The sequence below is a fragment of the Gordonia sp. (in: high G+C Gram-positive bacteria) genome (assembly GCF_052106715.1).
Lineage (GTDB): Bacteria > Actinomycetota > Actinomycetes > Mycobacteriales > Mycobacteriaceae > Gordonia.
In genome coordinates this window covers 1-52,910 of sequence record NZ_JBQEDL010000029.1, presented here as the reverse complement: position 1 = coordinate 52,910, position 52,910 = coordinate 1, and the positions used below count along the sequence as shown (strand labels likewise).

Sequence of the window (52,910 nt, the reverse complement as noted above, 5' to 3'; positions counted from 1 at the left end):
ATCAGCGGGTTCGGGGTTCAAGTCCCTGATGGCGCACAGCACATCCCTTCACCAGCGGAGACGTCGGTGAGGGGATTTTTCATTCCGAAGTCTTCGTTACGGCCGGACCTCGGGGGCCTCACTTCACGTTGTTGGCCGCCGTCGACAGCTTCGGAACGATACGGTCGAGCAACCACGGCAGGTTTACGACGTTCGGCGAACTCGCGGCGAAGACGAGGTCGGGATCGGTCATAGCCACGTTCGACTTCTGACGCACCGCGCGGAGCGTGGTGTACGCCGGGTTCGACTCGGCGTCCGCCTTGGTCGACTCGTCCAGGAACCAGGTGGTGAGAACGTCGGGGGAGTATCGGCCGACGCTCTCCCAACCGACCTGTGCGGCGAACTTCCCGTCCGGCGCGGACTCCCGAAGCGAGGCGAGCGACTCGAGCGGAGTGAACCCCATGGCGGCCAGCATCTCGACGCGCGGGTCGGTGTCGAAGTAGTAGCCGAGGCCCGCTGGATCGGTGACGCTGGTGGCCGCGACCGTCTTGCCGGAGAACTCCGGATGGGAGCGTTTGACCTCGGCGAGCCGTTCGTCTGCGTCCGCGACGAGTTGCTTGGCCTCGTCGGGCTTGCCGAGCACCGCGCCGACGGTTGTGGCCTGGTCTCGCCAGCTGGTCTGCCACGGTGCGCCGGGATAGGCGACCGTCGGGGCGATGTTGCTGAGCAGTGCATACTGGTCCGCAGTGAGGCCGGACTGGACGGCGAGGATCACATCGGGGTCGAGGGCGGCGATCTTCTCGTACGGCACCGACTTGCTGGTCTCGTCGAGCAGTTCGGGCTTCGCGTCACCGAGGCGGTCTGCGACCCACGGCTGAATACCGCTGCCGTCGGAGGTATCCGACGTCATATCGCGCATCCCGACCGGCGTGACTCCGAGTGCGAGGGCCGTTTCGGTACTGCCCCAGCCGAGAGTGACGACACGTTCGGGGCGAGTCGGGACAGTGACGTCTCCGAGTGCCGATGCGACCGTCACCGGATACCCGGCGGCGACGTCTGCCTGGGTGTCGTCGTCGGACGGTGAGCACGCGGTCATACAAGCGGCGGTCGTAGCGACGGTGGCCAGAACCACGAGTCCTCGTCGAATCATCGTTCTCCTCTGTCCTGAGAAGAGCCACCCGGCCCTTCAGTATGCCTAGCCTAACCATCACCTATGGTGGTCCTGGTAGTTGGCTGTGACGACTGATCCGATGCGCGGCACCGTCAACCTCTAGTCGATGTCGTGACCCATTCGGTCGAATGAGTCACACCGGTGTGACCCCGGCGTCGATGCAGTGGTCGTTGTCGGAGGTATTGGGTATTGTCGACAGCGATTCATCGAGGTAGTGGAGCTTTCGTCCGTCGGTAACATCCCTGCGTGCAGTGACGACAAAAAGGACGACGCTGCACCTGCGTGTGGCGAATCGGTCCAGCTGTCCTCGGCGACGAGGAATACGGTCGACGTCTCGTACAATCGACGAGAATCGGAACACGGTCCGCTTTCGGATTCCCATGACCATGAGTCGGGAACGGTTTAGAAGAGGTTTGGTAGCAAGATGGGCATCACTCGGAGTGGCCGACGCAGACCAAAGGTCACGGCGTCGGTGGTTGCGCTGTTGGTCGGGACGATGGCATTCCTATCGGCCTGCGGTGGAAACTACGGCAGCGAAGTCCAGGCGGATGGCGAGTTCGCCGACATGATCAAGCCCGCGATCTCCGTCACGGACACCGGCGGCGAGGCGCTCGGTAAGAACGAGGTCGACGTCCAGCCCGGGCAGCCCATCGTCGTGAACGCGACCGAGGGCGCCATCACCGACGTGAAGATCAAGAAGGCCAGCGGTGGATTTATCGCTGGTGACGTCAGCGACGACGGTGCGAAGTGGACGAGCACCGAGCCGTTCGGCTACGGCCGTAGCTACACCGTCAACGCGACCGCGTCCGGCGTCGGCGGCAGTACCACGAGCACGACCAAGTTCACGACGCGTTCTCCGCAGAACCAGACCGCTGCCTACATCACTCCGCCGAACGGTGAGACCGTGGGCGTGGCGCAGCCCGTCGGTGTCCGCTTCGACGAGGCGATCGCCGATCGGAAGGCCGCTGAGAAGGCCATCACGATCACGACGAACCCGAAGACCGAAGGTGCGTTCTACTGGATCAGCGACCAGGAAGTGCGCTGGCGTCCCAAGGAGTACTGGAAGCCCGGTACCAAGGTCGACGTGAAGGCCAACATCTTCGGCATCGATCTCGGCGACGGCACGTTCGGTCAGGACAATGCGTCGTCCAGCTTCAAGGTCGGTCGCGATCTCGAGCTCTCGGTCGACGACAGCGACAAGATCGTTGTGGTCAAGCGCGACGGCAAGGTGATTCGTCGGATGCCGACGTCGATGGGCAAGGCTGACGCGCCGACCAACAACGGCGTCCACACGATCGGCGACCGCGTCGACAGCATCATCATGGACTCCGCGACCTACGGTGTCCCGAACACCTCGGCCGACGGATACCGCACGCCGGTCGACTACGCGACCCAGATGTCCTACAGCGGCATTTACCTGCACGCGGCTCCCTGGTCGGTGTGGGCGCAGGGCAACACCAACACGTCTCACGGCTGCCTCAACCTGAGTCCCGAGGACGCGCTGTGGGTCGTGCGGAACACGCTGCGAGGAGACCCGGTGACCGTCACCGGTACCGTCGGCGAGCAACTGCCGGGGACCGACGGTCTCGGTGACTGGAACATCCCGTGGTCGACCTGGTCGAAGGGCAACGCGTAACCGCCGCGGCCTTTGCCCCCCATAAGTGAACATATGAAAAGAGTCCGGCTGAGGGATCCTCGGCCGGACTCTGCCATTGTGCGGTGTTAGTATCGCGGACGGTAGAAAAAATCACTGACGATTGGTATGGACACCATGGCTCGTCCCTCGTGGGAAACTGAGGACCTGACCGCACTGCGTGAGATGGCGCGCGGCTTCTGTGAGAAGGAGATCGCTCCCAACACTGAGCGGTACATCGAACAACACCACGTCGATCGCGACCTGTGGCGTAAGGCAGGCGAAGTCGGACTCCTCTGCATGTCGATTCCGGAAGAGTACGGCGGCGGTGGCGGAACGTTCGCTCACGAAGCAGTTCTGATCGAGGAGCAGGCCCGCCTCGTCGACTCGTCGTGGGGGCAGAGCCTGCACAACGGCATCATCGCCCACTACATTCTGGCGTACGGCTCGGAAGAGCTGAAGAACAAGTGGCTGCCGAAGATGGCCTCCGGCGAGGTCGTCGGCGCGATCGCCATGACCGAGCCGGGCACGGGATCGGATCTGCAGAACGTCAAGACCAAGGCGGTCAAGGACGGCGACGACTACGTCATCGACGGTTCCAAGACCTTCATCACCAACGGTGGTCAGGCCGACATCGTGATCGTCGTCGCCAAGACCGATCCCGCAGCGGGCGCCAAGGGCATCTCGTTGATCCTGGTGGAGACCGACCGTGAGGGCTTCAGCCGCGGCCGGATCCTCGACAAGGTCGGCATGCGTGGTCAGGACACCGCGGAACTCAACTTCTCAGGTGTGCGCGTCCCGCAGTCGAACCTCCTCGGCGACCAAGAGGGCCTCGGCTTCATCCAGCTGATGACCCAACTGCCGCAGGAGCGATTGATCATCGCCGTCGCGTCCGTCGCCGGTATGGAGGTGGCGCTGGAGAAGACACTCGAATACACCAAGGAGCGCACCGCGTTCGGCAAGCCGGTGTTCGGGTTCCAGAACACCAAGTTCAAGCTCGCGGAAGTGGCGACCGAGGCGCATATCGCCCGAGTGTTCGTCGACGACTGCATCGAGAAGCACCTGCGTGGGGAACTCGACATTCCGACAGTGGCGATGGCCAAGTGGTGGACCACCGAGCGCGCCATGCAGGTCGCTGACACCTGTCTGCAGCTGTTCGGCGGATACGGCTACATGAACGAGTACCCGATCGCACGCATGTGGGCCGACAACCGCGTCCAGATGATTTACGGCGGCACCAACGAGATCATGAAGGAAGTCATCTCGCGTTCGCTGTGACGCGTTAGTGCGTCGGGTTGGTGTAAGCGGCAAGGAACTCGGTGAGCATCTTCGCGGTGACCGGTCTCGGCAATGACTCAATCGCGGAAATCACCGCGCTCATATCGAGAGCATCCGACGTGTCCGCCGGATCGGTGTGCGGGTCGATTCCCGCACCTGTCAGGACGGCTTCGGTGGATACCGAATCGAGCGAGAGTGCGTCGTCGACGGTGATCGCACCGGCGTCGAACGCGTCGGCCAACTCCTGAAGTGGCCCCGGTGCGGGGGAGCGGTCAGTCCCTCGAGCGGCGTCGGCTCCTTCGCGCAGTGCCGCCGACAGTTCTTCGATGACCGCCGACGTGGCCGGAGTGATCGTCAAATGGGTACTCGCAGGCAGCACCGAGCCGTCCTTCTGGACGTACTCGGGCTGTGCCTGCAGTGTGAAGCCTCGTGCGGCGACCTCGTCGGCCCATCGGTGGGGGTGGATGGGGGTCGTCGCACCCTGGTCGGCGGTGACGGCGAATACGGGACCAGTCGGCTCGCCGACAACCCGTAGCCCGTCGAGGCCCTCGACGGCGGCCACGAGTGTGCGTACCGAGGTTGCGATGTCCGCGACGAGTCGGGCGAAACCGTCGTCGCCGAGGTGCCTCGCTATGGCCCATGCGGTGGCCGGGCCTGCTGCCGATTTGGAACCGAGAAGTGTCGGGTTCACGATCGGGTAGCCGGGCCAGTCCGTGGTCGAGAAGTAGGCGGCGCGGTGCCGGTCCCGCTCGGCGTACAACAGCACCGAGGCGCCCTTGGGCGCGTATCCATACTTGTGGAAGTCGGCAGACAGGCTGGTGACGCCGGGCACGGTCAGATTCCACGCTGGTAGCGGCTGCGGCCACCAGGCGAGCGCGAAACCGCCGAGGCACGCGTCCACGTGTAGGCCGACACCGCGTCGCAACGCCAGGGCTCCGAGGTCGGCGATCGGGTCGAGGGCTCCGGTCGGGTAGTTGGGCGCCGAGCCCACGAGCAGGATCGTGTCGTCATCGACGGCCCGCGCCATCGCGTCGATGTCGGCACGTGTGGTGATGGGATCGACTGGGACTCGATGCACTGTGACGCCGAGTAGCTTTGCGGCTTTGTCGAATGCCGCGTGCGCCGTCGACGGGACGACGATGTTGCCCGATCCGGCAGGCGTCCGCGTGTGTTCACGTGCCGAGAGGACCGCGAGCACGCAGCTCTCCGTGCCGCCGGAGGTCACCGAGCCCACCGCATCAGCTGATCCGAATGCTTTGCGCGCGAAGGAGATCAAGTCTCGCTCAAGGACCGCGACTGATCCGAAGACGGTCGGGTCGAGGCCGTTGACCGGCTGCACGAGTGCCGCAGCGTCGGCGGCGAGACGGTCGAGATCCGCCAGACCGGAATCGTAGACGTACGACAGGATCCGGCCGCCGTGGGTCGGCGCGTCGGTGCTTCGGAGTCGTCGGAGTTCAGTGAGGACGTCGTTGGGGGAGTTCACCGGTTTGGTGCCCTTTCATAGCGGAGGAATACGACGATGCTGACAGCGACCAGCAGAGCAGGCAGGAGAGAGAAGCCGCCGGCGATTCCTGCGATGGCGACGTCGCTCTGCGCACGGTCCTCGTCGTTCGTCGATGAGACGAAACCGGTCGCTGCGAGGACGAGGAGGTACGCGCCGGGGCCGAGAGCGAGCCCCAGCGTCTCGCCCGCGGTCCAGAGGCCCGACAACGAGCCGCCCTGGTCGCGTCCTCGGGCCGCCGACACCTCGTCGATGACGTCGGGAAGCATCGCAAGCGGAAATGTCTGCATCCCCGCGTACCCGACGCCCGCGAGCGCGACCAGCGCGAAGATCCACGGCCCCGAACCGAACATGGCACCCGCCAACCCGAGCGCGGCGACCCCGAATAGGACGGAAGCGGCGATCAGCGCGGCCGGCTTGCCGTACCGGACGCCGACCCTGACCCAGACGGGCATCACGAGCAGTGCCGGGCCGACGAGCGCGACGAAGAGAAGCGTCAACGCACCGGAGTCGTCCAGGACGTATGTCGCGAGATACTGCGCGCCCGCGAGCATCACGGCACTGGCCAACGCCTGAAGGACGAAGACCGTCACCAGGATCCGATAGCGGGCGTTGTCACGGAACGCGGTGAACGCGTCGCGCTGGCGGGTGGGCGTGGCGTTGACCGCCACTCGCGCCCGACCATGCGTGCCCGCGAATGCGGTCGCCGCGGCCATACCCGCAGCGATGAGGGCGGCAGCAGCGATCGCCATCACCAGGTAACCTCCCGGGCCGCCGCCGAAGACGTCCCGGATCGCGGGCGCGCCAGCTCCGACGACGAGGATGGTCAACGCGAGGATCGCGATGCGCACAGAGACCAGTCGGGTCCTTGCGTTGTAGCCGTCGGTGAGCTCGGCAGGCAACGCGATATACGGGACTTGGAAGCAGGCGTAGGCCAGGGCGCCCGCGGTGAAGAAGAACAGGACCCACACTGCAGCTGCAGCTGGGCCGAGTCCGGTCGGCGTCGCGAACGTGAGGATGAACGTCGGCACCAGTGCCCCCGTGCCGATCCACATCAGTCGCGTCCTCGATCGGGTCGCCGCCGCGTGCCGATCGCTGATCGCACCGATCAACGGGTTGACGACGACGTCGACGGCCTTGGGGATCACGACGACGATCGACGCGAGGATTGCCGCGACGCCGAGGGTGTCGGTGAGGTAGTAGGCGAGGACGAGTCCGGGGAGGACGCCGAAGCCTCCGGTCCCGACACTGCCTGCGGCATAGCCGGCTACCACGCGACGCGTCACCATTTCGTGAACCTATCCGACCCGACCGGAATTGTCGGGAGTTCAGGGGAGTGCCGTCGACATCCACCGAATCGGCGACGTGTAGAACAGGATGCATGCTGACCAACGACGACCGGATCGCAGCACTGGAGGCGATCGAATCGATTAAGAGCCTCAAACACGGGTACTGGAGAGCCTGTGACGCGAAGGACCCCGAGGGGTTCGAGGACTCCTTCATCTCCGAGGGCGCGGTGATCGATTACGGTCCACTCGGCAGCTTCGACGACGTGAAGCCGGTGGTCGAGGTCTTCCGCAACGTCGCCTGTGCGAAGGTGGACGGTCGCTACACGGTCCTGGACATGCATCATGGCTCGCACCCGGAGATCGAACTGACGGCGCACGACACGGCAGTCGGTCGATGGTCGCTGCGGTTCCGTCAGGTGAACACCGTTGAGCGGACCGAGACCGTGACGATCGGCGAGTACGACGATGAGTACAGGTTCACCGACGGAGCATGGCGAATCTCGGTGAGTCGTTTCACGCCGCGGTGGTCCATCACGAGGCCGCTAGGTGACGGCGCTCGGATCGAAGAGGGTACTTTCGGTAGTCGTGGTTGACTTCGCATATGTGATCGCCGGGTCGGAGGCGACCGGCGGCGCCGGTATCCAGACAGATCTCAAGACGTTTCAGGCGTCCGGAGTATTCGGCCTCGGCGCTATCACCTGCATCGTGTCGTTCGATCCAGCGAACGACTGGCGACATCGGTTCGTGCCGATAGAGCCGGGCGTCATCGCCGACCAGATCGAAGCCGCGACGAGCGCATACGACCTCGACGTCGTCAAGATCGGAATGCTCGGCACGCCTGCGACGATCGACGTCGTCGCGGACGCGTTGGGCCGACAGTCGTGGCGTCACGTCGTCCTCGACCCGGTTCTGATCTGCAAGGGCCAGGAGCCCGGAGCTGCGCTCGACACCGACCAGGCGTTGCGTGCCAAGGTCCTGCCGCAGGCCACCGTCGTGACCCCGAATCTGTTCGAGTCGCAGATCCTGTCCGGAATGAACTCGATCACCACCGTCGACGAGCTCGCGGAGGCCGCTCGCCGTATCGGTGCGCAGGGCCCGCAGTACGTGTTGGCCAAGGGCGGCGTCGAACTGCCCGGAGACGATGCGGTCGACCTCCTGTTCGACGGGCAGGATGTGACGGTACTGCGTGCACCGAAGATCGGCGGCAAGCGGGTCTCCGGCGCCGGCTGCACTTTGGCTGCGGCGTTGACGGCCGAGCTCGCGAAGGGTGCGTCGGTCATCGACGCGGCGCGTAGCGCAAAGGACTTCACCGGTGCGGCGATTGCGGCGCGCGTGAGTGGACACCTCCCGTTCGACGCTGTCCGTCAAGGCGTCGAGGGCTGAGTCAGTCGCCCAACTGCCCGGACAGTCGGTCTCGCCGCTGAGTGGACTCCTCGTTCAGGCCGACGATGTCGACGGTCTTGTCCTTGGCTCGGTACTTGGTCTCGATGGCGTCGAGCGCGGCGACGGTCGAGGCGTCCCAGACATGGGTGTCCGAGAGATCGATGACGACGTGGTCGGGGTCGTCGACGTAGTCGAACTGATACACGAGGTCGTTGCTGGACGCGAAGAACAGTTCGCCGCGCACGTGGTAGACGCGGGTGATCTGGTCGCCGTCGACAAGGTCGGTGCGTGTCACCTTTGTGAAATGGGCGACACGCCGGACGAACAGCAGGGTCGCGACGATGACGCCCGCGACGACGCCGATCGCCAGGTTGCTGGTCGCGACCGTCGCGACGACGGCGATCACCATGACAGCCGTCTCGCTCCTCGGCATCCGGCGCAGGGTGGACGGGCGAATGCTGTGCCAGTCGAAGGTGGTGGCGGAGACCATGATCATCACTGCGACGAGCGCGGCCATCGGAATCTGTCCGACGATGTCGCCGAGACCGACGACGAGAACGATGAGGGCCACACCGGTCAGGAACGTCGAGATGCGGGTCCGGGCCCCGGCGGTCTTCACGTTGACCATCGTCTGGCCGATCATGGCGCAGCCGCCGATACCGCCGAAGATGCCAGTCACCACGTTCGCGACGCCCTGACCCCAGCCCTCACGAGTCTTGTTCGAATGAGTGTCGGTGATGTCGTCGACGAGTTTCGCAGTCATCAGCGACTCGAGCAGGCCTACGAGCGCCATGCCTGCGGCGTACGGCGCGATGATCCGCAGCGTCTCGAGGTCGAAGGGGACGTCGGGGATGAGCCAGTGGGGCAGGGAACTGGGGAGTTCGCCCTCGTCGCCGACGGTGGGGACTCCTACTCCGAACGCCATCGCCACAGCGGTCAGGACGATGATCGCGATGAGCGGCGACGGCACCACGGTGGTCAGCCTGGGCAGTCCGACGATGATGGCCAGTCCGACAGCGATCATCGGATACACCATCCAAGGCACGTCGACCATGTGTTGTATCTGCGCCGAGAAGATCAGGATCGCGAGCGCGTTCACGAATCCGACCATCACGCTGCGCGGGATGAATCGCATGAGCCGCGCGACACCGCACACGCTGAACACGATCTGCAGCACGCCGGCGAGGAGGACGGTCGCGATGAGGTAGTCGATGCCGTGTTCACGGACGACGGGTGCGATCACGAGTGCGGTCGATCCGGCGGCGCCGGAGATCATCGCGGGACGCCCGCCGACGATCGAGATCGTCACCGCCATCGTGAACGACGCGAACAGTCCCATACGCGGATCGACGCCAGCCGCGATCGAGAACGAGATCGCTTCGGGGATCAAGGCAAGGGCCGTGACAACGCCTGCCAGGGCCTCTTTCGTCAAGAGGCGAGGGCTGCGCAATGCGGTTATGACCGGTCCGTCGAGGAGACGGGACGCCGTTGCGTGCACCGCGGCTTCTCCTGTCGGTCGAGTGTTGCCTAGAACCGAGGAAACACTACTCGCCTTTAGCCCAGGAGATCGGCGAGGATCGCCAGGCCGTGATCGGCGTCATCGGCACGTGCGTGGCTGAAGTTCAGTCGCATCGTTCCGAGGTCGGGCAGATCGGGTGAGAACTCCTCCCCGGGCATGAACGCGACGCCGCGCTCGATCGCTGCTGCGAGAAGCGGTCGAGTGTCGAGGCGCTGCGTGAGCCGGAGCCAGAAGAACAGTCCGCCCTTCGGCCTCTCCCAGGTCGCGAGGTTCTGGAAGTGCCGGGTCAGTGCGGCGTCGAAGGTGTCGCGTCGTTCCCGGTAGAAGTCGGCGAGACGATCGATCCGAGCCGTCCAGCCGGGGGCGGTGAGGGCGTCGAGAACGATGTGCTGCGACAGCCGCGAGGTATGGAGGTCGGTGGCCTGTTTGATCATGACGAGTTTGTCGAACAGATCCGCAGACGCGGCGATGAAGCCCAGCCGCAGACCCGGTGCGAACGTCTTGGAGAACGATCCCTGATAGATCCACTGTCCGCCGGCCATCCGTGCGGCGACCGGCGTGCGGTCGCACGGATCGTAGACGAGATCGCGGTATGGGTCGTCTTCGAAAAGCACGGTGTCCTCGCGTAGGCAGCGTTCGGCGAGGCGGTCGCGGTCGACAGCGGACATGCACGCTCCGGTGGGGTTGCCGAAGGTGGGGACGACGTACGCCAGACGCGCATCCTCGTTCGACGACGCCGCGAGGTCGACGAACCGTGCGCCGTAGAAGCGGAACACCTGAAGCGCCGCGAGGTAGGTCGGGTCGTCGACCGCTGTCGGCGTCCCCGGGTCGACGAGGAGTTTCGCAACGAGGTCGATGCCCTGCTGGCTGCCGCTGAGGATCATCACGCGATGCGGTGGCGCGTCGACACCGAGATCCATCAGACGTCGAGACACCTCGGCCCGCAGCGCGGGCTCGCCTTCGGACGGGCCGTACTGCAGGACCGACGGAGGAACGCTGCCCGACCACTCCGGGAGCATGTCGGTGGCAGGCAGGCCGCCCGCGAATGAGACCATCCCGGGTCGGTCGATCACTTCGAGGATCGACCGAATAGGAGATGGGCGAAGCCCTTCGATACGCTGCGAGAACATGCGGAACTCCAGACTTGGGTCAACATTGTTGACCCAATTGTGCGGGCTGAGACAAGATAGGTCAATATGGTTGACTCGAATCGCGAAGCGGAGCTCCGCGACGCCGTTGAGGCGCTCTATTTCGGGTATCGCGCATTCACTGCGTTGCCCGACCAGATCTTGACCGAATACGGTCTCGGGCGCGCTCACCACCGCATCCTCTACTTCGTCCAGCGTGAACCCGGGATCTCCGTCGGCGATCTGTGTGTGGTGCTCGACGTCTCGAAGCAGGCGATCAATCGGCCGATCAGAGATCTGGAGTCCATCGACCTGCTGACCGTCGATGCGGACGTTCGGGACCGGCGCGTGCGCCGACTGACGACGTCGGCGGCGGGCGCCGAACTCGAAGCCCGACTCACTGGCTCTCAACTGTCGCTCCTGGCGTCCGTGTTCGCTGGAGTCGATGCCCGCGCCGAAGCCCAGTGGACAGACGTGATGACGCGTCTCGCCGGAGCCGACAGCGAGTGACCGGCCCACAGCGCCCGTCGACGGTGAACTGGACCGAGAACGATTGCCTGCACTCGGTTCGCTGGCACTCGGAGTCCGGTGCCGACGCGCCGTCACGTGTCGTCGTGATCGGTGACGAAACCACCGCGAATCACGCATACCGGCTCGCGCGCTCGGGTACCGGGCTGTTGTGGCGCGGCGACTACCACAACGCACGCCAGCTGCTGACGGCGATCGGGCGGCGGATCGACCGCATTGCCACTCGACGCGGAGACGGCTCGTCGAGCTTCGCCGCGCACCGCGCGCAGCGGGCCGAACGCGCCCGAATCCTGGGCGCGCTGATCGTGCAGCTCGACGACGACTACAGACTGGGGCTGCGTCGTGCGCCGGAGGTTAGACAGGCGTGCGTCGAGGCCCATGGTGAGCCGCACGAGGCGATGTGTATCGCGCTGACCGAACTGCTCGGCGTGATCAGCGCGCGACAGTGGCATGAGAAGGGGGTACCGATCCCGACGCTCGACGCCCGAATCCACCCCTGCTACGGAGTGTTCTCCCCGATCAGGGGCGAGTACATCGACCTCGTAGCTCGTGCCCCGTTGCACGTGGGGGCAAGAGTGGCGTTCGATCTAGGCACCGGCACGGGGGTGCTCGCTGCGCTCCTGGCCCGCCGTGGAATCGGCCAGGTGACCGCGACCGACATCAATCCCCGCGCGGTGGCGTGCAGTCGCGACAACATCGCGCGCCTCGGCTACCGAGAACAGGTCGACGTGCTCGAAGCGGATCTGTATCCCTCGGGTCGAGCCGACCTGATCGTGTGTAACCCTCCGTGGCTGCCGGGCCGCCCCTCGTCGGCTCTGGAACAGGGCGTCTACGACGAGGACTCGCAGATGCTCCACGGATTCCTCGACGGTCTGTCGGCGCACCTCTCCGAGGGAGGGGAGGGCTGGCTGATCCTCTCCGACCTCGCCGAGCATCTCGGCGAACGGGCAACCGACCACCTCGCGCAACGCTTCGCCGCCGCGGGACTGCGCGTCGTCGACCGGCTCGACACGACGCCGACTCATCGTCGATCGAAGGACTCGTCAGACCGGTTTCATGCCGCACGCAGCCGCGAGAGGACGTCGCTGTGGCGTCTGACGCCCGACGATCTCGGTATGGTGAACCCATGACGGTCGCCCTCCGTGCGCAGGAAGCGTCGGACACCGAGCTCCTGCACGCGCTCTTCAGTGACGCCGCCACGACTCGGTACTGGTTCGTCGAGCCGTATCTGACGCGCGCCGACGTGCAGGCGCAGTTCGAGCGTCGTCGCGGTGACGGCTCCGCTCGACGGTTCGTCATCAGCGACGAAGGCGCAGACGTCGGCATCGTCGAACTCGTCGACATCTCGCCGCTGCACCGGACATGCGAGTTCCAGATCATCGTCGCGCCGGGGAATCAGGGGCGCGGGTACGCGCACACGGCGACGAAATTGGTTCTGGACTACGCGTTCGGAACGTTGAACCTGCACAAGGTGTACCTGCTGGTCGACGTCGACAACGCCGGAGCGATCCATGTCTACACCAAGGCCGGGTTCGAGGCCGAGGCGACGCTGCGCGAGGAGTTCTACGCCGAAGGCGCCTACCGAGACGTGGTGCGGATGGCAGTGTTCGCGCGCGACTGGGGCATCACGGGCTCGCGATGATCTGTTGCTCGCCGTCGTGGACGACCAGCGCTTGATCGTCGTCGAGTGCGAGCAACGGGAAACGGTCGCCGAACGTCGTGAACGTCCGGTCGATCAACGCGGACGGGTACGCCGGAAGCATTCCGCCCGCGTGGGGGATCGGCACGTCCGAGATCCACCCGAAGCCCGTGGTGTTCTCGAGTCCCGGCGCCTGCGCCGGATCGTCGAGCAGGCCGGAGGGTTCGATGTCGGGGCCGGCGATCACCGATCCGGCGCTCAGTCCGATATACGGGAGACCGTCACGGATCCGCTTGTCGAGCACCAGGTCCATGCCGGACGCTCGCAGTTCGTGCCAGATGATGAAGGTGTTGCCGCCGCCGACAAAGACTGCATCGACCGACTCCGGAGCGGCCGCGAAGTCGACCACTCGGAAGCCTCTGTCTGCGAACAATTCTCGGCCCGCACCCCAGATGTGACCGATCGTGGTCTCGCGAGGCGGCTTTCCGACGGTGTCGGCGACGAAACGCTCTACGGCCCCGTCACCGAGGGAGAGTAGAAGCAGGTGCACGAGACTCGACGCTACCGGCTACTCCGCGTCAGACGTCTCCGCGTCGCAGCATCCGGCCGTGCGCGGTCTGGAAGTCGACCCTCTCGCCCCGCAGCCACGTGCTCGTCACGACGCCTGCGAGCGCTCGACCGTCGTACGGTGTGATCGGATTCTTGTGGTGGAGCTTGTGCACGTCGACGACCTGGGCGGACTCCGGTTCGAAGATCGCGAAGTCGGCGTCGTAGCCGAGCGCGATCTTGCCTTTTCGGTTCAGCCCGGCGAGAGCGGCGGGGTTCGCGGCCATCCACTCCATCACCTGGGGCAACTCGATACCGCGCCGCTTGGCCTCGGTCCAGATCAGCGACAAGCCCAGTTGGAGGGATGCGACGCCGCCCCATGCGACGCCGAAGTCGCCGTTCTCGATGTCCTTGAGGTCGACGGTCGACGGTGAGTGGTCCGAGACGATGCAGTCGATCGTGCCGTCGAGCAAGCCCTGCCACAGCAGTTCCCGGTTCGACGCCTCACGGATCGGCGGGCAGCACTTGTATGCGGTTGCGCCGTTCGGGATCTCCTCGGCGAGGAGCGTCAGGTAGTGCGGGCACGTCTCGACGGTGATCTTGACGCCGTCGCGGCGAGCCGTCGCGACCATCGGGAGGGCGTCCGACGACGACAGGTGCAGGACGTGGGCGCGCGCCCCGGTCCACCGTGCGCGTTCGATGACCTCGGCGATGGCGACGTTCTCCGCGCCGCGCGGTCGGGACGCGAGGAACTGCGAGTACTGGTTGCCCTCCGCGGTCGGAGCGTGGTCGATGGCGCGCGAGTCCTCGGCGTGCACGATCATCAGCGAGTCGAACCCGGCCAGCACGGCCATGTCCTTCTCCATCTCGTCGGCTTCGAGGTGGGGGAACTCGTCGACGCCGGAGTGCAGAAGGAAGCATTTGAAGCCGAACACGCCCTCGTCGTGAAGGCCCCGCAGGTCGTCAGTGTTTCCCGGGACCGCTCCGCCCCAGAAGCCGACGTCGATGTGGGTTTTGCCCGATGCCGCTGCGCGTTTGGCGTTGAGTGCCTCGACGTTCACCGTCGGCGGGATCGAGTTGAGCGGCATGTCGATGAGGGTGGTGACGCCGCCTGCTGCCGCAGCTCGGGTCGCTGAGTCGAAGCCCTCCCATTCGGTGCGGCCCGGCTCGTTCACGTGGACGTGCGTGTCGACCAGTCCGGGAATCATCACCTGCTCGTCGGTGAGTTCCACGACCTGCTCGCCGGTCAATCCGCTGCCCAGCGGTTCGATCGCGACGACGCGACCGTCGCGGATTCCGATCTCACGGGGGACGATGCCAGCAGTAGTGAGCGTGTGCTCACCGCGGACGACCAGGTCGAAGGTCGGCTGACTCGCCTGCTCGGTAGCGGCAGTGCTCATCTACGTGCTCCTTAACGCCGACGTAACTCGGCGGCAACGCAATTTCTCATCGTGGAATAGAAACTCTACTCATTGGAAGATTCTAGATGTGAGCATTGACACCGTCAATCGGCGGTAAGGCTTGACAGAAGGCGTCTATATGCGCGTTACTTATCGAACTTGTGGAGTATTACTTCCGCAAGGTGGAATCTCAGTGGCACCAGTGTTGCCGCTCCGACCGTGACAGGCGAATCCATGAGCACAGAGTCCACCGGGCTGATCGACGATCCCAGTCGTGACGATGCCATCCCGTCGTCGGACGTGAGTCCGTCGCTGTACAACAGTGATCTAGCGCCGACCAAGCGCAAGGGTCGACGGTGGGGTGGGTACAACATCTTCACACTGTGGGCGAACGACGTCCACAGCCTCGGCAACTACTCATTCGCGATCGGGCTGTTCGCCCTCGGGCTCGGCGGCTGGCAGATCCTGTTGGCACTCGGGCTGGGCGGTGTCTTCCTGTTCCTGCTCCTGAATCTGTCCGGGTTCATGGGGGAGAAGACGGGTGTCCCGTTCCCGGTGATGAGTCGCATCTCGTTCGGTATCCGCGGAGCCCAGGTGCCCGCGTTGATCCGTGGCGCGGTCGCCATCGCCTGGTTCGGCATCCAGACGTACCTCGCTTCGGTGGTCCTGCGCATCATGATCGTCGCCCTAGTTCCGTCGGCGAACACGTTGGACGCCAACGAGTTCCTCGGGCTGTCGACGCTGGGATGGATCTCGTTCGTGGCGTTGTGGATCGTGCAGGTGATCATCGTCAGCTACGGAATGGAGATGATCCGCAAGTATGAGGCGTTCGCCGGGCCCGTCATTCTCATCACGATGATCGCGCTCGCGGTCTGGATGCTCGGCAACGGCGATTGGGCCATCGCCTGGTCGACGCCCGACTCGCTGACCGGCGGTGACATGTGGTTGAAGATCGTCGGCGGTGCGAGCCTCTGGGTCGCGATCTACGGCACGTTCGTCCTGAACTTCTGTGACTTCACCAGGAATGCGACGTCCAAGCGGTCCATCGTGCGCGGCAACTTCTGGGGTATCCCGCTCAACATGCTCGTGTTCGGCGGCATCGTCATCACACTCGCCGGTGCGCAGTTCCGTATCGACGGCCGGGTCATCGAGTCGCCTGCCGACATCGTCAAGGAGGTCCCCAACACGCTCCTGCTGGTCCTGGCTTGCTTGGCGCTGCTGATCCTGACGGTGGCCGTCAACATGATGGCGAACTTCGTCGCCCCGATCTACGCGCTCAACAACCTGTTCCCAAGGCACCTGAACTTCCGTCGTGCCGCGCTGGTCTCTGCAGTGATCGGCCTGGTGATCCTGCCGTGGAACCTGTACAACTCGCCTGCGGTCATCGAGTACTTCCTCGGCGGTCTCGGCGCCGTCCTCGGGCCGTTGTTCGGCATCGTGATGGCCGACTACTGGCTGGTGCGTCGCGCAAAGATCAACGTTCCGGCGCTGTTCACTTCGCATCCCGACGGTGAGTACGCGTATGTGAAGGGCGTCAACCCGCGCGCCATCGTCGCGCTCGTCATCACCTCGGTGATCGCACTCCTTGTGGCGTTCCTGCCCGCCTTCGACTCCGTCGCCGACTTCTCCTGGTTCATCGGAGCGGGTGTGGGTGCGATCGTGTACCTCGCGGTCGCCGACCGCCGCGGGCCGTTCGCCGATGTCTCAGGTGAGCCCATCGCGGTGGCGAGCACTCACTGACCCTCCCCGAGAGAAGGAAGCTTTCATGCGAATTCTTGTCGCCAATGTGAACACGACCGCGTCGATGACCGAGGCGATCGCCGAGTCGGCGCGCGGCGTCGCTTCGCCCGGGACCGAGATCGTCGGCATCACGCCACGATTCGGCGCCGACTCGTGCGAGGGCAACTTCGAGAGCTACCTCGCGGCGATCGCGGTGATGGACGCTGTGACGTCGTACCCCGAGCCGTTCGACGCCGTCATCCAGGCCGGGTACGGCGAGCATGGGCGCGAGGGGCTGCAAGAACTCCTTGACGTTCCCGTCGTCGACATCACCGAGGCCGCGGCATCGACCGCGATGTACCTCGGCCACAAGTACTCGGTGGTCACGACGCTCGATCGCACGGTTCCGCTCATCGAGGACCGACTCAAGCTCGCAGGCCTGGACGCTCGGTGCGCGTCCGTGCGTGCGTCAGGCCTCGGCGTGCTCGAACTGGAGTCCGATCCCGAGCGTGCCGTCGAGGCGATCGTCGCGCAGTCGCGCGAAGCGGTCGAGATCGACCACGCTGAGGTGATCTGTCTTGGCTGCGGCGGAATGGCCGAACTCGAAGCGAAGGTCACGGAGGCGACGGGAGTCCCGATCGTCGACGGTGTCCGTTCGGCGGTGACGATCGCGGAAGGTCTGGTTCGGATGGGGTTGTCGACGTCCAAGGTGCGAACCTATGCGACTCCGCGTAAGAAGCAGGTGACCGGCTGGCCGTTCCAGCTGTAAGCGCGCGCAAACGGAAGGAAAACCGGGCGTCGCCTCCCAGGCGCCCGGTTTCCTTCGTCTCGCGGGGGGTTTACTGCGAGATCAGAGCATGATCTGGCGGTTGACGTCCTTGTACAGCAGGTAACGGAAGTTCGACGGACCGCCTGCGTAGCAGGCCTGCGGGCAGAACGCGCGCAGCGATAGAAAGTCGCCTTCCTGGACTTCGACCCAGTCGCCGTTGAGGTGGTAGACCGCCTTACCTTCGAGCATGAGCAGTCCGTGTTCCATCACGTGTGTCTCGGCGAAGGGGATCGTCGCACCGGGTTCGAACGTGACGACGTTGACGTGCATGTCGTACGCCAGATCCTGCGGGTCGAGCATGCGGGTGGTGCGCCACTTGCCGTCGGTGCCTGGCATCGCCGACGGTTCGATGTCCTGCTCGTTGCCGAACTTGACCGACGGGGTGTGGCCGTCGATCGCCTCGTAGCGCTTGCGGATCCATACGAACGTCGCATCGGCGTCGCCGTCGTTGCGGGCCGACCAGTCGGTGCCCGCGGGGAGGTAGGCGAAGCCGCCTTCGGCCAACGTCTGCGACTGTCCTGACGCGTTGACGATGAGGGCTCCGGATGTGACGAACAGGAACCCCTCGACCTCGGGCTGGGGCTCGGGCCGCTGCGCGCCGCCACCCGGCTTCACCTCGACGATCGCCTGGAAATACGTTGTCGCCCCGCCCGCGACGGGACGGTTGATGATCCACGACCGCGTGTCGGTCCACTCGGGGAGGACGGACGTGACGATGTCGGAGAGAACACCGCGCGGGATCACCGTGTAGGCCTCGGTGACGATGGCGCGGTCGGTCAGCAGGTCGGTCTGCGGCGGCAGGCCGCCGCGGGGCGTGTAGTACGACGCTGTGGTCACTGGTCACTCCTGGTAGGGCGGCCGAGCGCGATGCCGCGCACGGTTGTCATGGGGAGGTCGACGGTCGCCTCGATCTCGTCGACGGTGAGGGCTCCACACACGAAGCCGCGGTGGATCACATTGGCGAGCGCGCGGGCGGTCGCGGGCTCGTCCATCACGGTGGAGTCGAGTCGGTGGACGTAGTTGCGCAAGCGCGCGGCGGCGGGGCCGAACGCGCCTCGGTAGAACGCGTAGGTCGCGAGATAGCGAGTCACGAGTTGAGCGGGATGCATGTCCCAGCCCTGGTAGATCCCGCGTTCCAGGTGTCGTCGGACGAGGCGGGCGTGCAGCCGCCACGCTCTGGCGACGTTGTCGGCGTCCCCCACCGGGAGGATGTTCGTAGACCCGTCCGACATGTGGACGCCGGTCCCGGCCACTGCGAGCTGCATGACGTTCTTGGCGTGGTCGGCGACCGGATGCTCCATCGACTGGTAGGCCGCGGCGATGCCGAGCGATGCCGAGTAGTCGTAGGTGCCGTAGTGCAGCGAGCTGACCCGTCCGGCACCTGCGTGGACGAATTGAGCGACGGGTGCGCGTCCGTCGGAGCCGAGAATCGCCTGCGGAGTCTCGACCTGCACCTCGAAACGGATCCGGTTGTCGGGCAGGCCATTCGCGGCTTCGAGGGCATCGGCGACGGCGACCATCGCCTTCACCTGGTCGACCGACGTCACCTTGGGGAGAGTGAGGGTCAGGCCGTCGGGCAGCCCGCCCGACTCGACGAGACCGCTGACGAACATGTCGAGCGTGCGGATTCCGCGGGCGCGCGTGTTCGCCTCGAAGCATTTGAACCGGGTACCGACGAACGGTGTGGACGTGCCCGCGCCGATTGCGACGCGCAGTGCGGCGATCGCCTGCTCGACGTGGCCGTCCTCAGTCGCGTCATCGAACGTGCCGTAGCCGTCCTCGAAGTCGATGCGGAGGTCCTCGATCGGCTCGGCGGTCAGCTTGTGCTGCACCAGCGTTGCGAGAGTGTCGGGCTCGCAGTCGGTGTCGTTGGTGACACCGACCATTGATGCGACGGCGTCGAGCCCGCCTGCGGTGCGAGCGGCCTCGAGCGCGGTGGAGCCCCAGTCGGCGGGTGTCGTCGCCGTGTAGCGGTCACCCGGGACGTAGACGGTGTGGATCGGCTGCCGTCGTCCGTCGTCGCCGGGGTACTGCATCGCGAGCGCGGCGTCGGCGTCGCGCAGGCGGCGGTCGACGTCGGTGAGCACGGCGTCGTCGAGGTGTCGTGTCACAGGTGGCTCTCCTCACCGTTGGGAAGGCAATGCGGAGGATTAATTCCGCATCGTGGAGTTTAGTATGCGGAGGCGCGAAAGTACAGGACAGCGCTCTGATGGCAGACTCTGCCGATTCCGTATTGCGGAAGTTGTTGCGGGGCTGTTGAATGGAATCATTATCGTCGGCTGAGAGTGGATCGTATGGCGGAGAAGGCCTCGGGTGTGCAGTCGGTGGAGCGTGCCTTCGAGTTGATGGAGCTCATAGGCCGAGCGGGTGGTGAGTGCTCGCTCACCGAGTTGTCGGCGGAGTCGCCGCTGCCGCCGCCGACCATCCACCGACTCCTGCGGACCCTGGTCGGGATCGGTTATGTCCGACAACTGCCGAACCGGCGATATGCGTTGGGGCCGAGACTGATTCGCCTTGGTGAGGTCGCTAACCGGCAACTCGGAGCGGTCGCAGGTCCGGTGCTGCAGTCGTTGGTCGACGAGCTGTCGGAGACGGCGAGCCTCGCGGTGCTCGACGGCGACATGGTGATCTACACCGGTCAGGTCCCGTCGTTGCACACGATGCGCACGAACAACGAGATCGGTAAGCGAGTCGGTCTGCACACCTCCGGGGTGGGTAAGGCCGTACTCGCCGAGTTGGACGATGCGCGGATTCTCAAACTCGTCACTCAGTCAGGTCTTCCGGCGCCGACACGGCACAGCGCGTCGACACTGTCGACGGTCTTCGCGAACGTCGAACGGGTCCGTGCCGACGGGTATGCGATCGACGACCAGGAGTTGGAGGTCGGCGTGCGGTGCGTGGCCATGGCGGTGCCCGGCGCCCCGACTCCGATGGCGATCGGCATCTCCGGCCCGTCGGCGCGCGTGAACAAGGATTTGATCTCCAAGGCGGTGCCCGCGCTGAAGAAGGCCACGGGCATCATCTCCGAGGCGCTGATCGGAGCGATGGAGGAGTAGCGGCCGGAGGGGTCCTCACCCATTCAGTTCGCGCGCCGCTCCGAATCGCCATACGTACGTGTCGGTCCGTCGCGTGTGTTTGGAGATTCTCATGTTCCGTCGTCTCATCGTGGGTCTGGTCGGTGCAGCGTCGGTTGCCGTCGTCGTACCCATGGCCGCCCCCGCTGATGCAGCGCTGCTGCGGCCGGTGCCGCGCGTCGATCTCGAGCGCTATCTGGGGGGGGTGTGGCATCAGCTGGCCGCGAACCCGGCGCCCTACAACGTCGACTGCGTCCGGGACACCACCGCGAAGTACTCACTCATCGACCGACGCACCGTGGGCCGAGTAATTACCTCGTCGCGTATATCGCCGACGACTATTCGTGGGCGCTGGTCGGTGACCCGGGCCGGGTATCGTGCCTCATGCTGACCTCTCCGGTCACCGGCAGCTTCGGTGACATCCGCCCACTGTGCAGAGTGTGACGGTGCGGGCATCGATGTCTGTCACCTCTTGATCTCGGCCCAGCGGTCGAGCGCGTCGAGGCGCGCCACCGCGTGGTCGACGATCGGCGCCGGATAATCGGTCGGGCGTCCGTTCTTGAGTCGATGTACCCCGCGGCCGGGGATAGACCGAAGTTCGGGTACCCACCGGCGGACGTAGTCGCCGTCCGGGTCGAATTTCTCGCCTTGCAGCGTCGGATTGAACACCCGGAAATACGGTGCGGCGTCTGTTCCGGAACCGGCGACCCATTGCCATCCATGTTGATTGGACGCGAGGTCGCCGTCGATGAGGAGATCCATGAAATGCCGTGCGCCCCGTTTCCACGGAAGGTGGAGGTCCTTGGTGAGGAACGAGGCGACGATCATGCGCATCCGGTTGTGCATCCAGCCCTCGGTTGCGAGTTGGCGCATACCGGCGTCGATGATCGGGTATCCCGTGAGGCCGTCGCACCATGCGCGGAACGCGATGTCCGCGTCGGGGCCCGCGTCGTATTCGAGCCGGTTGAAGCGCTCGTCGAACTCCCGGTAGGCGCTGTCGGGCCGGTGGTGGAGGACATCAGCGTAGAACTCCCGCCAGCACAGTTCGCTGCGGAACTTCGATGCGCCCGGGTCTGACCGGTCGCGTAGATCGTGCAGGAGCGTCCTCGGATGCAGACATCCGACCTTGAGGTAGGCGGATAGTCTGCTGGTCCGATCCAGGTCCGGCCGGTCTCGATCGGTGGCGTAGTGCTCGAGCGACTCGTCGAGGAACTGTGCCCATCGTGCGTTGGCGGCGTCCTCGCCTGGCTTCACCGGAGGCTCCGCGCTCAGTGCGGGAAGTGGCGTCCTGTCGACGACGTCGGATGGGTCGAGCCAGCGCACCGTGGAAGCACCGGTTGACGCGGGGGAGCGCCAACCATGTTCGTGCCAGGCTCGCTGATACGGCCCGAACACTCGGTACTCGCTGCCGTCCGCCTTGCGCACGCGGCCGGGAGCCACAGCGTACGGCGAACCCGTGCGGACCAGCGGCACGGCCCGGAGGGCGGTCTCGACCGTTGCGTCTCGGCGGGCGCCGTACGGCGAGTAGTCGGCAGAGACGTGTACCGCGGCGGCCCCGATGCGGTCTGCGAGTGACGGCACGACGACGACCGGGTCGCCGCGTAGGACGATCAGGCGACCGCCGAGTCGTTCGTCGAGGTCACGAAGGCAGGAGAGGAAGAAATCGGTGCGTGGTCCAGGTCGGGCCACGTGCTCGTCGAGTACGAAGAGCGCGGCCGCAGAGTCTCCCTCGGTCGCTGCAGCAGACAGGGTCGGAAGATCGCGGAGCCGGAGGTCACGACGGAACCACACGATGGACGGACTCTGCAGCGAATCGATGGGGATACTCCCTGTCGGTCGGTGGGTGAACGTCCACTGACGTTCGACCAGAATTGTCGCACCCGGCGGATACTCTTAAACACATCGAACAGTTGTTCTATTTGAGGGGGCGTTATGACAGTATCAATCTTCCGTCCGGCCGACCCGGCGAGGCTCTCGCGGGAGGAGCTCGTCGACCGGATCGTGGGCTATGCCTCGCAGATGACCGCACTCAAGGCCGTCGCTCTCGATTACGTCCGTGAGTTCGACGCCAAGGAGTACTGGATGGTCGACGGTATCCGGTCGTGTGCGCATTGGCTGTCGTGGCAGACCGGCGTCGGTCTGCGTGCCGCGCAAGACCAGGTGCGCGTCGCGCGGGCCTTGTCCGACCTTCCATTGCTCGACGCCGAGTTCCACGCCGGTCAGCTCTCGTACTCCAAAGTCCGGGCGATCACCCGGATCGCAGACCCGCTGCGGGATGCGGAACTCACCGAGTTCGCACTCTCAGCGACCGCGAGCCAGGTCGAGCGGCTCGTCGCCGCGATCCGCAAGCAGGACGGACTCGACGAAGACGGGACGTACCCCGAACCGGTCGTCGCCGAGTCGGTCGCGCACTGGATGTGGGAGCTCGACGGCACGCTCACGGTGACCGCCCATCTCACCGCTGTCGACGGCGCCCACTTCCTTGCCGGAATCGTGCACGCCGAGTACTGGCGCACCCGCACGGCCGACGATCCGCTCGCCGACGCCGCAGCGATCGCTGCAACCCGCGACTCCGCCGAGTTGGGCGATGCAGACATCACGCCGCGCCTGCGTCGCGACCTCTGGCAGAACGTGCCCTATAACGTCGCTCCCGCTCTACTGGCTCAAGCCGACGCCGTCATCGAGGGCGTCGGTCTGCCCGAGGTCGCCGTGGGCGGGGAAGTGCTCATCCATGAGGTGGACGGTGTGGCAACGATCGACGGCGGACCTGAACTGCGTTCCGCGGAACGCGAAGAAGTCGAATGCGACGCCTCGTACCGCACTGTCGAACACGGTGTCGGGGATGTCGTGACCGTCGGTGGACGCCGAATGGGTCCCGTTCTGGCCTGGGGCCGCAAGCGGCGCGCCCCGAACGCGGCGCTCGTGCGCATCGTGTCGATGCGCGACCGCGGATGCCGCGCTCCCAGCTGTGGGCGGACTCGCCACCTGCACATTCACCACGTGCGTCCGTGGTCGAACGGCGGGACCACCGACCCGGACAACCTGATTCTCCTGTGCAGCCAGCACCACCGCGCCCTGCATAACGGCCTGTTCTCGATCGATGCTCTCGGCGGACAACAATTCGCGTTCCGCGGAACGCACGGCGACCTTCTCGAGGAGGCTCCGTTGCACTCCACTCCTCTGGGGTGGGAAGACAATCCGCATGTCGATCCGCACGCCGTCGCCCCTACCAACGGCGGGCGACTGGACCTCGGCTATGCCACCGAAGTCCTATACGCGGCGTGGGCATGGAAGGCTGCGAGCGCGGATGAGGCTTCAATCAGTCTCGCGTGCCGCGAACCCGCGGCATAGCGATTCCACTCCGACGTCGAGCCGCTCCTTCAGCCCGTCGGGGACCGAAGCCTCCCGCGGGCCTGTGTGCAGGATTCGGTCAGTCGCGAGCATCAGGGCGACGCCGTTGGTGAGGTCCCAGACCGACAACGCCATCGACGTCGCCTCCTCGTCGTCGACGCCGAGATCGGTCAGCCCATCGGCGAGCCACCGTAGGCATGCCAGAGACGACTCGGACAACGTGTAGCGAGGTGCGGCGTAGGCGAGGACCATCCAGGGGTGTCGCTCGAACAGCGCCCAGTCCAGATCGACCGCGATAGTGACCCGTTCGCGCCAGGTCCACGAACCGTCCTGGTCGTACGGGTATGCGAACGCGGCGCCTGCCACTTCGGCCATTGCGCCGATGAGCTGGTCCTTATCCGAGATGTGCCGGTACAACGACATCGTGCCCGCGTCCAGCGTGGTCGCGAGCTTGCGCATCGATAGCGCGCCGAGGCCCTCGGTGTCCGCGAGTTCGATGGCTGTCTCGACGATGGCGGGCATCGTCAGCTTCGACTGACGTGACGGTGGCATCGGTCTCCTTTGCTCGGCTGCGCGAAGATTTCGCTTGCGTACACCGTACCCATCGGTTAGTTTCGAGTCGCACATCCCGGTGCGTACCGTGTACGCACCGCTTCGCTCTTCGGGAGGTTATCAATGGTCACCGGCGCGTCGACAGCCACATTTGCGCCGACGCCGCGGCGCACGTGGTTCGGGTTGGCGGTTCTCATCCTGCCGGTTCTGCTGGTGTCCATGGACGTGTCGGTGCTGTACCTGGCGATGCCGCGGCTCACTCACGACATCCACCCGAGTGGCACGGAGTCGCTGTGGATCCTCGACATCTACGGCTTCCTGCTCGCGGGTCTGCTCATCACGATGGGCAACCTTGGCGATCGAATCGGACGGCGCCTACTCTTGCTCGGCGGTGCGGCTACCTTCGGTGCCGGATCGGTGATGGCCGCGTTCTCCGTCGACCCGACGATGCTCATAGCCGCGCGGGCACTCATGGGTGTCGGTGGTGCGACGCTCTTGCCGTCGAGTCTGTCGCTCATCTCGACCATGTTTCCGAACCCGGCGGCGCGGGCCCGCGCCATCGGTGCGTGGACGGCGGCGTTCGCGGGCGGCGCCGCTATTGGTCCCGTCGTCGGAGGTGTTCTGCTGCAACACTTCTGGTGGGGATCGGTGTTCCTGGTGAACTTCCCAGTGCTCGTCGTTCTACTAATCGCGGGACCGTTCCTACTGCCAGAGCATCGCGTCAAGACGGATGCGCCGTTCGACGTGGTCGGCGTCGTCCTGTCGATGGCGGGCATCCTCCCGACCGTGTACGCGATCAAGCATGCCGCCGTCGACGGGCTAGATCTCACTGCGCTGATCGCTGCGGTAGTCGGCGTCGCCTTTCTGGTGGCTTTTGTGCGGCACGAGAAGCGAACCGCTCACCCGCTGCTCGACCTGGACCTGCTGCGCAACAAGGGCTTCGCGGTCGCGATCGGATCGAGCCTCGTCGGCATGATGTCGCTGGCCGCACTGAGCTACCTGTCGAGCATCTACCTGCAATCGGTCACCGGCCGCGATCCGCTCGACGCCGCGATCCTCGGGATTCCGATGGCCGTCACCGTATTCGTGTTCTCGCTATCGGCGGCTCGGATCACCGAGAGTATCGGCCCGCGCACGGGATTCATCACCTCTCTCGGTGCGGCCGCAATCGGAAACTTCCTCCTGCTCGGGATCGCTGTCGACGGCGGTGTCTGGGCGTACGTGCTCGGTTCGGCGATCGCCGGTATCGGCTACGGCATAGCGTTCAGTCTCGTGTCCGACGTGGCGGTCTCCTCGGTGGCACAGGAGCGCGCCGGAGCAGCGACCGGTATCTCGGAGACGAGCTTCGAACTCGGGAACGCACTCGGACTCGCTCTACTCGGCTCGCTCGCCTCTTTGGTGTTCCAGCGCGGAACCGGTCCGTCTGGCACACGCTTCGAAGGGACGCTCGACGACGTCGTCACCGCGTTCGGCGACGATGCGACCATGGTCCACGCGGCACGGGAATCGTTTGTCGGCGGAGTGCACACTGCCGTCGGCGTCGGCGGCGCACTGTTGGTCGCGATGGCTGTCGTCGTAGCAGTAGTCCTTCCGAGTCGGACAGGGAGTGCGACGAAAGACTGAATTGTCGGAGGTGCGCGCTAGCTTGCAGATCACCCGATATCCGTCGGGTATCTGGTTGCTAACGAAAGACACGACATGACCTATCCCGACCCCGCACAGTCCCAGCCGCAGTACCAGGCTCAGTTCCCGCCGCAGGGGTACATGCCGCCGACGCCGCCAACCGACAAGCGCCGCAACACCGTCGGCCTCGTGGCATTGGTGATGGCGATCGTCGGTTTCATCTTCGGATGCATTCCCGGTGCTCTCATCGTCGGTTGGGTGCTTCTGCCCGTCGCCTTCATCCTCGGCCTCGTCGGACTCTTCCAGGCAGGGCGAGGCAAGGGCACGTCCATCTCTGCCATCATCGTCTCCGTCATCGGGACTATCGTCGCGGCGGTAGTGTTCCTGACCGTCGTCAGCGACGCCCTCGATGACGCGTTCACTCCTGACACTGCGACGGTCGTCGATAAGGGTGCAAGGGTTGGTGATGGCGGAACCGAGGACACCGCGAACGCGGTTGGGTCGCGCGAGAACCCAGCGAAGATCGGTTCCACGCTGTCTTCTGACGAGTGGAAGGTCGTGGTCAACAGCTTTATCGCCGACGCGACCGATGATGTCCTCGAGGCCAATTCGTTCAACGAGGAGCCTGCGTCGGGCAACGTGTACTCCCTGGTTAATTTGACGGTTATGTACACCGGTGACGACTCAAGCTATGCGGACTTTGTTTCCGTGGCATTCGTGTCAGACGACGGTAAAACGTACAAGCCGTATGAATCTTCGGCAGTGACTCCCGACCCGGTGCTCGAAGGCGAGCTTTACAAGGGCGGCGAGGCGACCGGCAATGTCGACATCGAGACCCCAAAGAACGCGTCCGGGGTGCTTCGTATAGAACTCGGGCCGCTAGGCGACGAGGCCTTCGTCTCGGTCGAATAGCGTCGAGCTGTTGACAGCGGTGGCATGGTCGAGTCATGGACTCACAGGACACGACCGCCCCACGTTGGACAGAGACCGCGGATGGTCTCGTCGCCACCTTCCAGACGGGATCGATGGTTCGCGGCCTCGACTTCGTGACACGAGTCGTCGACGCTGCCGAAGCCGCGAATCATCATCCCGACATCGACTTCCGCTACCCGAAGGTCACGCTGACCCTCATCTCGCATGACGCGGGTGACACCGTGACCGAGAAGGACCACAACGCGGCACGCGAGATCTCGGCTATCGCCGATGGCATGGAGATCAGCTGACGCTCACCGAGCACGAGCTCAGCCGATGAATGTGGCGATGTCGCTCGTCAGGTCGAGGAGCCACTGCGGGAAGATTCCCAGCAGCAGGGTCAGGCCGACGCTCACCGCGATCGGCACCGTGGTCAGCGGACTCGGTGTCAGGACCGTCGGACCATCAGCGGGCGGGTCGGCGAAGAACATCGCTACGATCACGCGGACGTAGAAGTATGCGGCGATCGCACTGCAGAGGACGCCGACGATCACCAGCGGCCACGACCCGGCCTCGCCTGCAGCTGAGAACACTGCGAATTTCGCGATGAAGCCGCCCGTCAACGGGATCCCGGCGAAGGAGAGCAGCATCAGCGACATCATCGCGCCGACCAAGGGATGCCGCCTGCCGAGACCCGCCCAGGCCGAAAGGTCCGCCTCCTCGCGCCCCGCGGCGTCGCGCACCACTGAGAGCAGCGCGAACGCGCCGAACGCAGATATCGCGTAGACGGCGACATAGAACAGCGTCGCGCCCAGCGCGTCCGCGGTGATGGTGATGGCTCCGACCAGCGCGAATCCGACGTGACTCACCGACGAGTACGCGAGCATCCGCTTCACGTCGCTCTGGGCCACTGCCATGATCGTCGCGATCACCATCGTCGCGATCGTCACCGTCCACAACGCCGGACGCGCGACATCCGCGAGTTCCGGGAACGCGACGTGCAACACGCGTAGGAGCGCACCGAACGCGGCGGCCTTTGTCGCCGACGCCATCAACGACGTCACCGGCGTAGGCGCGCCCTGGTAGACGTCGGGCACCCACGATCCGAACGGGACGGCACCGACCTTGAACAACAGTCCGACAGCGATCAGACATAACGCGATGATCCCGAACGTCCGCTCGTCGCCGGTCAGCAGCGTGGCGCCGACGTCACGCAACGACAGTGATCCGCTCGCGCCGTACGCGAAGGCGGTGCCGAACAAGAAGATCGCGGACGAGAACGCGCCCAGTAGGAAGTACTTGAGCGACGCCTCCTGCGAGAGCAGTCGACGACGCCGCGCCAACCCGCACAGCACGTACAACGGCAGCGACAGCACTTCGAGAGCGATGAACATCGTCAACAGGTCGCCGCACGATCCGAACAGCATCATCCCGCCGACCGCGATCAACGTCAGCGGGTACACCTCAGTTGTCAGGAAACCCGCGCGGCCTGCGGCGAGTTCGTCACCCGAGCCCGGCACCGTCGCGCCCGACGGAGTGAACGCGTCGGCAGGCAGATCGGCGTCGTACCCGGCGGTGACCTCGTCTGCACCTCCGCCGACAGCGATCCGTTCACCGGCCGTAGTGCGGACCTCTACGGACGCCCACACACGATCGAGACGTCGCTCGCCCATGAAAGCGACCGCGCCAAGAGCGACGAGCAGCACGACGCCCTGCACGAACAGACCCGGGCCGTCGACCAGTACGGCTCCGCTCACCAACGTGCGCGTCGAGGGGGAGTCGTCGGTGGCCGACGTCGCGACGAAGCCGAGTGCGATCATCGCCGCGACGAGTCCCGCGCACGACAGCCCCAGTTGCACGCGGTAGCGGGCCGACGACGAGACGAACGCCTCAACCAGGACGCTCACCACGGCGACGCCAAACACGATGAGCATCGGCGAGAGTCGGTAATAGTCGATGCTCGGCGCATCGAGAGCGACGGTCATCGCTCACCTCCATGGACGGACGAGATGCTCGCGTCGACAGTCGGATTCACGAAGTCGAGGATCAGTCGCGGATAGAAGCCGAGAACGAGCAACGCAGCGATCAACGGCACGACCACGACCTTCTCCCGGACACCGAGATCGGTGATCGTCGAACTCGTTTCGCGCACCGGACCGCCCATCATGCGTTGATACGTCCACAGGATGTACACCGCCGATAGCACGAGTGCGATGGCTGCGATGATCCCGGCGACGGGGTAGCGGACGAACGTGCCGATCAACACGAGGAACTCGCTGATGAACGGGCCGAGTCCGGGGAGCGACAACGTGGCGAGGCCGGCGACCAGGAACGTTCCGGCCAAGACCGGCGCGATCTTCTGGACGCCGCCGTAATCGGCGATCAGTGAGCTCCCGCGCCTGCTGACCAGGAAGCCGGCGATCAAGAACAGCGCGGCCGTCGAGACACCGTGGTTGACCATGTAGAGCGCCGACCCGCTCTGTCCTTGTGCGGTCAACGCGAAGACACCGAGCACGATGAAACCGAAATGCGAGATCGACGTGTACGCGATCAGGCGCATCACGTCGCGCTGACCGATCGCCATCACCGCGCCGTACACGATGCTGATCACCGCCAGTGTGCACAGCAGTGGCGCGAAGGTGGCCGACGCGTCGGGGAACAGGCCGACACAGAATCGCAGCATCGCGAACGTGCCGACCTTGTCCATCACCGCCATCATCATCACGGCCGCCGCGGGAGTCGTGGAGACTGCGGCGTTCGGTAGCCACGTGTGCAACGGCCACAGCGGGGCTTTTACCGCGAATGCGAACACGAATCCTGCGAACAGCAGATTCTGCGTCGTCGACGACATGTCCAGCGAACCGTCGCGCACGCCCTGCGAGATCGCGACGAAGTCGAATCCACCTGCGACGACGAACAAGCCGATGACTGCGGCGAGCATCACGAGGCCGCCGAGCAGGTTGTAGAGCAGGAACGTGACGGCCGCGCGCGAGCGTTCGGGGCGCACGCCTGGACCACCCGGCCCGAAGCCGCCGATCAGGAAGTACATCGGGACGAGCATCGCCTCGAAGAAGATGTAAAAGAGCAGGACGTCGGTGGCGACGAAACTCATCAACACCATCGCCTCGACGGCGAGGAGCAGCGCGATGTAGATGTGGACGGATTTCGCTCGACGTCCGCCGTCGGATGGGTCGGCGTCCCGCCATCCTGCAAGCAACAGCAGGGGAGTCAGCACCGCGGTCAGGAGGATCAACGCGAGACCCAGACCGTCGAGTCCGAGCGAGTAGCGCGCCCCGAACTCGGGAATCCAACTCAGGTCCTCGGTCAGCTGGAAGCGTCCACCGCCGGAGTCGAACCGGAACGCCAGGATCACCGCCCAGACGAGCACGATCAACGATGCTCCGACTCCGGTTGTCTTCGCCCGCGCCGCACGGTCGGCAGGCAGCAGCATCACGATCACGGACGCCACGGCGGGTAGCAGCCACAACACGGTGAGCCAGGGCATCGTCACAATACGTTCACCACCAACGTCAGTGCGGCGATCACGACGGTGCCTGCCAGTATCGACAACGCGTACGACCGCACGAATCCGTTCTGGGCGCGCCGCGTTACCTCCGATGCTCCGGTCACCGCGGAACCGACGCCGGACGGGACCGCGCCGAGACCACGGTCTTCGACGGCGACGAGGGCTCCGGTCGCGGCAGCGCCCGGACCGGCGAACACTCTCTCGTTGAACGCGTCGCCGTAGAGGTCGGCGCGCGCGGCGAGTGTCAGCGCCGAGACGTCGTCCGGCGCGGTCTCCGGGATCGGCGCGCGACCGTACTGGAACCAGGCGACGGCCGCGCCCGCGACGACGCAGATCAGCACGATCGCTGTGATGACCCACACCGGGATCCCGCCGTGGTGCTCGGGCGCCTCACCGACGACCGGCGCAAGCCAGTCCTGCAACGTGCTGCCGATCGCGAGGAGTCCGCCGGCGCCGACCGACCCGACCGCCAGTGCGATCATCGGAGCTGTCATCGATGCGCCTGACTCGTGCGGGTGGGCGTGCGATCGCCACCGGCGCGGCCCGAAGAACGTCATGACCATCACGCGCGTCATGTAGAAGGCCGTGATCGCCGCACCGATGATCGTCGCGGCACCGAGTATGACGCCACGCGTGCCGCCGGCGGCGAGTGCGGCCTCGATGATTCCGTCCTTGGAGAAGAATCCCGAGAACGGCGGGATCCCGATGATCGCCAGGTAGCCGAGGCCGAACGTTGCGAACGTGATCGGCATGACCCGCCACAGGCCGCCGTACCGGCGCATATCGGTCTCGTCGTCCATCGAGTGCATGATCGAGCCCGCGCCCAAGAACAGTCCTGCCTTGAAGAAGCCGTGCGTCAACAGATGCATGATCGCGAAGGCGTAGCCGGCCGGACCGAGTCCGGCAGCCAGCACCATGTACCCGATCTGGCTCATCGTCGACGCAGCGAGGGCCTTTTTGATGTCGTCCTTCGCGCAGCCGACGATCGCGCCGAACACCAACGTCACCGCACCGACGACCACCACACCGGTCTGTGCGTTCGGTGCGAGATCGAAGATCGGGCCCGATCGCGTGATCAGGTAGACGCCTGCGGTGACCATCGTCGCTGCATGGATCAGCGCCGACACCGGCGTCGGCCCCTCCATCGCGTCGCCGAGCCACGCCTGCAACGGCACCTGCGCCGACTTGCCGCACGCCGCCAACAACAACATGAACCCGATCCCGGTGAGCGTCGCCTCGCTCGCCGACGACGCCTGCGCGAACACGTCGTCGAAGTTCACCGAACCGAACGTCGAGAACATCAGCATCATCGCTATGGCCAGACCCATGTCGCCGACGCGGTTCATCACGAAGGCCTTCTTGGCTGCCGTGGCGGCGGCTGGCTTGTGCTGCCAGAAACCGATCAACAGGTACGACGCGACGCCGACGCCCTCCCAGCCCAGATACAGCCCGAGATAGTTGTTCGACAAGACCAGGATCAGCATTGCCGCGACGAACAGATTCAGATAGGCGAAGAAGCGATAGCGGTCCGGATCATCCCGCATATAACCGATCGAATACACGTGGATGAGTGATCCGACGACCGTGATCAGCAAGACGAAGCACATCGACAGCTGGTCCAGGCGCATCCCGAAGTCGACCTGAAGATCGCCGACCGGGACCCACGAGTACAGGTTGCTCGACGCAGCCTTGGCGCCGCTGTCACGACCGGTCATCGCGATCCACATCGCGATCGCGAGGACCGCAGACGTCGAGGACAGCGCAGTGGTCGCCATGTGCGCCCACGCTTGAGTTCGCCGACCGACGATCAGCACCAGCGCCGCGCCGAACGCGGGCAGCGCGGGGATCACCCAGAGCAGATGCCCGGTCAGTGCTTGATCCATGCCGTCACCGCCTCAACAGGTCGGCGTCGTCCACCGAAGCGGACCGACGAGTGCGGAAGATGGTCATGATGATCGCCAGACCGATCACCACTTCGGCTGCGGCCACCACCATCGTGAAGAAGGCGATGACCTGACCGTCGAAGCTGCCGTGCATGCGCGCGAACGTCACGAACGCCAGATTGGCCGCGTTCAACATGAGCTCCACGCACATGAAGACGACGATCGCGTTGCGGCGCAACAAGACCCCCGCTGCGCCAATCGCGAAGACGATGGCCGCGAGGTACAGGTAGGCCGCGGGGCTCATCGGGGAGGCTCCTGGGGTCTCGACTTCGCTCGACCAGCGGTGGTGGGGGCAGCGGTGATGGCATTGCCCGAGGGGCCGACGACGCGAGGAGTGAGACGCTGGTTGACCGATAGACGCGAAGGGCTGCCGTCGGGGAGACGACCGGGGATGTCGACGGCGTTGTGGCGGGCGTACACGCCGGGCGCGGGGAGCGGCGTCACCTGCCCGCCTCGTTTGAACCGCTCGATGGACAGTTCGCGCTGGCCGTGCACCGGCCCCGTCCGCTGGCGGTGGGCGAGCACCATCGCGCCGAGCGTCGCCGTGATCAAAAGCGCACCGGTCAACTCGAACGCCCATAGATAGCGGACGAAAATGATCTCGGCGAGCGCTCGGACGTTCTCATTGCCGCCACCCGGCGCCGTGCCGTGACTCAAGTCGGGGGCCCCGACGAACGGCGCCATACTCGCCGATCCGATAGCCGCCACCAGTAGGACGCCGAACCCGAGCGACAGTCCGATCGCGACGATGCGTTGCCCGCGAACGGCTTCGACGAGCGAATCGGAGGAGTCGACGCCGATCAACATCAAGACGAACAGGAACAGCATCATCACCGCGCCCGTGTACACGACCACCTGGACCACGCCAAGGAACAATGCTCCCTGCATCACGTAGAAGACGGCGAAGATGATCATCGTCATCGCCAAGAACACCGCCGAGTACACAGCTTTCGGGCTCAGGACGACGCCGAGCGCACCGATCACCACGATGACGCCCAGAATCCAGAAAGTGGCAGCCTCGGTGCCCGAGGTCGACGCGAGTCCCGCGGCGAGGGTCGTCGTCATATCTCACCGCGGTAGTAGTTCTCGGGACGCGACCCCTCGGCCATCGGATGCGGCGGCTCAGTCATCGACTCGGTGAGCGGAGCGAGCAGGCGATCCTTCTCGTAGATCATGTCGTCGCGGTCGGTGCCGACCATCTCGTAGTCGCCGGTCATCGTGAGGGCCCGCGTCGGGCACGCCTCGATGCACAGACCACAGCCGATGCAGCGCAGGTAGTTGATCTGGTACACCCGCCCGTACCGTTCGCCCGGCGAATACCGCTCCTCCTCGGTGTTGTCCGCGCCTTCGACGAAGATCGCATCGGCCGGGCAGGCCCATGCGCACAGTTCGCAGCCTATGCACTTCTCCAACCCGTCGTCGTACCGGTTGAGTTGGTGTCGTCCGTGGTAGCGGGGCGGTGCAGGCTTGCGTTCCTCCGGATACTGCTCGGTGATCGGCTTACGGAACATCGACGCGAACGTCGTGCCGAATCCAGCTACTGGTTTCAGGTTGTCCGGGATCTCGGGCATCACGGGGCTCCCTTCTGATCGACGGCGATCTTCTTGTCTAGAGCACCCTCCGGCAGCGTCTGGCCGGGTAGGGGTGGAACGGGGAAGCCGCCTGCCATCGGGTCGAAGGTCTCGACTTCGCTCGACCAGCGGGAGGGGTCGCTCGACCGGCGGGAGGGGTCGCTCGACCGGCGGGAGGGGTCGCTCGACCGGCGGGAGGGGTGGCTCGACCGGAGGGAGGGGTCGCTCGACCGGCTGATGGAGGCGATCGCGTAGATCAGCAAAGCGGTGGTACAGATCCCGGCGGCGGCGAGGATCAGCGACGTCACGAGCTCGGACTGGCCACGCGTGGCCTGGTCGATGACGCCGACCACGAGGACCCAGCCGAGGGCGACCGGGATCAGCACCTTCCACCCGAGGTTCATGAACTGGTCGTAGCGCAGACGCGGCAGGGCGGTCCGCAGCCAGAAGAACATGAACAGGAAGCACCACATCTTCGCGGTGAACCACAGCAGGGGCCACCAACCGGAGCTTGCGCCGTCCCACACGCTGATCGGCCACGGCGCCTGCCACCCGCCCAGGAACAGGGTGGTGGCCAGCGCGGACACCGTCGCCATGTTGACGTATTCGGCGAGCATGAACATCGCGAACTTGAGTGACGAGTACTCGGTGTGGAAGCCGCCGACGAGTTCGCCTTCGGCCTCGGGAAGGTCGAACGGCGCGCGGTTGGTCTCGCCGACCATCGAGATCAGGTAGATCACGAACGCCGGGAGCACGAGAAGGATGTACCAGTGGTGCTGTTGCCCGCCGACGATCTCCGACGTCGACATGGTCGCCGAGATCAGGAACACCGAGGCGAACGAGAGTCCCATCGCGATCTCGTACGAGATCACCTGGGCCGTCGAGCGCAGACCGCCGAGCAGCGGATACGTCGAGCTGGACGCCCAGCCGGCGAGGATGATCCCGTAGACGCCGATCGACGTGATCGCCAGGACGTAGAGCACGCCGACGGGAAGATCGGTCAGCTGCAACGGGGTGCGGTGCCCGAACACCGACACCTCCGGTCCCATCGGGATGACGGCGAACGCGGTGAACGCGGGAATCACGGCGATGACGGGGGCCAGAAGGTAGATCACCGTGTCCACGCCTGCCGGTGTGATGCCCTCCTTCAACGCGAGCTTCACACCGTCGGCCAACGACTGCAGGAGACCGCCCGGACCCACTCGGTTCGGTCCGAGACGCCGCTGCATTCGCGCCATGATCTTGCGCTCGATCAGGATCCCGGCGAGGACGGTGACGACGAGAAAGGCGAAGACGCCGATCGCCTTCGCGAGCATCAGCCACCACGGGTCGTAACCGAAGTCGGCGAGCGTCGGGTAGTCGGTGGCCGCGATCATGAAGCGCCTTCGACGTCGACGGCATCACCCGGGCAGACGCGCAGAGTCGAATACACGCGGGATCCGGGCGAATTCATCGGCAGCCACACGACTCCGTCGGTCATATCGGTGACCGAGAGCCGTAGCGTGACGGACCCGTGCTGGGTCGAGACGGTCAGCGGCTGCCCGTCGGCTACGCCGAACCGGTCGGCCGTGACCTGCGCAAGTCGCGCAACGGGTTCCCGTGCGGTGCCGGCCAGATGTTGCTCGCCGTCCTGCATCCGTCCGAGGTCGAGAAGCATCCGCCACGAGGCGAGGACCACTCGCTGCGGGTCGGTTTCCCTCGCGACCGCGGTGATCGGCTCGGCGGTATGGCGTGGACCGGACCAGGCCCCGATCCGGGCGAACTCGTCGTGGATCGCCGCTACGTCATGACAGTTCAGGTCCACCCCCATCTCGGCCGAGAGTGCGTGCAGCACGCGGTGGTCCGACAATGGAACACTTCCGGATTCGGCGGGCACCGCAGCGGCGAACGGTCGCGGGCGGCCCTCCCAGTCGACGAATGTCCCTGCCTTCTCCGGGGCTGCGGCGACCGGCAGAACGACGTCGGCGAGCGCGGTCGCCGACGACTCCCGTTGCTCGAGGCTCACCACGAACGACGCCGCGCGGATCGCGTCGGCGGCAGCGACCGGGTCGGGCAGGTCGTCGATTTCTACGCCGCCGACGACCACAGTGTCGAGCTCACCCACGGTGAGCGCCTCCAGGATCTGCGACGTGGACCGCCCGGGACCCGCGGGGATCTCGGCGCCCCAGGTCTCGCCGATCTCGGCGCGGGCCCGGGCAGACGACACCGGACGTCCGGCAGGGAGCAGGTTCGGCGCTGCGCCGACGTCGAGTGCTCCTCGCTCGCCTGCGCGGCGAGGAATCCAGGCCAGGCGCGCACCCGATTCGGCGGCAGCGGTCAGCGCGCCCGGACTGCCTGCGAGACGTTCCCCGACGATCAGGATCGCGCCCGGCTCGGCGAGAGCATCGGCGACGGCGTTCTCGCGCAGCACGCGGGCCTCGTCGCCGGGCGCACAGTCGATCAACGTCGCAGACAGCTTCTGCGCACCCGCGCTCAGCCACGGTGCGATCGTGTGGATCCGCTGGCCGCGCGTCCGCACAGCCTTGCGTAGCCGCAGGAAGACGATCGGCGACTCCTCTTCAGGCTCGAACCCGACGAGTACAACGGTCGAGGCGGCTTCGAGGTCGGCGTAGGTGACGCCGACACCGGTGCCTGCCACATACGCCGCCAAGAAGTCGATTTCCTCGTCGGACTGCAGGCGGGCGCGGAAGTCGATGTCCGAGGTGGAGAGGGCCGCGCGCGCGAACTTGCCGTAGGCATATGCGTCCTCGACCGTGGCGCGTCCACCGACGAGGACGCCTGCGCGAGTGCCGGCGAGACGTCGTGCGGCGAGGGTCAGCGCGTGCGGCCACGATGTCGGAGCGAGAACACCGTCGTCGCCGCGCACCATCGGGGTCGAGATCCGGTCGGGAGCGTCGACGTACGCGTGCGCCCATCGACCCTTGTCGCAGTTCCACTCCGCGTTCACTTCAGGATCGTCGCCTGCCAGGCGACGCAACACCTTTCCGCGCCGGTGATCGGTGCGCTGTGCGCACCCGGACGCACAGTGCTCACACATACTCGGCGACGACGTCAGGTCGAACGGACGGGACCGGAAGCGATAGGCGGCACCGGTCAGCGCGCCGACCGGGCAGATCTGCACCGTGTTCCCGGAGAAGTACGACATGAACGGGTCGTCGGCGTACGCGGAGACCTGTTGCAGCGCACCGCGATCGGCGAGTTCGATCAGCGGGTCTCCCGCCACCTGCTCGGAGAATCGGGTGCAGCGTGCGCACAGGACGCACCGCTCGCGGTCCAGGAGTACTTCGGAGGAGAGCGCGACCGGTTTCGTGTAGGTCCGTTTGGTTCCGCCGAACCGCGACACCGGGCGACCGGCCGACACCGCCTGGTTCTGCAGCGGGCACTCGCCGCCCTTGTCGCAGGTCGGACAGTCCAGCGGGTGGTTGATGAGCAGCAGTTCCATCACGCCGCGTTGCGCCGACGCAGCCGCCAGCGACGAATGTTGGGTGCGGACCACCATGTCGGGACTGACCACCGTGGTGCACGACGCCATCGGTTTGCGCATGCCCTCGATCTCGACGAGGCACTGGCGACAGGCGCCGACGGGATCCAGGAGCGGGTGGTCGCAGAACCTTGGAATGTCGACACCGATCATCTCGGCGGCGCGGATCACCAATGTGCCCTTGGGGACTGAGACCTCGATGTCATCGATCACGACGGTCACCAGATCGTTGTCGCGAACAGTGTCGGTCATGCCGGGCCTCCCTTCGCGAACACCGTCGACGCAGCGGGGTCGAACGGACAGCCACCGGGGCCGTGCTCACCGGTCAGGTGCGCGTCGTACTCGTCGCGGAAGTACTGCAGAGAGGATGTGATGGGACTGCCCGCGCCGTCGCCGAGCGCGCAGAAACTCTTTCCGACGACGTTGCCGGTGGTCTCGGCGAGGAGATCGATGTCGGCTTGGGTCCCCGTCCCGTCCTCGATGCGTTGCAAGATCTGCACGAGCCAGTACGTGCCCTCACGGCACGGCGTGCACTTACCGCACGACTCGTGCTTGTAGAACTCGGTCCAGCGCAGCACCGCGCGCACCACGCACGTCGTCTCGTCGAACAGTTGGATGGCCTTGGTGCCGAGCATCGACCCGGCTTCGGCGACGCCCTCGTAGTCGAGCGGCACGTCGAGGTGTTTGGCGGTGAACATCGGCGTCGACGATCCGCCCGGGGTCCAGAACTTGAGCTCGTGGCCCGCACGCATCCCGCCTGCCATCTCGAGGAGTTCACGGAGCGTGATGCCCAGGGGCGCCTCGTACTGGCCGGGTCGGGTGACGTGACCGGACAACGAGTACAGCGTGAAGCCGGGGGACTTCTCGGTGCCCATCTCGCGGAACCAATCGATGCCATTGCGCAGAATTGACGGGACGCTTGCGATCGACTCGACGTTGTTGACGACCGTGGGACTCGCGTAGAGGCCTTCGCTCGCTGGGAACGGTGGACGCAGACGCGGTTGGCCGCGTCGCCCTTCGAGCGAGTCGAGCAGAGCGGTCTCCTCGCCGCAGATGTAGGCGCCCGCTCCCGCATGGACGACGAGGTCCAGGTCGAAGCCCGATCCGAAGATGTTCTTGCCGAGCACCCCGATCTCGTACGCCTCGGCGACAGCGCCCCGCAGCCGACGGATGACGGACGCGACCTCGCCGCGTACGTAGATGAATGCGTGCCGTGCGCGGATCGCGTACGCCGCGATGATCACGCCTTCGACGAGCATGTGCGGCGTCGCCAACATCAGCGGCATGTCCTTGCAGGTACCGGGTTCGGACTCGTCGGCGTTGACTACCAGGTAGTGGGGTTTGGGTCGTTCCTCCCGTTGCGGGATGAACGACCACTTGGTGCCCACCGGGAAACCTGCGCCGCCGCGGCCGCGAAGGCCGGAGGCCTTGATCATGTCGATTACGTCGTCCGGCGTCATCTGCAACGAAGCCTTGAGGCCCTGATACCCATTGCGGTGCACATAGTTTCGGAGCAGCCACGGCTCGTCGTCGGACCAATAGCGCGACAGTACGGGCGCCTCGGCGGGCTCGGCGCCCGGCGTCGGGAGATCGATGGCGATCATGACGCATCACCGGTTTCGGGGAGCCCGGCGAGGAGTCGTGCGGTCTGACGGAATGTGCACAACGACGGTGAGCCGCGACTCGGCGCAGGTGGATTCCCGGCGCGGAGGTCATCGACCAGCGCGTCGACGGACTCCGGGGTCTGCTCGTCGAAGAACTCCCAGTTGACCATCACCACGGGCGCGTGGTCGCAGGCGGCGTTGCATTCGATGCGCTCGTAGGTGATCGTGCCATCGTCGGTGGTCTGGCCGGATTCGACGCCGAGCTTCTCGGAGACGCTCGCCGCGATCGCGTCACCGCCCATCACCGCGCACAGCGTGTTGGTGCAGACTCCGACCAGATAGTCTCCGGTCGGCTTCATCCGGTACATCGTGTAGAACGTGGCGACCGAGGCGACCTGCGCCGTCGTCAGCCGCAATCGGTCGGCGCAGAAGGCGACGCCCGCGCGGGTGAGGTAGCCGTCGACGCTCTGCACCAGGTGCAGGAGTGGCAGCAACGCCGACCTCGACTGCGGGTAGCGTGCGAGGATCTTGTCGGCTTCGGGCCGCAACCTCTCGAGGACGTCTGCGGGGTAGGCCGCAGGCCCGCTGAACTCGATCGGCGGCGTCGGCTCCGAGGTCGAGAACAACAGGGGCAGTGGTTGCCTGTCCAGTGGTTCTGCACTCATCTGTCCACTCCTCCCATCACCGGGTCGATGCTGGCGACCGCGGTGATGACGTCGGCGATCAGTCCGCCTTCGCACATGGCCGCGACGGCCTGCAGGTTGGTGAACGACGGGTCGCGGTAATGAACCCGATACGGGCGCGTCCCACCGTCGGACACCATGTGGACACCGAGTTCGCCGCGCGGCGATTCGATGGACACGTAGCATTGTCCGGCGGGCACCCGCATGCCCTCGGTGACGAGCTTGAAGTGATGGATCAGCGATTCCATCGAGGTGCCCATGATCTCGGCGATGTGCTCGGGAGAGTTTCCGTAGCCGTCCGGCCCGACGGCGAGGTCGGCGGGCCATGCGAGCTTGCGGTCGGCGACCATCACCGGACCCGGCTCCAACTTGTCCAGGGCCTGGCGGACGATACCGATGGACTGCTTCATCTCTTCGATGCGGATGGCGTACCGCCCGTACGAGTCGCAGCGGGTGTCAGTGATGACGTCGAAGTCGTAGTTCTCGTAGCCGCAGTAGGGCGAACTCTTGCGCAGGTCGTAGGGGAGTCCGGTCGAGCGGAGGACCGGCCCGGTGACGCCGAGCGCCATGCAACCGGTGAGATCGAGATAGCCGACCCCCTTGGTCCGTGCCTTCCAGATGTAGTTCTCGCTCAGCAGCGCCTCGACCTCACCGATCTGCGACGGCAGATGGTCTAACACCGCCGTGATGCGGTCGACGATGCCGTCGGGGAGGTCGGCGGCCACCCCGCCCGGGCGCACGAACGCGTGATTCATGCGGAGTCCGGTGATCTCCTCGAAGAGGTCGAGGATCTTCTCCCGAGCACCGAAGCCGAGAAACATCGGAGTCACCGCGCCCAACTCCATGCCGCCGGTCGCGAGTGCGACGAGATGGGAGGCGATCCGGTTGAGTTCCATCAGGATCACTCGGATGACGTCTGCGCGCGGTGGTATGTCGTCGGTGATTCCGAGGAGCTTCTCCACCGCCAGGCAATAGGCCACCTCATTGAAGAACGGCGACAGGTAGTCCATCCGGGTCACGAACGTGACGCCCTGCGTCCACGTGCGGAACTCGAGGTTCTTCTCGATCCCGGTATGGAGGAAGCCGACACCGCAGCGTGCTTCGGTGACGGTCTCGCCCTCGATCTCGAGGATCAGGCGCAGCACGCCGTGCGTCGACGGGTGCTGCGGTCCCATATTGACGACGATCCGTTCGTCCCCCTCGCTCTCGGCCGCTCGATCTGCCACTGCCGTGACGATGTCCTGCCAGTCGTTCCCGGTGACGGTGAAGGTGTCGGTCATCAGTGATACGACCTCCGCTGGTCGGGCGGTGCGATGGTGGCGCCCTTGTATTCGACCGGGATGCCGCCCAGCGGATAGTCCTTGCGCTGAGGATGTCCATCCCAGTCGTCTGGCATCTCGATCCGCATCAACGACGGGTGGCCGTCGAAGATCAGGCCGAAGAAGTCGTAGGTCTCGCGCTCGTGCCAGTCTGTCGTCGGATAGATCCGGAACAGGCTCGGGAGGTGCGGATCGTCGTCGGGCGCCGTCACCTCCAGCGACACCGCCCGGTTGTGGGTGATCGACCGCAACGGGTAGACGGCGTGCAGTTCCCGGCCGGTCTCCTCCGGATAGTGGACGCCGGACACCCCGAGGCACAGTTCGAAGCGAAGCGCCGGGTGGTCGCGCAGTGTCGCCGCCACCGCCTGCAGGTGAGTCCGGGTCACGTGGATCGTCATCTGGTCCCGGTAGATCACGCACTTGGGCACCGCGTCGTCGAAAGCGAGGCCGTGTGCGGCCAGCCCTCCGGCGAGAGTGTCGGCCACGTCGTCGAAGTAGCCCCCGAACGGACGCTCGGTGTTGCCGGGAAGCGTGATCGGGGCGACCAGACGTCCGTAACCGGAGGTGTCACCGGAGTCGGTCGCGCCGAACAACCCGTGCCGGGTAGCAATGACCTCCGGACGCTCGCGCCCGGTCGAAAGCTCCCCGCTCATCGCAGGAGCCCCGTGAACTCGATCGTTGGCTTGGACGCGAGTGCGGCTTCCTCGGTGACGCGGATCGCCTCCTCGCGGTGCACGCCCAGCGGCATCTGACCGATCTGCTCGTGCAGGGTGAGGATCGCGTTGAGCAGCATCTCCGGTCGTGGCGGACAGCCCGGGAGATAGATGTCCACCGGGACGACGTGGTCGACGCCCTGCACCACCGCGTAATTGTTGAACATCCCGCCCGACGATGCGCACACGCCCATCGCCATGACCCATTTGGGTTCGGCCATCTGGTCGTAGATCTGGCGCAGAACAGGAGCCATCTTCTGGCTGACGCGGCCCGCGACGATCATCAGATCGGCCTGCCGCGGCGAGGCGCGGAACGCCTCCATGCCGAACCGCGCGATGTCGTAGCGTCCCGACGTCGACGCCATCATCTCGATGGCGCAACACGCCAATCCGAAGGTCGCGGGCCACAGCGAACCGCGGCGCATGTACCCGGCGAGCTTCTCGACGGTGGTCAGCAGCAGACCGCCAGGAAGCTTCTCTTCAATTCCCACAATCAATCCCACCTGAGTCCGCCGCGCCGCCACTCGTAGGCGTAGGCGACGGAGACGTTGACGATGAACAGGGCGACAGCGATGAGCCCGAACCAGCCGAGGCTCTCCGACGCGACCGCCCACGGGTAGAGGAAGACGATCTCGATATCGAAGATGATGAAGAGCATCGCCGTCAGGTAGTACTTCACCGGAAAGCGCTGGACGAGGTCCGCAGCAGGCGGAAGCGGTTCGATGCCGCACTCGTACGCGGAGAGTTTCGCGGCGTTGCGACGACGAGGTCCGACGACGGACGCGATGATCACGGACACGACGGCGAAAGCAGAGGCGATCGCAGCGAGTACCAGGACCGGTCCGTACGCGTTCATTCTTCAAGCCCTCCACTGTCTCGACGGCGTCGTAGGGGCTGCCTTCGGCGTCGATCGGTTTTTGTGACTTTAACCACACACTACTCACGGAATGGTGTGTGCCGTGGGAGGTTTCGGCTATCCCGGCGCGCCGAGGCGTATGCGCTGGGAGAACGTGACTTCGGTGTCAGCGCAGAAGGTCGACGAGCGTGCGCGAGAGCTCCATCGGGTCGACCGGGACGCCTGCGACCGCGTCGGCACGCGACCAGCCGGCCAGCCACCGATCGGCCTGGCGGGCGATCAGCACCACCAGCGGCGGGCACGGCTCGTACTCGTCACGGACCTGTCTGGCCATCCCCATGCCGCCTGCCGGAGCGGCCTCGCCGTCGAGGATCGCGACGTCCACGACACCGTCGTCGAGACGCTTCAACAGCATGGGCGCCGTCGCCACTTCGACGAATTCGAGGTCGGGCAGATCGGGGTGAAGCGTGGTCCCGAGGGCGGTAATCACTTCGCGACGCGTGCCCGAATCATCCGAGTAGACGAGGACGCGGAAGGTGACGCGATCTGCGGAGGAGCTCACGGATCCGACCCTAACGTCGCCGGGAGGCTCGACGGTGGGGAATAGCCAACACGGGAGTCGACTCCATGCACGACTGAAGGTACCGCTGCACCGCGTCATGGTCCCAGCCGTGGGTCTCGCGCAGGCCGCGGCCGATCATCGCGAGGTATGGCTCGCTCGGCCGGGTGTGGTCGACGTCGCCGATGCCGGGAATCGCCGTGACCGTGAGAGCGGGCAGTTCGTCGATCGTGCCGACTCGCACCAAGCGCGAATAGAGGCCGTCGTCGACGGCGTGGGCGTCCCCGTCCGCTTGGAGGATCGTGTGGTCACGGAGGGCCGCTTCGAGCGGAGTGTCGGCAGTCGGCTCGCGGTCGGACTCCTGTGCAGCGAGGTCGGCGAACTGCTCGATCGAGATCAGATACGCGCCTGCGGGCGCCGGCCCGGGCCTCTCGTGGTCGTAGAAGGCCATGCCTCCGCCCCACGTCCGGGACTGTCCGGCGAAGAAGATCCGGCCGGGCAGCATCGTCGCGCGGGTATCGAGTGGCTCGGTGGCGTCGCGCGCTCCCGGATACGTCCGCAGGCCGCCCTCGGGCCGACCGCCCTGCAGGTAACAGGCGAGTCGGTCCGTGCACAGGTTGGAGCCATAGCTGACGTACCAGAGGTGGGTCGTGTCGTCGGGCATGCCCTGCACGTTAGTTCCCCGCGCTGGGCCTACCCCGCACGCACGATCCGGTCGTCGCCGTCGGCGGGGTCGCCGCGGCCGTCCGTGTTGTTGGTGACGACCCAGATCTCGCCGTTCGGGGCCACCGCGACGTCGCGGAGCCTGCCGAGGTCGGTCATCGTCTCGGGCGAGGTGTCGAGCGCCGACACCGGAACGCGGCGCAGGCTCTCGCCACGCAGATTCGCGATCAGAATCTCGTCGCCGACCACCGCGATGCCACTCGGACTCGCGTTCGAAGGCTCCCACTGCTGCACCGGGTCGGCATATCCTTCGCGGCCGGCGATTCCCTCGACCTCGGGCCAGCCGTAGTTGCGGCCCGGCTCGATCACGTTCAACTCGTCCCACGTGTCCTGTCCGAATTCGGAGGCATACATCGTGCCGTCGTCGGCCCACGCGATGCCCTGCGCATTGCGGTGACCGAGGCTGTAGACGGGTGAGCCGGGGAAGGGATTGTCGTCGGGGACGGCGCCGTCGGGTGTCAGGCGCAGGATCTTGCCCGACAGCGAAGAACGGTCCTGTGCCGCCGAACTCTCGCCTGCGTCGCCGGTCGTCACGTAGAGCATGGCGTCGGGGCCGAAGGCGATCCGCCCGCCGTTGTGGTTGGACGCCGCCGGGATCCCGTCGACGATTACCTCGGGCTCATCGAGCGTGAGCCCGCCTTCGTCGCCGGAGATCGGGAACCGCTCCACTCGGTTCTCATCATCGGCGGTGAAGTAGCTGTACAGGAAGCCGTCGTGGACGGCGATGCCGAGCAGTCCGCCCTCGCCGGACGGTTCGACGTCGTCGATCACGGCGACCTGCCGTGGCGTACCGGCAGCGTCCAGCTCCAGAACGCGCGCTGAATCCCGTTCGCTGACCAGGGGAGTCTCGCCGTAGAAGGCGATCGACCAGGGCGAGTCGAGGTCCTCGGCGACGACGGAGTCTGCGCGCACTGCAGACGTCGGACGGGTGCGCGGTTCGTCGTCGGCGCAAGCCGCAGGTGCGAGGGCGAGGACGGACACGGCCAGGGCGAGTGCACTCCGCTTCATGTCCTCAGGGTATGTCGGAGTCGAGCGCAGCCGACAGAAAGACGTCCTCGGCGTTGTTTCCCGGAAGGTCGAGGGCGCAACGGTATGCGGCGGTCGCGCCGTCGTGGTCGTCGAGTTCGGCGAGCGTGATGGCGCGCGCGATGTGATAGCCGCGGTACTTCTCGAGCACAGGATCAGTCGCGAGCGCGTCGAGCATCTGCAGTCCGCGGTCGGCGCCGAAGGCCCGTCCTACCGCGACTGCCCGCCCGACACGGACCACCGGACCCGGGTCGAAGCTCTCGAGAATGCGGTAGAGGACGGCGATCTGTTGCCAGTCAGTATCGGTGGCGGCAGCAGCTTCGGCGTGGACGGCGGCGATCGACGCCTGCACCGCATACGGCCCGGCGTCGGCCGATCCCGCCGCGCGTTCGGCCAGGTCGACTCCTTCGTTGATCAGCAGCCGGTCCCACAGCGTCCGGTCCTGATCGGCGAGCGGCACCGGTGACCCGTCGGCGGCGAGTCGGGCCGGTCGCCGTGCGTGGGTGAGCAGGAGCAGGGCGAGCAGGCCGCTGGTCTCGGCGCGGGGGAGCAACCCGTGCAGGATCCTGGCCAGCCGGATCGCCTCATCGGCGAGGTCGTCGCTAACGTGCGCGTCGCCGGTGGAGCGAACGAAGCCCTCGGAGAACATCAGGTAGACGACGCGAAGGACGGCGCCCAGACGATCTGGCAGGTCGTCGGCCTCCGGCGGGGTGAAGGGAACGCTCAGGGATCGGATTCGCTTCTTGGCGCGAACGATTCGCTGTTGGACCGTCGGCGTCGGCACGAGCAGTGCGTGAGCCACCTCGGGCGTGGTCAGTCCGCCGACGAAGCGGAGCGTCACCGCGATCCGATCCTCCGGTCGCAGCACCGGATGCGTGCACGCGAAGAACATGCCGAGCCGATCGTCCGGGATCAAGGCGCGATCGGTCGGTTCGGGCGTGGGTGAGCGCCGCGTCGACTCGATGTGCAGTTCGGCGAGCCTGGTCGCCAGGACCGCATCGCGTCGGACGACGTCGAGAGCCTTGCGCTTGGCCGTCGTCATCAGCCACGCCGCCGGGGAGTCGGGGACACCAGACGTCGGCCACGAGGTCAGGGCCTTCGTGAAGGCGTCTTGGAGTGCGTCTTCGGCGAGGTCGAGATCACCGAACCGGCGGGTCAACGCCGCGAGCAGGCGCGAGCGGTCGTCTCGGTCGACGGCCGCCAGCGCCTGCTGCGTCTCGTGATTCATCAGTCAGAGCTGCCTGGTCAGTACGGGGCGAGCGGGCGGATCTCGACGTGTCCGCCCGGTGCCGACCCCGGGCTGCGCCGGGCCCACGAGATCGCCTCGTCGACGTCGGGGACGTCGATGATGTAGCCACCGCCGACGAACTCCTGCACCTCCGCGAACGGGCCGGATGCGGCGACGACGCGTTCACCGGACTCATCGGTGTGTACGACGACCCGCTCGTCCTCCAATGCGAACGAACTCACGACCACGCCGGCAGCGGTGATCTCCTGGTCGAAGGCGAAGAACTCTTCCGGCTTCGCGCCGCCGTCGTCGCCGCACGCGGGGTCGTCGACGTGTCCCATGAGAAGCAATGCGTACTTCATGTTTCCTCCTTGGTGATTCGTCGAACCCGATCGGTCCGACACCATGGTGACGGATGGGATACGCCGAAATCGACAGATGCGGAGAGAACAATTTCCGACTGATTCGATCTGGCTAAGTCAGTTCAGTTTGTACACCGTGGTCCCGCCGACCGTCGTCGCAGTGAAGTTGGCTGCCACCCAGGTCGAGATCTCGGAGTTTCCACCCGGCCCGCCGCGTCCGCCGCCCGAACCCGAGCCGATATAGTAGGCGACCTTGCCGGACTTCACGTACGCCTTGAACTGGTCGAGCGTCGGTGCGGGATCGCCGCTCCACCCGCCGATGGCCATCACAGCTTTGCCGGTAGCGATCTCGATGCCTGCAGCAGACTGCGAACCGTTGGTCGCAGCCGCCCACTTCGTCGATGTGGTTCGCAGCAGTGCGGCGAGTTCAGCGTTCGTGGACATGCCTTCCCCTCCGGGTCCTCCGCCCCCGGGTCCGCCGCCTGCGGCGTCTCCGGGACGCTGCGAGCCATCGGTCGGCATACCCGAGGGTGCGCCGCCCGGACCGGCCGCGCCGTGACCACGCCCGCCGTGAACACCCCCGCCGGGGCCCATGCCGCCGGTCTCGAGAGAGGTCTCGACTGCGGTCGGGATCGAACCCTGATGGGCGGTCGCCGCAGTGGCTATCGAGAACGCAGCCGTCCCGCCAAAGCCGGCGAGCGAGCCCGCGATGATCGCGGCGCCGACCATCTTGCGCCATCCGAGCGGTCCGCCGACGAGCAGGACGACGATCGCGACGAGCGCTACTGTGCCGACCAGCCAGCGACACCAAACCGGGCCGAAGTCGTTGCGGTTCAACAGGACTACCGACCATGCGGCCGCGGCGGCCACCATCGCAGAGGTCGCCAGGCGTCCGTCCCACTGATTGCGCCGACGCCATGCGAACACCGCAATCAGACCGATGAGCGTGGCGATCGCCGGGGCGAGCGCCACCGTGTAGTACGGGTGAATGGTGCCGCTCATGAAGCTGAACACGAGTGCAGTGACGATCAGCCAGCCGCCCCACGCCACGACAGCAGCGCCTTCGACGCGTGACAGGCCGCCGTCGAACGGGCGTCGTCGCACCGTCCGGCCCCCGAGGTACGCGGCGAACACGAGCGCTATGATCGCTGCGGGCAGGAGCCAGGAGATCTCGTTGCCCATCTCCGATCCGAACAAGCGTGACAGTCCTGTCGCGCCGCCGAACGAACTGCCCGCGGCACCGCCGCCCATGCCGCCACCACCGCCGGGTCCCTCGCCGCCGCTGATGCGGCCGATACCGTTGTATCCGAGGACGAGATCCATGAAGGTGTTGTCCGTCGATCCGCCGATGTAGGGGCGGGCAGATGCCGGGACGATCATCGTGGCGACGACGAACCAGCCCGCCGACACGATCAGTGACGCTGTGGCGATCGCGAGCTGGCCGACACGCTTGAGCCACGAGTTGTTCGCGAACAGGAGATAGGCGAGACCGAAAGCGGGCAGTACGAGGAGTCCTTGCAGCATCTTCGTCAGGAACGCGAAGCCGAGTGCGACGCCGACCAGCGCCAGCCACCGTGCGGAATTGGTCGCTATCGCACGAGTCAGGGCGTACCCGGCGGCCACCATCAACAGCACCAGGAGAGCGTCCGGGTTGTTGAAGCGGAACATCAGCGCTGCCGCGGGCGTGAACGCGAGCACCGCGCCCGCGATGAGGCCTGCGGCTGTGCCGTGGACGCGATCGGCGATCGTCCGTCGCATCGCGGCGTAGACGAGTGCGACGGCGGCGACACCCATCAACGCCTGGGGTAGGAGGACGGCCCAGCTGTTCATGCCGAACATCCGGATGGACAGGCCGGTCACCCACAGTGCGGCGGGCGGCTTGTCGACCGTGATGAAGTTCGACGAGTCGAGTGCGCCGAAGAACCACGCAGTCCAACTCTGCGACCCGGCTTGGGCCGCCGCCGCATAAAAGGTGTTCGCATAACCGCCCGCCGCGAGATTCCACATGTACAGAGCGCCGGTGACGACGAGCAATCCGATCAGGGCGGGTCTACCCCACCATCCGGGGGCGCGGGGCGTCTTCTCGTCTCGAGGGTGGTCGTCGGTGGCCGGCCCAGGCGCCGGTCGGTCGAGTAGTGCGGTCATCGGTAGTTGTCCTCTCTGATACCTCATCGACTACCGAGGATGCGCGAGCAGGATCCGGCAACGCTGGGATGCAGCTGCGGGATTCCTGTGAACGCCGGAGGCCCTAGCCGACGCGGCGGTCAGCTGCGCGGCAGCCAACTCGACGTGCGTGCTGCGACGTCGATCGTGGTCCGGGCGGCAGGGGAGAACGTGACATTACGTGGCCACGAGATGCCGATCTCGCGCTGCGCGGCAGTATCGGCGATCGGCAGTTCGACGATCCCCGCCGGCGTGGGAGCGGCAGGCGGCAGGACCGCGACTCCCAGGCCGACGGCGATCAGGCCGCGGAGCGTGTGCAGATCCTCGCCTTCGAATCCACGATCCGGTTCGGCGCCCGCATCGGCGAGAAGCGCGTCGACGTGGCCGCGGAGCCCGAACTCGGCACGCAGTTGGAGCATGTGCTCCCCGCTCAGCTCCCGGAGGTGGATCCGGGACCGGCCGACGAATCGGTGGCTCGCCGGAACGGTGAGGACGAGCGGCTCGGCGAACAGCCGGGTCGTCTGCACATCCGACTCGCCTGCGTACGGCGGCGAAACGATTGCGGCGTCGACGTCGCCCGATTCCAACGCATCAGTGCAGAGGGTCCGCGATCCCTGCCGCAGATCGAAACGAGTGTCGGGACGTAGCGCGAGGACGGCCCGTAACAGCGCGGGAACGACGACGCGCCCCATATCGTTCTGGAACGCCAATGACACCGTGTTGGCTCGTTCGTCGGCGCGCCGACCAGTCGACTCGACACCCGATCTGACCGCGTCGACGGCCCGATACGCATAGGGGACGAGCGCGGCGGCTTCGGGGGTGAGCCCGACACCACGTCCGTCGCGGACCAGCATCGGAGTCCCGAGCCGCTCACTGAGTCTGCGGAGCCCCCGGCTGACCGTCGGTTGTGGCACGCCGAGTTCGTCGGCCGCAGCCGTCACGCCGCCGGTCTCGTCGACGGCGATCAGGTACGGCAGGTCGGACAGGATCTCGCGCAACGTCGACGTCGTCACCTCTTCCATAGCGAAATGGTATGTGAACGAATCGAGTCATGCATTAGTGGTATGTCTTTGATCCTCGTAGCGTCGAAGGACGTGACGGAGACAGTTCATGCGAACACATCGACCTGGGACGGACACCCGAAGGACTCGCGCGAATATCGTCGGATCCTGCTTGCTCTGGCGTGCGCCGGGGTCGCGACCTTTGCGCAGTTGTACTCGCCGCAGGGCATCCTCCCTGAGATCTCGACGTCGTTGCAGGTCACACCGGACCAGTCGGCTCTGCTGATCTCGGTGGCCACCCTCGGTCTGGCCGCCGCGGTGCTGCCGTGGTCGGTCGTCGCGGACCGCGTCGGCCGACTGTCCGCGATGCGGTGGTCGTTGATCGCCGCCACCACGCTCGGGCTCGCGGTGACGCTGTGCCCGAGTTTCACCGGGGTTCTCGTCCTCCGGGCACTCGAGGGGGCCGCGCTCGGCGGCCTGCCTGCGCTCGCGATGACCTACCTGCAGGAGGAGATAGCGCCGGCGTACACCCCGGTGGCCGCGGGGACCTACATCGCCGGGACGACGGTCGGCGGGCTGTCTGGTCGGATCGTCGCGGCCCCGTTCGCGGAGCTGTTCGATTGGCGATGGGGCGTCGGCTCCGTCGTGGTCTTGTCGGCGCTGGCCGCGACCGCGTTCATGCTGTTGACGCCGACGCCGCGTGGGTTCCGCAGGGTCCGAGGTGAGGATCGCAACTCGCTCGCACGCGTGCTGTGGGTCAATCTGCGAGATCCCGCGATGCTCGTCCTGTATGCGCAGGGCTTCTTGCTGATGGGCGGTTTTGTGACGGTGTACAACTATCTGTCGTTCCGGTTGCAGGCTCCGCCGTTCCTCCTGTCGAGTTCCCTGATCGCGCTGCTCTTCTTCGCCTATCTCTCGGGAACCTGGTCGTCGCGCCGCGCGGGCGTCGTCGCCTCCACGCGTGGACGACTTCCGGTGCTCCTCGTGTCGATCGCGATCATGGTCGTCGGCGTGCTGATCACTCTCGTCGACTCGCTTCCGGTGATCATCGTCGGACTCGTCGTCTTGACCGTCGGGTTCTTCGGCGCCCACTCAGTCGCGTCCGGCTGGTCGGCCGAGCGTGCGCGCGTAGGCAGGGCACAGGCGGCGTCGCTGTACAACCTCTTCTATTACGCAGGCTCGAGTGTCGTCGGTTGGGTGGGCGGCATCGTGTTCGCACACGTCGGGTGGAATGCGACGGCGCTCGTCGTCGTCGGACTCGCCGTGAGTGCCGGCGTATGTGCGGCCGTGGCGCTGCGAGCGGGGTAAGCCGCCGGGGAGCCACGATTTAGATCTCGTTCTCCCACGCGCCGCGGGTGTCGACGCCGATGCTGTCGGCGAGTGTCTCGATCTCGTCGATCTCCGCGCGGCTCAGCGTGAGACCGCTCGCGCTGACGGCGTCGCCGATGTATTCGGGTCGCGTCACTCCGATGATCGGAATGGTCCCCTTCGCGATCGCCCATGCGGTTGCGACGTCGGCTGCCGATGCATCCTTGCCGTTCCCGATGGACGCGAGCAGGTCGGTCAGCGACTTCAGATGCGGGAGCATCGTGTTGTAGATGGACGCCCGGTTGCTGCCCTCCGGCAACGGATGATCAGGGCTGTACACCCCGGTGAGCGCACCCTGCTCAAGCACCATGTACGAGAAGAAGCTGACGTCGTGTTCGGTGCAGTAGTCGAGGATTCCGGCGCGTTCGGAATTGCGGTACAGGAGGCTGTAGTGGTTCTGGACGGCGTCGACGCGGAAGCCCGCCTCGCCTAAGATCTCGGCGGCGAGCTTGATCTCGGCGAGGTTGTGATTGGACACGCCGACGCGTTTGACTGTGCCTGATTGTAGGAGCGGGATCAGGTGGGGAGTCCATCGCGCCACGTCTGCGGGGCTATGGATCCAGTACAGGTCGATGTAATCGGTGCCGAGCCGCGCGAGGCTCTCTTCGAGCATGTCGGCTGCGGGGTTCTCGCCGTCGCCTGCGATGCGTGGAGTGAACTTCGTCGAGATCTGATACTCGTCCCGGGGATAGTCGCGCAACGCGTGGGCGAGCACCGTCTCCGACCGGCCCATTCCGTAGATCGCGGCCGTGTCCCATAAGGTCAAGCCGCTCGACTGCGCGCGGTCGGCGATCTCCTGCACATCGGGCTCGGTGATTCGACTGCCGAAGATCCCGTCGCCGGACTCGCCGCTGTCGCCCCACGCCCACGTGCCAAGCGCGACGGCGGGGAAGTTCGGATCGGTGTTCGTCATGAATGCCTCCGGACGCTCGGGTATGTCACCTCCATGGTGCAACATCGCTGCGAACCGGGGGGGGCTGACGGAAGTCGAATACCCGCCGCGAAGAATCTGGCACTTCCGTTCGGCGTATGGCCGAAGACGAGTGCCGAAGTCTGTGGGGTATTGCGAAGCGCGATCGCGACCACGACGAGCGAGCACCCGTGGCGGGTCGGCGTCGATGGAGTGTGCGGGGCGGGAAAATCCACTTTCGCCAAGTCCCTCGTTCGAGCGATTCAGGACCGAGGTCGCACGGTCGTTTTCATCGATTCCGACGGCTTTCACCACGTCAGGGCTCGTCGACATCGAGAGCAGGGCGCAGACTCTGCGCGCGGCTACTACGAGCACGCCTACGACTTCGGCTCGCTGGCCGACCGTGTCCTCCTCCCGCTGGGTCCCGGCGGAGACAGGCGGTATGCGACAAAAGTCCACGACCTTCAGACAGACGAGGTCGTGACGGGCCAGACCGCGGTCACGGTGGCCGATGCGATCGTGGTGTTCGATGCGACGCGGAACGATTCGGTGGACAGGGTGAGGCACGACGGGCGTTCGAGTCTCGGTACATGGCTGCGTGCCGGACCGATCTGAACGAGCGCGAGCCGGCGGCACGCGCGTCCATCCTGGTCGACAACACGGATCCGGCGCATCCGTCGATCCTGCGAATGCGGCAGAACCCTGGCTCGTTGCATGAAAAAAGTAACGCCCCACCTGCATTTCTGCAGGTGGGGCGTATTTCCCATCGGGGTGGCTGACGGGACTCGAACCCGCGACACCCAGGATCACAACCTGGTGCT

At 65.8% G+C, this 52,910-nt stretch carries 49 protein-coding genes and 1 pseudogene; 17 read left to right on the top strand and 33 right to left on the bottom strand.

The genetic code is table 11. The annotated features are described in order from the left end of the window. Positions 1-118: 118 nt before the first annotated feature. Positions 119-1,129, bottom strand: coding sequence for an iron-siderophore ABC transporter substrate-binding protein (locus ACTIMF_RS14465; protein ID WP_442350996.1), 1,011 nt, complete (start codon positions 1,127-1,129; stop codon positions 119-121). Positions 1,130-1,574: 445 nt separating this feature from the next. Between ACTIMF_RS14465 and ACTIMF_RS14460 the strand changes: the two genes are divergently transcribed. Next, on the top strand, positions 1,575-2,786 hold the full coding sequence (locus ACTIMF_RS14460) for a L,D-transpeptidase (RefSeq protein WP_442350995.1): 1,212 nt from the start codon (positions 1,575-1,577) through the stop codon (positions 2,784-2,786). Between the two features lie 135 nt (positions 2,787-2,921). Beyond that, positions 2,922-4,061 carry an acyl-CoA dehydrogenase family protein gene (locus ACTIMF_RS14455; protein WP_442350994.1) on the top strand — a complete coding sequence of 380 codons (1,140 nt, stop codon included), beginning with the start codon at positions 2,922-2,924 and terminating at the stop codon, positions 4,059-4,061. Between the two features lie 4 nt (positions 4,062-4,065). On the opposite strand, the gene ACTIMF_RS14450 is transcribed toward ACTIMF_RS14455, so the two are convergent. Both ACTIMF_RS14450 and ACTIMF_RS14445 read right to left on the bottom strand, forming a co-directional pair. Continuing rightward, entirely contained in the window at positions 4,066-5,544 is a 1,479-nt protein-coding gene (locus tag ACTIMF_RS14450) for a pyridoxal phosphate-dependent decarboxylase family protein (RefSeq protein ID WP_442350993.1), read from the bottom strand. Continuing rightward, positions 5,541-6,851, bottom strand: a complete 1,311-nt coding sequence (locus tag ACTIMF_RS14445; protein ID WP_442350992.1) for an MFS transporter — start codon at positions 6,849-6,851, stop codon at positions 5,541-5,543. The genes ACTIMF_RS14450 and ACTIMF_RS14445 overlap by 4 nt, the downstream gene beginning before the upstream one ends. A 92-nt stretch (positions 6,852-6,943) precedes the next feature. On the opposite strand from ACTIMF_RS14445, the gene ACTIMF_RS14440 reads away from it, so the two are divergent. Next, positions 6,944-7,444 (top strand): nuclear transport factor 2 family protein, encoded by a 501-nt coding sequence (locus ACTIMF_RS14440; RefSeq protein ID WP_442350991.1) that lies wholly within the window; start codon positions 6,944-6,946, stop codon positions 7,442-7,444. Further along, positions 7,437-8,234 carry a bifunctional hydroxymethylpyrimidine kinase/phosphomethylpyrimidine kinase gene (gene thiD / locus ACTIMF_RS14435; RefSeq protein WP_442350990.1) on the top strand — a complete coding sequence of 266 codons (798 nt, stop codon included), beginning with the start codon at positions 7,437-7,439 and terminating at the stop codon, positions 8,232-8,234. The genes ACTIMF_RS14440 and thiD overlap by 8 nt, the downstream gene beginning before the upstream one ends. A gap of 1 nt (position 8,235) precedes the next feature. Here thiD and ACTIMF_RS14430 read toward each other — a convergent pair whose 3' ends face one another. Together ACTIMF_RS14430 and ACTIMF_RS14425 are read right to left on the bottom strand one after the other, a co-directional pair. Beyond that, positions 8,236-9,732, bottom strand: a complete 1,497-nt coding sequence (locus tag ACTIMF_RS14430) for a SulP family inorganic anion transporter (RefSeq protein ID WP_442350989.1) — start codon at positions 9,730-9,732, stop codon at positions 8,236-8,238. A 56-nt stretch (positions 9,733-9,788) separates the two neighbouring features. Next, a complete protein-coding gene (locus tag ACTIMF_RS14425; RefSeq protein WP_442350988.1) occupies positions 9,789-10,883 on the bottom strand; it encodes an aminotransferase-like domain-containing protein in 1,095 nt (364 codons plus the stop codon). Between the two features lie 66 nt (positions 10,884-10,949). Here ACTIMF_RS14425 and ACTIMF_RS14420 point away from each other — a divergent pair, with 66 nt between their 5' ends. Genes ACTIMF_RS14420 through ACTIMF_RS14410 form a run of 3 tightly spaced genes read left to right on the top strand, consistent with a single transcriptional unit; the run spans position 10,950 to position 13,050 of the window. Next, complete coding sequence (locus tag ACTIMF_RS14420) at positions 10,950-11,390, top strand: MarR family winged helix-turn-helix transcriptional regulator (protein ID WP_442350987.1); 441 nt, start codon at positions 10,950-10,952, stop codon at positions 11,388-11,390. Continuing rightward, positions 11,387-12,538: a methyltransferase gene (locus ACTIMF_RS14415; protein WP_442350986.1), complete on the top strand. Its 1,152-nt coding sequence runs from the start codon at positions 11,387-11,389 to the stop codon at positions 12,536-12,538. The genes ACTIMF_RS14420 and ACTIMF_RS14415 overlap by 4 nt, the downstream gene beginning before the upstream one ends. Then, positions 12,535-13,050: a GNAT family N-acetyltransferase gene (locus ACTIMF_RS14410; protein WP_442350985.1), complete on the top strand. Its 516-nt coding sequence runs from the start codon at positions 12,535-12,537 to the stop codon at positions 13,048-13,050. Before ACTIMF_RS14415 ends, ACTIMF_RS14410 begins: the two co-directional genes overlap by 4 nt. On the opposite strand, the gene ACTIMF_RS14405 is transcribed toward ACTIMF_RS14410, so the two are convergent. Beyond that, a complete protein-coding gene (locus tag ACTIMF_RS14405; protein ID WP_442350984.1) occupies positions 13,034-13,597 on the bottom strand; it encodes a Type 1 glutamine amidotransferase-like domain-containing protein in 564 nt (187 codons plus the stop codon). The two genes, ACTIMF_RS14410 and ACTIMF_RS14405, sit on opposite strands and share 17 nt — an antisense overlap. A gap of 28 nt (positions 13,598-13,625) precedes the next feature. Further along, on the bottom strand, positions 13,626-14,993 hold the full coding sequence (gene allB, locus ACTIMF_RS14400; RefSeq protein WP_442350983.1) for an allantoinase AllB: 1,368 nt from the start codon (positions 14,991-14,993) through the stop codon (positions 13,626-13,628). A 234-nt stretch (positions 14,994-15,227) separates the two neighbouring features. Between allB and ACTIMF_RS14395 the strand changes: the two genes are divergently transcribed. Both ACTIMF_RS14395 and ACTIMF_RS14390 read left to right on the top strand, forming a co-directional pair. Then, positions 15,228-16,733, top strand: coding sequence for an NCS1 family nucleobase:cation symporter-1 (locus tag ACTIMF_RS14395; RefSeq protein WP_442350982.1), 1,506 nt, complete (start codon positions 15,228-15,230; stop codon positions 16,731-16,733). A gap of 25 nt (positions 16,734-16,758) precedes the next feature. Then, entirely contained in the window at positions 16,759-17,481 is a 723-nt protein-coding gene (locus tag ACTIMF_RS14390; protein WP_442350981.1) for an aspartate/glutamate racemase family protein, read from the top strand. 81 nt (positions 17,482-17,562) lie between these two features. Here the strand turns inward: ACTIMF_RS14390 and ACTIMF_RS14385 are convergent, their stop codons facing one another. Then, positions 17,563-18,378: a bifunctional allantoicase/(S)-ureidoglycine aminohydrolase gene (locus ACTIMF_RS14385; protein WP_442350980.1), complete on the bottom strand. Its 816-nt coding sequence runs from the start codon at positions 18,376-18,378 to the stop codon at positions 17,563-17,565. Beyond that, positions 18,375-19,652, bottom strand: coding sequence for a DUF6986 family protein (locus tag ACTIMF_RS14380; protein WP_442350979.1), 1,278 nt, complete (start codon positions 19,650-19,652; stop codon positions 18,375-18,377). Before ACTIMF_RS14380 ends, ACTIMF_RS14385 begins: the two co-directional genes overlap by 4 nt. Positions 19,653-19,835: 183 nt before the next feature. Here ACTIMF_RS14380 and ACTIMF_RS14375 point away from each other — a divergent pair, with 183 nt between their 5' ends. Together ACTIMF_RS14375 and ACTIMF_RS14370 are read left to right on the top strand one after the other, a co-directional pair. Beyond that, the gene (locus ACTIMF_RS14375) at positions 19,836-20,597 is read left to right on the top strand and encodes an IclR family transcriptional regulator (RefSeq protein WP_442350978.1); all 762 of its coding nucleotides are present in this window, start codon (positions 19,836-19,838) and stop codon (positions 20,595-20,597) included. A gap of 91 nt (positions 20,598-20,688) precedes the next feature. Beyond that, positions 20,689-21,059: pseudogene (locus ACTIMF_RS14370) on the top strand (hypothetical protein). A gap of 21 nt (positions 21,060-21,080) precedes the next feature. On the opposite strand, the gene ACTIMF_RS14365 reads toward ACTIMF_RS14370, so the two are convergent. After that, the gene (locus ACTIMF_RS14365) at positions 21,081-22,424 is read right to left on the bottom strand and encodes a cryptochrome/photolyase family protein (RefSeq protein WP_442350997.1); all 1,344 of its coding nucleotides are present in this window, start codon (positions 22,422-22,424) and stop codon (positions 21,081-21,083) included. A 123-nt stretch (positions 22,425-22,547) separates the two neighbouring features. On the opposite strand from ACTIMF_RS14365, the gene ACTIMF_RS14360 reads away from it, so the two are divergent. Then, positions 22,548-23,966 (top strand): DUF222 domain-containing protein, encoded by a 1,419-nt coding sequence (locus ACTIMF_RS14360; protein WP_442350977.1) that lies wholly within the window; start codon positions 22,548-22,550, stop codon positions 23,964-23,966. Here the strand turns inward: ACTIMF_RS14360 and ACTIMF_RS14355 are convergent. Then, positions 23,931-24,518: a TetR/AcrR family transcriptional regulator gene (locus ACTIMF_RS14355; RefSeq protein ID WP_442350976.1), complete on the bottom strand. Its 588-nt coding sequence runs from the start codon at positions 24,516-24,518 to the stop codon at positions 23,931-23,933. The two genes, ACTIMF_RS14360 and ACTIMF_RS14355, sit on opposite strands and share 36 nt — an antisense overlap. A gap of 123 nt (positions 24,519-24,641) precedes the next feature. On the opposite strand from ACTIMF_RS14355, the gene ACTIMF_RS14350 reads away from it, so the two are divergent. The 3 genes from ACTIMF_RS14350 (at position 24,642) to ACTIMF_RS14340 (ending at position 27,364) form a co-directional block, all read left to right on the top strand. Continuing rightward, positions 24,642-26,141 carry an MFS transporter gene (locus ACTIMF_RS14350; RefSeq protein WP_442350975.1) on the top strand — a complete coding sequence of 500 codons (1,500 nt, stop codon included), beginning with the start codon at positions 24,642-24,644 and terminating at the stop codon, positions 26,139-26,141. A 75-nt stretch (positions 26,142-26,216) separates the two neighbouring features. Further along, positions 26,217-27,053, top strand: a complete 837-nt coding sequence (locus ACTIMF_RS14345) for a DUF4190 domain-containing protein (RefSeq protein WP_442350974.1) — start codon at positions 26,217-26,219, stop codon at positions 27,051-27,053. A 35-nt stretch (positions 27,054-27,088) separates the two neighbouring features. Continuing rightward, positions 27,089-27,364 (top strand): 4a-hydroxytetrahydrobiopterin dehydratase, encoded by a 276-nt coding sequence (locus ACTIMF_RS14340; RefSeq protein ID WP_442350973.1) that lies wholly within the window; start codon positions 27,089-27,091, stop codon positions 27,362-27,364. 18 nt (positions 27,365-27,382) lie between these two features. On the opposite strand, the gene nuoN is transcribed toward ACTIMF_RS14340, so the two are convergent. The 21 genes from nuoN to ACTIMF_RS14235 form a co-directional block, all read right to left on the bottom strand. Next, a complete protein-coding gene (gene nuoN / locus ACTIMF_RS14335) occupies positions 27,383-29,038 on the bottom strand; it encodes an NADH-quinone oxidoreductase subunit NuoN (protein ID WP_442350972.1) in 1,656 nt (551 codons plus the stop codon). Next, on the bottom strand, positions 29,035-30,564 hold the full coding sequence (locus tag ACTIMF_RS14330; protein WP_442350971.1) for an NADH-quinone oxidoreductase subunit M: 1,530 nt from the start codon (positions 30,562-30,564) through the stop codon (positions 29,035-29,037). Before ACTIMF_RS14330 ends, nuoN begins: the two co-directional genes overlap by 4 nt. Then, positions 30,561-32,462 carry an NADH-quinone oxidoreductase subunit L gene (gene nuoL / locus ACTIMF_RS14325; RefSeq protein ID WP_442350970.1) on the bottom strand — a complete coding sequence of 634 codons (1,902 nt, stop codon included), beginning with the start codon at positions 32,460-32,462 and terminating at the stop codon, positions 30,561-30,563. The genes ACTIMF_RS14330 and nuoL overlap by 4 nt, the downstream gene beginning before the upstream one ends. 4 nt (positions 32,463-32,466) lie before the next feature. Continuing rightward, positions 32,467-32,766: an NADH-quinone oxidoreductase subunit NuoK gene (nuoK, locus tag ACTIMF_RS14320; RefSeq protein WP_237009733.1), complete on the bottom strand. Its 300-nt coding sequence runs from the start codon at positions 32,764-32,766 to the stop codon at positions 32,467-32,469. Continuing rightward, positions 32,763-33,587, bottom strand: a complete 825-nt coding sequence (locus tag ACTIMF_RS14315) for an NADH-quinone oxidoreductase subunit J (RefSeq protein ID WP_442350969.1) — start codon at positions 33,585-33,587, stop codon at positions 32,763-32,765. Before ACTIMF_RS14315 ends, nuoK begins: the two co-directional genes overlap by 4 nt. Next, complete coding sequence (nuoI, locus tag ACTIMF_RS14310; RefSeq protein ID WP_442350968.1) at positions 33,584-34,093, bottom strand: NADH-quinone oxidoreductase subunit NuoI; 510 nt, start codon at positions 34,091-34,093, stop codon at positions 33,584-33,586. The genes ACTIMF_RS14315 and nuoI overlap by 4 nt, the downstream gene beginning before the upstream one ends. Then, entirely contained in the window at positions 34,093-35,469 is a 1,377-nt protein-coding gene (nuoH, locus tag ACTIMF_RS14305) for an NADH-quinone oxidoreductase subunit NuoH (protein WP_442350967.1), read from the bottom strand. The genes nuoI and nuoH overlap by 1 nt, the downstream gene beginning before the upstream one ends. Then, the gene (locus ACTIMF_RS14300; RefSeq protein WP_442350966.1) at positions 35,466-37,826 is read right to left on the bottom strand and encodes an NADH-quinone oxidoreductase subunit G; all 2,361 of its coding nucleotides are present in this window, start codon (positions 37,824-37,826) and stop codon (positions 35,466-35,468) included. Before ACTIMF_RS14300 ends, nuoH begins: the two co-directional genes overlap by 4 nt. Next, entirely contained in the window at positions 37,823-39,178 is a 1,356-nt protein-coding gene (gene nuoF, locus ACTIMF_RS14295) for an NADH-quinone oxidoreductase subunit NuoF (protein WP_442350965.1), read from the bottom strand. The genes ACTIMF_RS14300 and nuoF overlap by 4 nt, the downstream gene beginning before the upstream one ends. Next, the gene (nuoE, locus tag ACTIMF_RS14290) at positions 39,175-39,843 is read right to left on the bottom strand and encodes an NADH-quinone oxidoreductase subunit NuoE (RefSeq protein WP_442350964.1); all 669 of its coding nucleotides are present in this window, start codon (positions 39,841-39,843) and stop codon (positions 39,175-39,177) included. Before nuoE ends, nuoF begins: the two co-directional genes overlap by 4 nt. After that, positions 39,840-41,141: an NADH dehydrogenase (quinone) subunit D gene (gene nuoD / locus ACTIMF_RS14285; RefSeq protein WP_442350963.1), complete on the bottom strand. Its 1,302-nt coding sequence runs from the start codon at positions 41,139-41,141 to the stop codon at positions 39,840-39,842. The genes nuoE and nuoD overlap by 4 nt, the downstream gene beginning before the upstream one ends. Beyond that, a complete protein-coding gene (locus ACTIMF_RS14280) occupies positions 41,141-41,833 on the bottom strand; it encodes an NADH-quinone oxidoreductase subunit C (RefSeq protein WP_442350962.1) in 693 nt (230 codons plus the stop codon). Before ACTIMF_RS14280 ends, nuoD begins: the two co-directional genes overlap by 1 nt. After that, positions 41,830-42,384, bottom strand: a complete 555-nt coding sequence (locus tag ACTIMF_RS14275; protein ID WP_442350961.1) for a NuoB/complex I 20 kDa subunit family protein — start codon at positions 42,382-42,384, stop codon at positions 41,830-41,832. Before ACTIMF_RS14275 ends, ACTIMF_RS14280 begins: the two co-directional genes overlap by 4 nt. A 2-nt stretch (positions 42,385-42,386) precedes the next feature. Beyond that, entirely contained in the window at positions 42,387-42,749 is a 363-nt protein-coding gene (locus ACTIMF_RS14270; protein ID WP_442350960.1) for an NADH-quinone oxidoreductase subunit A, read from the bottom strand. A 166-nt stretch (positions 42,750-42,915) separates the two neighbouring features. Further along, positions 42,916-43,311 carry a hypothetical protein gene (locus ACTIMF_RS14265; RefSeq protein ID WP_442350959.1) on the bottom strand — a complete coding sequence of 132 codons (396 nt, stop codon included), beginning with the start codon at positions 43,309-43,311 and terminating at the stop codon, positions 42,916-42,918. 10 nt (positions 43,312-43,321) lie between these two features. Continuing rightward, positions 43,322-43,972 (bottom strand): histone deacetylase, encoded by a 651-nt coding sequence (locus ACTIMF_RS14260; protein WP_442350958.1) that lies wholly within the window; start codon positions 43,970-43,972, stop codon positions 43,322-43,324. 29 nt (positions 43,973-44,001) lie between these two features. Continuing rightward, entirely contained in the window at positions 44,002-45,039 is a 1,038-nt protein-coding gene (locus ACTIMF_RS14255) for a PQQ-dependent sugar dehydrogenase (RefSeq protein ID WP_442350957.1), read from the bottom strand. Positions 45,040-45,043: 4 nt separating this feature from the next. Then, positions 45,044-46,285: an RNA polymerase sigma factor gene (locus ACTIMF_RS14250; protein WP_442350956.1), complete on the bottom strand. Its 1,242-nt coding sequence runs from the start codon at positions 46,283-46,285 to the stop codon at positions 45,044-45,046. Positions 46,286-46,302: 17 nt separating this feature from the next. Beyond that, positions 46,303-46,647, bottom strand: coding sequence for a YciI family protein (locus tag ACTIMF_RS14245; RefSeq protein WP_442350955.1), 345 nt, complete (start codon positions 46,645-46,647; stop codon positions 46,303-46,305). A gap of 117 nt (positions 46,648-46,764) precedes the next feature. Continuing rightward, positions 46,765-48,792 carry an ArnT family glycosyltransferase gene (locus tag ACTIMF_RS14240; protein WP_442350954.1) on the bottom strand — a complete coding sequence of 676 codons (2,028 nt, stop codon included), beginning with the start codon at positions 48,790-48,792 and terminating at the stop codon, positions 46,765-46,767. A 119-nt stretch (positions 48,793-48,911) separates the two neighbouring features. Continuing rightward, positions 48,912-49,832, bottom strand: coding sequence for a LysR family transcriptional regulator (locus ACTIMF_RS14235; protein ID WP_442350953.1), 921 nt, complete (start codon positions 49,830-49,832; stop codon positions 48,912-48,914). Positions 49,833-49,904: 72 nt separating this feature from the next. Between ACTIMF_RS14235 and ACTIMF_RS14230 the strand changes: the two genes are divergently transcribed. Then, complete coding sequence (locus ACTIMF_RS14230; RefSeq protein ID WP_442350952.1) at positions 49,905-51,119, top strand: MFS transporter; 1,215 nt, start codon at positions 49,905-49,907, stop codon at positions 51,117-51,119. A gap of 19 nt (positions 51,120-51,138) precedes the next feature. Here ACTIMF_RS14230 and ACTIMF_RS14225 read toward each other — a convergent pair whose 3' ends face one another. Further along, the gene (locus ACTIMF_RS14225) at positions 51,139-52,092 is read right to left on the bottom strand and encodes an aldo/keto reductase (protein WP_442350951.1); all 954 of its coding nucleotides are present in this window, start codon (positions 52,090-52,092) and stop codon (positions 51,139-51,141) included. Between the two features lie 150 nt (positions 52,093-52,242). On the opposite strand from ACTIMF_RS14225, the gene ACTIMF_RS14220 reads away from it, so the two are divergent. Next, positions 52,243-52,704, top strand: a complete 462-nt coding sequence (locus ACTIMF_RS14220) for a hypothetical protein (protein ID WP_442350950.1) — start codon at positions 52,243-52,245, stop codon at positions 52,702-52,704. The last annotated feature ends 206 nt before the right edge of the window (positions 52,705-52,910 follow it).

Excerpts from the sequence above, each read along its gene's own strand:
- ACTIMF_RS14460 (WP_442350995.1), top strand. The coding sequence starts at position 1,575 with ATGGGCATCACTCGGAGTGGCCGACGCAGACCAAAGGTCACGGCGTCG.
- ACTIMF_RS14250 (WP_442350956.1), bottom strand. The coding sequence starts at position 46,285 with ATGAATCACGAGACGCAGCAGGCGCTGGCGGCCGTCGACCGAGACGAC.
- ACTIMF_RS14355 (WP_442350976.1), bottom strand. The coding sequence starts at position 24,518 with ATGCCACCGTCACGTCAGTCGAAGCTGACGATGCCCGCCATCGTCGAG.
- ACTIMF_RS14270 (WP_442350960.1), bottom strand. The coding sequence starts at position 42,749 with ATGAACGCGTACGGACCGGTCCTGGTACTCGCTGCGATCGCCTCTGCT.
- ACTIMF_RS14300 (WP_442350966.1), bottom strand. The coding sequence starts at position 37,826 with ATGACCGACACTGTTCGCGACAACGATCTGGTGACCGTCGTGATCGAT.
- ACTIMF_RS14390 (WP_442350981.1), top strand. The coding sequence starts at position 16,759 with ATGCGAATTCTTGTCGCCAATGTGAACACGACCGCGTCGATGACCGAG.
- ACTIMF_RS14315 (WP_442350969.1), bottom strand. The coding sequence starts at position 33,587 with ATGACGACGACCCTCGCCGCGGGACTCGCGTCGACCTCGGGCACCGAG.
- nuoD (WP_442350963.1), bottom strand. The coding sequence starts at position 41,141 with ATGACCGACACCTTCACCGTCACCGGGAACGACTGGCAGGACATCGTC.
- ACTIMF_RS14360 (WP_442350977.1), top strand. The coding sequence starts at position 22,548 with ATGACAGTATCAATCTTCCGTCCGGCCGACCCGGCGAGGCTCTCGCGG.
- nuoI (WP_442350968.1), bottom strand. The coding sequence starts at position 34,093 with ATGCCCGAGATCCCGGACAACCTGAAACCAGTAGCTGGATTCGGCACG.
- ACTIMF_RS14420 (WP_442350987.1), top strand. The coding sequence starts at position 10,950 with ATGGTTGACTCGAATCGCGAAGCGGAGCTCCGCGACGCCGTTGAGGCG.
- ACTIMF_RS14280 (WP_442350962.1), bottom strand. The coding sequence starts at position 41,833 with ATGAGCGGGGAGCTTTCGACCGGGCGCGAGCGTCCGGAGGTCATTGCT.
- ACTIMF_RS14375 (WP_442350978.1), top strand. The coding sequence starts at position 19,836 with ATGGCGGAGAAGGCCTCGGGTGTGCAGTCGGTGGAGCGTGCCTTCGAG.
- ACTIMF_RS14440 (WP_442350991.1), top strand. The coding sequence starts at position 6,944 with ATGCTGACCAACGACGACCGGATCGCAGCACTGGAGGCGATCGAATCG.
- ACTIMF_RS14465 (WP_442350996.1), bottom strand. The coding sequence starts at position 1,129 with ATGATTCGACGAGGACTCGTGGTTCTGGCCACCGTCGCTACGACCGCC.
- nuoK (WP_237009733.1), bottom strand. The coding sequence starts at position 32,766 with ATGAGCCCCGCGGCCTACCTGTACCTCGCGGCCATCGTCTTCGCGATT.
- ACTIMF_RS14345 (WP_442350974.1), top strand. The coding sequence starts at position 26,217 with ATGACCTATCCCGACCCCGCACAGTCCCAGCCGCAGTACCAGGCTCAG.
- ACTIMF_RS14240 (WP_442350954.1), bottom strand. The coding sequence starts at position 48,792 with ATGACCGCACTACTCGACCGACCGGCGCCTGGGCCGGCCACCGACGAC.
- nuoH (WP_442350967.1), bottom strand. The coding sequence starts at position 35,469 with ATGATCGCGGCCACCGACTACCCGACGCTCGCCGACTTCGGTTACGAC.
- ACTIMF_RS14350 (WP_442350975.1), top strand. The coding sequence starts at position 24,642 with ATGGTCACCGGCGCGTCGACAGCCACATTTGCGCCGACGCCGCGGCGC.
- ACTIMF_RS14255 (WP_442350957.1), bottom strand. The coding sequence starts at position 45,039 with ATGAAGCGGAGTGCACTCGCCCTGGCCGTGTCCGTCCTCGCCCTCGCA.
- ACTIMF_RS14340 (WP_442350973.1), top strand. The coding sequence starts at position 27,089 with ATGGACTCACAGGACACGACCGCCCCACGTTGGACAGAGACCGCGGAT.
- nuoE (WP_442350964.1), bottom strand. The coding sequence starts at position 39,843 with ATGAGTGCAGAACCACTGGACAGGCAACCACTGCCCCTGTTGTTCTCG.
- nuoL (WP_442350970.1), bottom strand. The coding sequence starts at position 32,462 with ATGGATCAAGCACTGACCGGGCATCTGCTCTGGGTGATCCCCGCGCTG.
- ACTIMF_RS14445 (WP_442350992.1), bottom strand. The coding sequence starts at position 6,851 with ATGGTGACGCGTCGCGTGGTAGCCGGCTATGCCGCAGGCAGTGTCGGG.
- ACTIMF_RS14260 (WP_442350958.1), bottom strand. The coding sequence starts at position 43,972 with ATGCCCGACGACACGACCCACCTCTGGTACGTCAGCTATGGCTCCAAC.
- ACTIMF_RS14235 (WP_442350953.1), bottom strand. The coding sequence starts at position 49,832 with ATGGAAGAGGTGACGACGTCGACGTTGCGCGAGATCCTGTCCGACCTG.
- ACTIMF_RS14225 (WP_442350951.1), bottom strand. The coding sequence starts at position 52,092 with ATGACGAACACCGATCCGAACTTCCCCGCCGTCGCGCTTGGCACGTGG.
- ACTIMF_RS14245 (WP_442350955.1), bottom strand. The coding sequence starts at position 46,647 with ATGAAGTACGCATTGCTTCTCATGGGACACGTCGACGACCCCGCGTGC.
- ACTIMF_RS14395 (WP_442350982.1), top strand. The coding sequence starts at position 15,228 with ATGAGCACAGAGTCCACCGGGCTGATCGACGATCCCAGTCGTGACGAT.
- ACTIMF_RS14455 (WP_442350994.1), top strand. The coding sequence starts at position 2,922 with ATGGCTCGTCCCTCGTGGGAAACTGAGGACCTGACCGCACTGCGTGAG.
- ACTIMF_RS14410 (WP_442350985.1), top strand. The coding sequence starts at position 12,535 with ATGACGGTCGCCCTCCGTGCGCAGGAAGCGTCGGACACCGAGCTCCTG.
- nuoF (WP_442350965.1), bottom strand. The coding sequence starts at position 39,178 with ATGATCGCCATCGATCTCCCGACGCCGGGCGCCGAGCCCGCCGAGGCG.
- allB (WP_442350983.1), bottom strand. The coding sequence starts at position 14,993 with ATGAGCACTGCCGCTACCGAGCAGGCGAGTCAGCCGACCTTCGACCTG.
- nuoN (WP_442350972.1), bottom strand. The coding sequence starts at position 29,038 with ATGACCGTCGCTCTCGATGCGCCGAGCATCGACTATTACCGACTCTCG.
- ACTIMF_RS14425 (WP_442350988.1), bottom strand. The coding sequence starts at position 10,883 with ATGTTCTCGCAGCGTATCGAAGGGCTTCGCCCATCTCCTATTCGGTCG.